Here is a 57,083-nt window from a genome sequence, read left to right on the forward strand (position 1 = left end):
CTTAATCCTTTATTTTATTTATATATCTTTGGCACGAGAATTTTAAATAAAGCTGCGAGAAATCATGTTGTTAATTACTTCACTTTCGTGACGTTAAGTGCCAGACTGGGGTCAGCCTAACAGGAGGTAAAGATGGTACGTATCTATACGTTAACACTTGCGCCCTCTCTCGATAGCGCAACAATCACCCCACAAATCTACCCCGAAGGTAAACTTCGCTGTACCTCACCGGTTTTTGAACCTGGCGGTGGAGGCATCAACGTCGCCCGTGCCATTGCACATCTTGGCGGAACTGCAACGGCCATCTTTCCGGTCGGTGGTGCGACTGGCGAGCACTTAGTTTCTTTACTTGCCGACGAAAATGTTCCCGTCTCGACTATCGAAGCCAAAGACTGGACCCGACAAAATCTCCATGTCCACGTCGAATCCAGCGGTGAGCAGTATCGTTTTGTCATGCCCGGTGCCGCGCTGACTGATGACGAATTCTACCAACTGCAGGATCAGGTACTGGAAATTGAATCGGGTGCGATACTGGTCATTAGCGGCAGTTTGCCGCCCGGTGTACAAATAGAAAAACTGACACGGCTCATCACCACCGTACAAAAACAGGGTATTCGCTGCATTGTCGATAGCTCTGGTGAGGCGCTGACTGCGGCATTAGCCATCGGCGGTATCGAACTGGTAAAACCCAACCTCAAAGAATTGAGTGCGCTGGTGAAACGCGAACTCACACAACCCGATGACGTTCGCAAAGCAGCACAGGAGATTATACAAAGCGGCAAAGCGCTTCGCGTTGTGGTCTCTCTTGGGCCACAAGGGGCATTGGGCGTCAATAAAGAAACATGCGTCCAGGTCGTCCCACCGCCGGTGAAAAGCCAAAGTACCGTTGGCGCAGGCGACAGTATGGTCGGCGCGATGACGTTGAAACTGGCAGAAAATACCCCGTTTGAAGAGATTGTGCGTTTTGGCGTCGCTGCGGGTAGCGCAGCAACGCTGAATCAGGGCACACGTCTGTGCGCGCTGGACGATACGCAAAAAATATATTCGTATCTTGCCCGCTGATTACACATCCCCCTTATCAAGCATTAAGGGGGATTTACCGACAAAACTGTCGACATGTGTATTATGCGTCTATGATAAAAAATCACGTGATTACAAAGAAGTGAATCATGTTAAACCGAAAGTCGTCATTTCTCAGGGAGGTGTGGAAGCACGACGTACAATAAGTGCCTTTCCAGCGATGACGCGTCTACGGTGTGCGTCAGTTCGTGTTTTTTTACCGCATTCTTGCGCTAACCTTATGATCTGGCAGACAACATGGGGAGAGACATCATGTGGCAGGCTATCAGTCGTCTTTTAAGCGAGCAATTAGGTGAAGGCGAAATCGAACTGCGTAATGAACTGCCCGGCGGAGAGATCCACGCCGCATGGCATTTACGCTATGCGGGGCGCGATTTTTTCGTCAAATGTGATGAAAGAGAGTTGTTGTCTGGCTTTACGGCGGAGGCAGACCAGTTAGAACTGCTTTCCCGGAGTCAAACCGTTTCTGTTCCCAAAGTCTGGGCAGTGGGTGCAGACAGAGATTACAGTTTCCTGGTTATGGACTTCCTCCCTCCCCGCCCGCTTGATGCCCACAACGCGTTTATTCTCGGACAACAACTTGCACATTTGCACGAATGGAGCGATCAGCCACAGTTCGGCCTCGACTTCGATAATGCACTCTCCACTACACCGCAACCCAATGCCTGGCAGCGTCGCTGGTCAACCTTCTTCGCCGAACAACGCATCGGCTGGCAACTGGAACTTGCGGCGGAAAAAGGCATCGCGTTTGGCAATATTGACGCCATTGTCGATCACGTTCAGCAGCGACTCTCCTCCCATCAGCCACAGCCTTCTCTCCTGCACGGCGATTTGTGGTCGGCAAACTGTGCGCTCGGACCGAATGGCCCCTACATTTTTGACCCCGCCTGTTACTGGGGCGACAGAGAGTGCGACCTGGCAATGTTGCCGTTACATACCGATCAGCCACCGCAGATTTATGACGGTTATCAGTCTGTCTCGCCGCTACCGTTAGATTTTCTCGACAGGCAGCCTATCTATCAGTTGTATACGCTGCTTAATCGGGCAATTCTGTTTGGCGGGCAGCATCTGGTGGTGGCGCAAAAAGCGATGGAAAGGTTACTGGCGGCTTAACGTATAGATAGTCCGAAGGCAGCTTTGCTTATCAGGCCTGACGCTTCACGCAGCCCAGGCCTGATAATATCGAACTTACAAAAAGCCCAGTAATGAAAAGAAGAAATAGCCGATCACGATAACGATCACCGGCAAAATATAGAGCGGGAAGATTTGTAAAAAGATCGTATGATGTGGCACGACAATACGCGACTCAATTTGCTCACGCGATAACCCCTCACTGCCTTTTGCCTGTTCCAGAATCAACTGATCTTCAACTCCCTCGCGTAAAAAACGCGCCTGACGACTCATTCTGGCGCCAGAGTCCTGCAATGCCAGACCGATGAATATCAGAATGAAAATCAACCAAAAAACAAGATTCAGTCCGGTCTGAAAATCCGGTGTCGGCGAGTTATACCAGAACAGGTTAAGAAACGGCGTATTCACACGCATCATGTCGATCATCACATGGGCAAAATCGAGCATGACTGCATTAATCCCTTCCTGCTTTTCGCTGTGCGCGTACATAAACTTCAGTACTGAAACCAGTGTTGAAATCAGCGCCGGGATGAAAATCACCCATCCCAGCAACCTTTTCAAGACAGCAATGCGTCCAGCTTGTTGATACGTCATGAGTTCCCCTTGATAAAGACGTGTCATTTTGGCCTAAGTTTACCCGTTGATAACCGTTTTCGCCTGATCTTTAAAGGCGGTATACTGCCAAATTAGCCATAATGAACGCTTAGAGCTCGTTCTGGTGGGCTCTTAATCCCTGTTATCACCCTAAAGGAGAGGTTGTGATGTCAACCCCGCGTCAAATTCTTGCTGCAATTTTCGATATGGATGGATTACTGGTCGATTCAGAACCGCTCTGGGATCAGGCCGAACTGGATGTGATTGCAAGTTTAGGCGTAGATATCACCCGCCGCCATGAACTTCCCGATACGCTTGGTTTACGTATCGATATGGTTGTTGATCTTTGGTTCGCACAGCAACCGTGGAACGGTCCCTCTCGTCAGGAGGTGACGGAACGCATCATTACACGGGCCATTGCGCTGGTAGAAGAAACAAGACCACTGTTGCCGGGCGTACGTGAAGCTGTAGCGCTATGCAAATCCCAGGGGATGCTGGTAGGACTGGCCTCCGCGTCACCGCTGCATATGCTGGAAAAAGTGCTGACCATGTTTGATCTGCGCGATAGCTTTGACGCACTGGCCTCGGCAGAAAAATTACCTTACAGCAAACCGCACCCGCAGGTTTACCTCGATTGTGCCCAGAAGCTGGGGGTATCCCCGTTATCTTGTGTTGCGCTGGAAGATTCCGTGAACGGGATGATTGCGTCGAAAGCCGCTCGAATGCGCTCAATTGTTGTCCCCGCCCATGAAAATCAGGATGATCCCCGTTTTGTGCTTGCCGACGTCAAACTGGCCTCATTGACGGAGCTCACTGCCGGGCATCTTCACGGTTAATCTCCCTCCGGGCAATGACCATATTGCCCTTTTCTTTGCTTAACCAATAAAATTAAAACGACGTTTCAATTTTATTGTATTTTTGTTCAACCTCTTCTATCCTTCTCCTATCGCAATGCATTAACAGTAAAAACAGCTGAGGTGAACATGGTTCTGGACGCGTTTCGTCTTAAGGATAAAGTCGCAATCGTCACCGGTTGTGATACCGGGCTTGGGCAAGGTATGGCCCTGGCGCTGGCTGAAGCCGGATGTGACGTGGTTGGCGTAAACCGCAAAATCCCGCATGACACCGAGGAAAAAATCACCGCAGTTGGTCGGCGCTTTATGGCCATTCAGGCCGACCTCAGCCAACAGGAGGCGCTGTCCAGCATCGTGACGCAAACTGTTGCGGTATTTGGTCGGGTCGATATTCTGGTCAACAATGCAGGTACGATTCGTCGCCAGGACGCGCTGGATTTTAGTGAAAAAGACTGGGATGACGTAATGAACCTGAATCTCAAATCCGTTTTCTTTCTGTCGCAGGCGGTGGCGCGTCAGTTCCTGGCACAGGGTAATGGCGGTAAAATTATCAATATTGCCTCAATGCTCTCTTTTCAGGGGGGAATCCGCGTTCCGTCCTACACCGCATCAAAAAGTGGCGTGCTTGGGATCACCCGCCTACTGGCTAATGAGTGGGCAGCCCAGGGAATTAATGTCAATGCCATCGCACCAGGTTATATGGCGACAAACAATACGCAGCAGTTGCGTGAAGACAGTACGCGTAATCAGCAAATCGTCGATCGTATTCCCGCGGGGCGCTGGGGAACACCGGATGACTTACAAGGCCCAGTCGTTTTTCTCGCCAGCCAGGCTTCTGATTATATTAATGGTTACACGCTTGCCGTGGACGGCGGTTGGTTGGCGCGTTAATCGTGCATTTGTGACAAAGGGTTACAACGTCACCTCTTCCGCCTACTGTATAAAACCCCTATACTGTATGAATTGACAGTTTATTGGGTTTTATCATGACGGCGGAAGGCCACCTTCTTTTTTCTATTGCCTGTGCGGTATTTGCCAAAAATGCCGAGCTGACACCCGTTCTCGCTCAGGGTGACTGGTGGCATATTGTGCCTTCGGCCATTCTAACGTGTCTGCTGCCCGATATCGATCACCCGAAATCCCTGCTTGGGCAGCGGCTGAAGTGGATATCAAAGCCTATTGCCCGGGCATTTGGCCATCGCGGGTTTACACACAGCCTGCTGGCCGTCTTTGCCCTGCTGGCCACGTTTTACCTGAAAGTTCCGGATAGCTGGATAATCCCGGCCGATGCGCTACAAGGTATGGTGTTGGGCTATCTCAGTCACATACTGGCCGATATGCTGACCCCGGCAGGCGTTCCTCTGCTTTGGCCCTGTCGCTGGCGCTTTCGTCTGCCAATCCTCGTCCCGCAGAAGGGAAATCAGCTGGAGCGCTTTTTGTGCATGGCGCTGTTTGCCTGGGCCATCTGGATGCCTCAGACGATGCCGGAAAACAGCGCAGTGCGCTGGTCATCGCAGATGATTAACACGCTACAGATGCAGTTTAATCGGTTTATAAAGCACCAGGCTGATTAATAAAACAGCCAAAATGTCATTTTAGGTATAAACAATTCCATTTGAATATAAGAGGCAAGTCACAGTTCTGCTAATCTTGCGCCAACAGAATCACCATTACATGGTGATACGCATAATAAGATCAGGAGAACGGGGATGAACTTTCCATTAATCGCGAACATTATCGTGTTCGTAGTACTGCTGTTCGTGCTGGCGCAAGCCCGCCACAAACAGTGGAGTCTGGCCAAAAAAGTACTGGTCGGTCTGGTCATGGGCGTGGTGTTTGGTCTCGCCCTGCACACCATTTACGGGTCCGACAGCCAGGTACTGAAAGATTCCGTACAGTGGTTTAACATTGTCGGCAACGGTTACGTACAACTGCTGCAAATGATTGTTATGCCGCTGGTTTTTGCCTCTATTCTCAGTGCCGTTGCGCGTCTGCATAACGCCTCTCAGTTGGGCAAAATTAGTTTCCTCACTATCGGAACGCTACTGTTTACCACGCTGATCGCCGCGCTGGTGGGTGTTCTGGTGACAAACCTGTTTGGTCTGACTGCTGAAGGGCTGGTGCAAGGCGGCGCTGAAACCGCACGCCTGACCGCCATTGAAACCAATTATGTGGGTAAAGTTGCCGACCTCAGCGTACCGCAGTTGGTGCTGTCGTTTATCCCGAAAAACCCATTTGCCGATCTTACGGGTGCAAACCCGACGTCGATTATCAGCGTCGTTATTTTCGCGGCCTTCCTGGGCGTTGCGGCACTTAAACTGCTGAAAGATGATGCGCCAAAAGGCGAGCGTGTATTAACGGCTATCGATACCCTGCAGAGCTGGGTGATGAAGCTGGTTCGTCTGGTGATGCAACTGACTCCGTACGGTGTTCTGGCACTGATGACCAAAGTGGTTGCCGGCTCCAATCTGCAGGACATCATCAAGCTGGGCAGCTTCGTCGTTGCCTCGTATCTCGGCCTGGGCATTATGTTCGTCGTACACGGCATACTGCTGGGTATTAACGGCGTTAGCCCACTGAAATACTTCCGCAAAGTCTGGCCGGTATTGACTTTCGCCTTCACCAGCCGCTCCAGCGCCGCTTCTATTCCACTGAACGTCGAAGCACAAACCCGTCGCCTGGGCGTCCCTGAGTCCATTGCCAGCTTTGCCGCCTCTTTTGGTGCAACGATTGGTCAAAACGGTTGTGCGGGTCTGTACCCGGCGATGCTGGCCGTGATGGTGGCACCGACTGTCGGTATTAACCCGCTGGACCCAATGTGGATTGCCACGCTGGTGGGTATCGTGACCGTCAGTTCCGCAGGGGTTGCGGGTGTGGGCGGTGGCGCGACCTTCGCGGCACTGATCGTACTGCCTGCCATGGGTCTGCCGGTCACATTGGTTGCTCTGCTGATTTCTGTTGAACCACTGATCGATATGGGCCGTACTGCATTGAACGTTAGCGGTTCCATGACCGCGGGTACGCTTACCAGCCAATGGCTGAAACAGACCGATAAAACGATTCTGGACAGCGACGATCACGCCGAACTGGCGCATCGCTAAAATCCTGTCTGTATAAAACAAAAAACCGCCGGTGAGTTATGCTCCGGCGGTTTTTTTATATCTAATTAATCGCTCAGTTCGTTTTCCTGGCGAATTTGGTTAGCCCAGCGCTGTGCCGACTCCGGAACCGTAAATGCAGGCGAACGCTGAAACGCCTCCCCCATTAAGACAAAAGCGACATATTTTCCGCGCAGTATCCATACGTCACGAAACGCATCCATTTTCACCGCATGCTCTGGTGGAGCTGGCTCCACACGAGGAACATAGCTGATAACCGGACGATTTTGTTGGCGAAGAGGTTTCATAATCAGTTGCTTCACTAAAGACAAATTCTAAAAATCTGAAAAACGCTATCTTAGCTGATTTTACCCCCGGACGGTGCAAAAACAGTGAATTCGTGAAGTGGGTGGCGATAACGGGGGGGGCGGACTGGTTGCGGCAAATATCACTGACGCAGACAAAAAAATGCGGCGCACCGACGCGCCGCCAACTCAGGAATTAAACGTTCAGAAAACTGCCAAGACGATAACCGCGCTCCGCAATAGCGTATTTCAATGACGAAGACGTCAGTACGTCAAGCTCAGTTAAGCGGGGGTAACAGTAGGCACTTTGTCGAATGATGTCATCGATAAACGCCGGATGACACATCACTTCCAGCGAGGACTCTCCCCGGTCTGCGGACGCGTCCAGCGTCTGCAAGAACAGGGCCTCAGAAATCGCGTCGCCATAAAACTCACTGCTAAATCCCTGGGAGGTACGCAACGTTTCCGGTAAATCGGACGCCAGGAACACCGTCTGCCGATCGATCCGCAACGCAACACCCCTCTCCGCGGCAAAACTGGCGACAATCGGGAAAATCTGCGGGAACATATGCACGTGGTGATGACTATCCAGATGCGTCGGCTCCCGCCCGAACAGGTCAATAAAACGCTGATACTGTGCAGCCAGCTCCTGAGAAATCTCGTCCAGCGGCAATGTATCTTCCTCTGCCATCTGCCAGATCCATTTCCCTAACACACCGTCACGCGTCAGACCCGGCATCACCGTTAACGGTTTGCCAAGCGTCAGGACAAAGTGCATCCCAACGGCAAGTTCCGGTAAATCGCGACTAAGCTGTACCGCATGCTCTATCGCCTCGCCATTCACCAGAGCAGTGGTTGAGGTGACAATGCCATTGCGACAGGCTTCAACAATGCCGTAGTTTTGCCCTTTGCTCAGGCCAAAATCATCCGCATTCACAATCAGTACGCGTTCCATAGCCAACCTCAGTTAGTGTTGTTCGCTTTTAAGCTTCTCGATGCATCCAGCGAAATTTGGCAGCCATTTTTCATGCGCCAGGATCAGCTCGCGGGCAAGAATTTCAGCATCAGTGTCTGAATGCACCAGTGGACTCAGGTTTAACGCCAACAGTACATCATTCAACTCGCCGCTTAGTGCTGCGTTGCTCGCCGCCACTTCAAAACCTTTAATGGTATAGATAAGGCCCAGGACCTTTTCATCGAAATGGGTGATACGTGGGTGCGGAGTTGCACCATTGCGTCCCAGCGTGCAGGTCATCTCAACAGCCCAGTCCGCAGGAATATTATCAACATGGCCATGATGAGGAATGTTGACGTAATGCTCGGTCTGTTTATCGTTATAGATAGCATTGATGACTTCACACGCGGCATCAGAATAATAAGCCCCGCCACGCTGTTCCAGCTCTTTCGGCTTAACATTCAACTCAGGATTTTTATACAGATCAAACAGTTGCTTCTCAACTTTTTGTACTACCTGTGCACGTGCGCCACCTTTGTAATATTCACCCATTTCAATCGCCAGCATCTCTTTTGGCTTGAAGTAATACAGCAAATACGAGCACGGCAGCAGTCTCAGTGAACGAATCAGCCCTTCACTGAACGGCAGATCGAAGATGTTCTTCACGCCAGAGGCTTTCAACTGACCCGACGCCACGCCGTCCAACAGTTCATCAAAACGTGACACACCGTTGACCAGAACATCCTTAATAAAGACCATATGGTTCAGACCAAACAGATCGATGGATAAATCATCACTCTGTTTCAGCGCCAGGACGTCGCTGATAAACATCTTCATACCGATCGGAATATTGCACACGCCGATAAACTTCTTGAAGTTAGTATGGCGATAGACCGCTTCAGTTACCATGCCAGCCGGGTTGGTAAAGTTAATCACCCACGCATTCGGACACAGTTCTTCCACATCCTTCACAATGTCAAAGATCACCGGAATGGTACGTAGTCCTTTAAACAGGCCTCCAGCACCGTTAGTTTCCTGCCCCAGATAACCATGGCTCAGAGGGATACGTTCATCCTGTTCACGAGCCTTAAGTTGTCCTACGCGCAACTGCGTGGTGACAAAATCAGCATCTTTCAGCGCTTCTCGGCGATCCAGCGTTTTATACACTTTCATCGGGACGCCAGCTTTATCAATCATGCGCTGGCAGAGGTCAAAAATAATGTCCAGCTTCTCTTTACCACCGTCGACATCCACCAGCCACAATTCAGAGACCGGTAATTCATGATAACGCTTAATAAAGCCTTCAAGTAATTCAGGGGTGTAGCTGCTCCCGCCACCGATAGTGACGACTTTTAATTTCTGGCTCATAATTTCTCCCTTCAGTGTAAAAACACTGACACGTATTATGCTCAACCCATTCGTCAGGTATAGCGTGGCAGTCCCAGCGCTATTTTGGGCAAGCTATAAAAGTTGGTTATTGGTAAATAAAATTTACTGATTAAATTCCGTTAATTTTTTACGGTAGCTATTGGGTGTAAACGACGTCAGCTTTTTAAACGTTTTAATAAACAGGCTCGGACTACTGTAACCAGCCTCATAGGCAATATCAGTTACAGAATAGTTAGTCATTTCCAGCTGCTTTTTAGCAAAATTAATGCGAATTTCATTAATAATCTGCATTGGCGTTTTACTGTAATAACGCTGGGTTGCACGGGTCAGATACTCCTGGGATTTTGCGGACAGGTGTATCATATTTTCCAGCGCATTTTCGCTGAACTGCCTTTTGTCATGCATGCTTTCCACGGTAGTTTTAAGCCATTGTGGAATATCATCCAGCACCTGCTCTTCCCGATGATGGCGTAACCGATTAATAATGTAGAAGGTGACCACTTCTACAAATTCATCCAGTCCGCTTTCACGAAAGTTCAGTGATGCTATAACCGTTTCGATGTAGGTGAGAAACGAGCTGTTCGCCCGATACACCTGCGATGCAACGAAACAAAATGGCAGCAACGGGTGGTAGTGCTGTTCAAAAAAACGTTTACTGATACCAACGTTAAGAATTCGCGTCGCGCCGAAATCATAGAAACTTTGATGGTGCGATCCCAACGGGATAAAGACAAAGTCTCCGCGCTCAAGCAGTACACGCTTACCGTTGATCTCCTGATAGTAACGTCCAGTTAAGACAAGGGTAAATTCGTAGTAATCATGCTGATGCAGCCCACTGATGCTCTCAGTTTTGTTATAGATGAACACATGAAAATTTTTGCCATTAAAAAGCTGCTGCTCATAGACGGTTTTGATTTCCGGTGCGTTAATCTGTAGCTGCATTCTGCACTCCTCGCTATTTCAGCTTCTCGTGAAGCTCAATCAGTTCTGTCACCAGTTCACGTGCCAGCATCGACGTCATCAGGTGGTCCTGTGCATGGACCAGCACCAGGCTCACTTTCATTTTACCTTCACCCTGATCGCCTTCAATCAGTTTGGTCTGGACAAGATGTGCTTCGTTCAGCGCCATGCGAGACTGTTCCATCATGCTCTTCGCTGACTCAAAATCACCCTGTTTGGCCAATTTGAGCGCGCCGTACGCCAGACTACGTGCCTGACCCGAGTTGATGATGAGCCCCATCACCACTTCTTCAAGCTCTTCAGCCTCTGACTGCGTATCGACGATATTTTCGATATCTAACATACTCTTTTCCTCTGGTTCAGTCCGGCATGGCCGCATAGCCATGCCGGATTAAATTTAGAATTTCAATGCGTTAGCGATATCTTCTTCGCTTTCTTCTTTATCAATCACGTTCTGAGCTTTGTTGGCGACGACCACGAATGGCAGGTACACCAGCGTTGCGATACCAAGGTTAAACAACGCGACCAGCAGAGCAGCGACGCTACCGTTGGTGTTAAAGAATGCGCCCAACCCGGTTGGCATCGTCCATGGTGCAATGTTGGTAATCGGTGGAATAATGCCTGTGTAATAAGCGGCCAGTGTAATCGCTGCCAGAATCGGCTGAACCAGGATGAATGGAATAAACATAACCGGGTTCATGATAATCGGCAGACCGAACAGAATGGGTTCGTTAATCTGGAACAGACCTGATGGCAGTGCCAGTTTTGCTACCTGACGATAATCAGCGCGACGAGAAGCCAGGAAGATAGCAATAATCAGACCCAACGTTGCCCCACTCCCTCCCAGGAAAATATAGGAGTCCAGCATCGGCTTCGCCCAGACGTGGAACGTCTTACCCGCTTCCAGTGCCGCGTCTACGGAACCAAACTGTTGGTAGATAGAGATGTTTTCCAGTGCCCAGGGGGTCATGATACCGCTGTCCAGTGCAGTCAGTGCCAAAGAACCGTGAATACCAAAGAACCACAACAGCGGAACAAAAATCACGTACGCCCAACCCACCACACTACCCAGTGACGCCAGCGGAGTTGAAATGGAATCCATGATGATCTGGTGGAAGTTCGTTCCCCAGGTGTTCAACGCCCAGGCGATGATCCCCATAATAGAGAGGATAATGAAGCCGGGAATCAGTGCAGAAAACGAGCGAGAAACAGAAGCCGGAACGCTATCAGGTAATTTAATAACCCAATTACGATGCACGACGAAGGTGAACATTTCCGCGACCACCAGGCCGATAATAATACCGGAAATAATGTTTGCACCGCCCAACCAGTTAGCACCCACGGCATAGGCTTCGCCCACGCTGTAAGGTGTGACTGTCATAAATGCGGCGACAGATAATAAACCAGCAGCCAGTGCATCGACTTTGCGTTCTTCCGCCAACGCCATACCGATAAAGAATGGCGCCATCAATGACATAATACCCAGCGTACCGTTATAGACGTTCCCACCGATGCCTTTTAAACTATTTAGCGTTTCAATAGTTGAAGCATCAAGTCGAATGCCCATGGAATAAAAAAACGACCCCTCCCCAAAGCTCAGGAAAACGTTATTGATTAATACAAACATTGCCCCTGCGAGGGTTAACGGCATTAAACGAATAAAACCGTTTTTGATTGCATTAACGTGTGGCTGCTTTCCAATTTTTACAGCAAAAGGAAGGAGTACCTTTTCAAGTGAAGCAATAGCGTTACTCATAGAAAAATACCCTTAAATACCGCAATTAACAATTGCGGTGAATGTTAATGAAATAACTCTTTGACGGGAAAATTTAAAATAAAATAATTAATTTGCTGCGGCTTTTTTAATTGCTGCAACTGCAGCCTTAAGCACGCCTAAACCATCGACTTTGCCATACAACAGCGAGTCAATCACTTCTACAGGTTTGTTAGGTAACAAACGCTGAATTTCGGGCAACATATAAGCAATCTGTGGACCTAATAACACAACATCAGCTACTGGGCCTTTTTCTCCGGCCAGCGTTTCGGGAAACGCTTCAATGATAACCGGCACTTCGTATTTTTCAGCCTGAGCACGCATCTTCGAGACCAACAAAGAAGTCGACATGCCCGCAGAACAAAACAGATAAATGTGTTTCTTTTCCATTAAAACGATCCTCATGTGCGATTATCTGTGTACCAGACACTCCGCAAGCCATAACCTGCATCCATGCTCTGGGTAACTTGCGTCAGCTAAATTACTTTTTTAGGTGGCTGAAACGAGTATACGGGATTGCATCAGCGGATGGTATTTCATTGACCAACTAAATTGTCTCTCCTTGACCTGTGGTTATGACACCCCTCACACTTCAGGCAAATAATTCGCGACAATAAATAAGATCGCGTGACACAAAAAAACCGGCACAGTGGCCGGTTCTGCAGAGTGCTCAGGCAATAAACAGATGCAACTACTTCGCAGACTGCGGGTCGGTGTCGTACTCCGCACAGGTCTGGTAGCCGGAATTAATCACGTGCCCAGTATCATCTAATGCAACAAAATAGGTCTCTGCTTTACCATCTCGTTGACCCAGGATGTAGGTCTGACATGTACCACGCGCATGGATCATGCTGACTTCAGATGACGGTTTGCCGGCAATCTGCGCCACTTGCGCCCGACTCATCCCTTTCTTCACATCTTTCACCACGGGCTGCACAAATTGGTCTTTGGTACGATCGTAAGCCGTACACCCTGCCAGCATAGTCAATACCGCCGCTGCGCTCAGAATTCCTGTTAGATTCTTGTTCATATTCCGTCCTCTTGTTTTTCAGCGTGTTATATAAGCCTGGAGCACAACAACGCATTTTTCAAGCTGTCAGTTGAGACTCGGGTCATTTCAGAAAATTCTATCAAAACAAAATGATGTTATATCCGGCTGCATCCCTTGTCGTTTGGGCGTCAACGCGTTAGCTTTAACACATCGTTATTTTTGATCATTTCATTTTTTGGAGGGGGTTAAATGACTCTGCAGCAAGAGATAATCCGGGCACTTGGCGCCAAACCACACATTAATGCAGAAGAGGAAATTCGCCGCAGCGTGGATTTTCTGAAATCGTACCTCAAAACCTACCCTTTCCTTAAATCACTGGTGTTAGGGATTAGCGGTGGGCAGGACTCCACCCTGGCCGGAAAGTTATGCCAAATGGCGATTTCCGAGTTACGCGAAGAAACGGGTAACGATGCGTTACAGTTTATTGCTGTACGACTGCCTTATGGTGTACAGGCCGATGAACAAGACTGTCAGGACGCGATCGCGTTCATACAACCTGACCGCGTGCTCACCGTCAACATCAAAGGCGCGGTATTGGCCAGCGAGCAGGCATTACGTGAAGCAGGTATTGAACTGAGCGATTTCGTGCGCGGCAATGAAAAAGCCCGCGAGCGTATGAAGGCACAATACAGTATCGCCGGAATGACCAGCGGTGTTGTCGTGGGTACCGATCACGCCGCAGAAGCCATTACCGGATTCTTTACTAAGTATGGCGATGGCGGCACGGATATTAACCCAATATTCCGCCTCAACAAGCGTCAGGGTAAGCAGCTTCTTGCTGCATTAGGTTGCCCTGAGCACTTATATAAGAAAGCACCAACCGCCGACCTCGAAGACGATCGTCCTTCTCTGCCAGATGAAGCCGCATTAGGCGTTACCTACGACAACATTGACGATTATCTGGAAGGAAAAACGTTGGATGCCGACGTTGCGAAGAAAATTGAAGGCTGGTACGTGAAGACAGAACACAAACGCCGCCCACCGATTACGGTGTTTGACGACTTCTGGAAAAAAGCATAATTCGCTGATTTACCCGTGCCGGATAACCACAAAAGGGTTTATCCGGCCCAAACGACGTCATTGCACCGAATCAGGCGAAAAACCTGGCTTCCAGTTAATCTCACTAAACAACAACTTCCCCTCGCGCTCCAACAGTCGCAACGTATGCTTACCGTCATGCCAGCACGCCCCCTGGTCAGCCGTCAGCAACTTATCCCCCAGTTGCCAGGCTCCGCTAATCACAAATACCACGCCGCCACGCGAACCAAAGGTCGTAAACGTCCGGTCAGCCACACGAACTTTAGCCTGGCAAACATCCCGACGAGTCATGATATTAAAATCCATCGACATCTGCCCTTCCGTCAGCTTCGCTTTTACCACGCGGTCGCCGGCGAAAGTAAAAGGCTGATGCTGTTTTAGCGTATGCGGTAGCGTGTTAGCGCCTTCCAGCGTGACTTCTCCCCCTTCGAGCAGCGTAATAACGCGCTCAACGCCGGGGAAGAGTGAAAATTCGCCGTTCGCAGCAATGGAGGCAATACTCGCCCGCCAGTGAAAGTCGCGTGTTGCTGGCGGAAAACAACATATTTCACGCGTTTCTCCCGCACCATTACGCCAGAGATTAACCGGCATTTTGCGGATATCAAAGTACTCCATCATCCCTCCAGAAAGGCACTGTGCGCCGACATGCCGTCATCAGGCAGCCAAATCATCATTGTTATCATTCACCCTGCACGTTGTTATCGGCAGCAGAGTTGATTTGCCTTAGCGATGACCATGGCGTTTTGCAAGAAAGTTTAACGCGCTGATCCAGGTAGCATTTTCGCGGGCTTCAGGAGCATAACGTGTCCGAAGCGCTGTGCAAGAGGTAGGAAAGAAAAAACCGCCGATCCTGCCCACATCGTTAAACGTGTTGTGGACAAGGCCGGCGGTCTTGAGTTTTTTTTCACGCTGTCCGGGGCAATCTGCTCCGACACAGCGTGAATGATTGAGTATAGACGCCTACCGATTATTCGGCAGCCTGTGGCATTTTACCTTTCTGCGCTGCACGTTCTGTCAGACGCTTCTCAAAATTGGCATTAAACTGTTTTTTCTGTTCCGGGGTCAGAATGTTATAAATTTTGTTCTGCGTTTCCATATGCGCCAGCATGTTAGCTTTGCGCTGTTCTTCCATCTTCGCAATCTGCGCTTCAGCCTTCGCTTTATCGAAGCTATCGCTGGCGATGATATCGTGCATTGCACGGCGTTCTTCCAGCGGAGGACGTTTCATCTGATCGCGCTGACCTTTCATGATGTCGCGGATCTGTTGTTTCTGTGCATCGGTCAGGTTCAGGTCTTTAAACATCATGTCATGATGCGGGGCAAACTTACCGTTGTGGTGCATCATCAGTTTGGCATCTGCCGGAGCGGCTGTGGTCGTGTCAGCGGCATGAGCCAGATTTGCAGCGCCCAGCGCCAGGGTAGAGGCAACAAACAGAGCAGTCAGTTTACGCATAATTTCTATCCTTCCTTTCAGTTATTCTTACGACATTCATACGACTCTTATGCAATGTGATGTCGTGTTGACGAGATTAACTTTACCGGCTTAAGCGTCAATTAATCAGAGTAACGGTAAAACAATGAAAGTGTAAAAAACAAACTTTCATCAATTATGAAGAAAAAAAGAATAAATTGCGGAGAGTTGAAATAAAAAATTACAACAGGATGATTTTGAAAGGATTATGAAGAACTATACCTGAACTCTGGTTATTAAGAAAGCAACTTACCAGGAATAATCCGTAATAAATATAAACAGCACGCAAAAATAAGCCCTCAGAGATTAACCCAAGGGCGGATATATCTTTTACAACCTTTCCAGCATCAGTCCCGCGCGTAAACCACAGGCCACATTGGGATTAGGAAAGAGAATATATTCAACGTCATGGGTGACGATAAAACGTTCATCACCATCCTGAGCCAGTACGGTTCCCTCTTTAAATGCGGTAAAGTTAAGTGTCTGGTTGTCCATGTAGAGAATGAAATCGCCGCTGCGCCGTGTAATTTGCGCTACCACGCGATAACGTAACGGCGGCGTCTCAGCTGCCGCTGCGGGTCTGCCTGTCAACAACATTGCCAGCGCCTGCGCAGTGTGAGCAAACTGTGACAGGTTGTTTTGCCCAAACGGCAGCGCCTTGCCCAGCTCCAGCGTGCAGGCCAGCGCGCCAAAATGCTCCCCACTAAAATGGGTAAACGTTCCGCCTGGTGCCTGGTGGAAAACCAGAGCCTCCAGCCCCGCATCCCCCAGCCAGTGAAGGAACGCCTCATCCCATGCCACATCACGCTGCGGTAGCACGCCAAAACGCAAATGATGTGACCCGCGAATAGCCGTGTGGAGATCGAGATGCCAGCGAACAGGTGCCTTTGCCCGCGCGTAAAAATCTTCCAGACACAGTTCAAGTTCGCGGGCACGCCGTGTTTCACCACTCTCATCGAAGAGTTGCCAGCGGCCACCAAACATACGGTTCAGATCGCTATGACAATAGCGTTTGCCCGCAGCTAACGCCTGCGGATTGCCCAGGATCACCAATAGCCGCCATGTCAGCGGCAGCTTGCCGCTAAACAACCCGGACAGCAATGTATCCAGTATTTCTACTGGTGCGGTTTCGTTACCATGAATGCCCGCAGACAAAACCAGCGAACGCTCAACCGGGACAACCGGCGTCAGTTCCAGCATGCCATGCCCAATCCATTGCCAGTCAAAACCGTGAGCTTTCCCCCGGGAGGTATCTGGCGAGTCTCCCGCAAGCGTCAGCGCAAGGAAATTATCCATGACGTGTACGCTCCTGCTGGAAGGGATACACCGAACCGAGTTTGAGTAATTGTGTCAACGTATCCAATGCTTCACGCCCTTCGCGCAGCAACTGCGGGTCAGCAAGATCGGCTGCGGTAAGGCGATCGCGATAGTAACGATCAACCCAGTTATTCAGCGTGTTAAACAGCACATCATTCATGAGAACCGCCGGGTTCACCGCCTGTTGCTCCTGTGGGGTTAACACGACCCGAAGGCGCAGACACGCCGGTCCACCACCGTTGGACATGCTTTCGCGCAGATCGAATACCCGTAGATCGTCAATCGGGTTGTCATCTTCAAGCAGACGGTTTAAATAATGCCATACCCCTGCATGCTCCCGGCATTCCTGCGGCAAGACCAACATCATTGAACCGTCATCACGACTGAGTAGCTGGCTGTTAAACAGATACGTTACCACAGCATCCTGCACTGACACTTCCGCCAGGGGAACTTCCAGCGCCGTAAATCCCGCCACCTGGCTACGCAACTGCTGTAACAACGCCTGCTGGTTGGCAAACGCCAATTCATGACAAAACAGCACCTGACGATTTGATACCGCAATAACATCGTTATGAAACACACCAAGATCGATAACATCCGGGTTTTGCTGAGCAAAGATAATCTGCTTAGGGTTCACGTGATTCAGGCGCGCAACAGCTTCGCTGGCCTCACGTGATTGCCTCGCCGGATAACGCTTCGGCTGCGCGCCGTTGCCCTCTTCACGACCATAGACAAACACCTGCACGCCGGGATCACCATAATCACCGCCGAGGCGGTTATGGTTAGCCGCACCTTCATCACCCAGTAACGCAACTTGTGGCAATGCACTATGGATCGTAAAGCGGCTCTCATCACGGAAGATCGCGTTTAACAACGCTTCAGTGGTCGAAGCCTCCAGCGAACGGTGAAACTTGTTATTCAGGTTGGCGACGGTCAGATGCACTTTCCCGTCCAGCGAATCTGCCGAAGGACAGACCGTGGCCGCATTCGCCACCCACATCGGCGAAGCGGAACTGGCACTGGAGAGCCAGTGAGGTGCCTGGCGTGCCACCTTTTCCAGCACCTGTTCGTCACTGCCGCTAAATCCCAACTGGCGCAGCACGGGAATATAGGGACGCTCGTGAGGTGGGATCACCGCCTGCGGGAATCCGGCATCGGCCAACGCCTTCATCTTCAACAGGCCCTGTTTCGCCGCCAGACGGGGATTCGACACCTGAAAACGGTGTCGGGTTGAGGCCTCATTGCCAAATGACAACCCCGCATAATGGTGAGTCAGTCCCACCAGACCGTCGAAATTTACTTCGCGCGCTTTCATGGCTTATCCTCGCATGAAAAATCGAGTCCTGGGCTAAGCGCAGTCGGCAGCGTCAGGGTCGGAGATTCCAGGCTCGCCATCGGCCAGGCGCAATAATCTGCGGCATACCACGCACTGGCGCGATGGTTGCCTGAAGCACCAATCCCACCGAACGGCGCGGTGCTTGCTGCGCCGGTTAGCGGTTTATTCCAGTTGACGATGCCCGCACGAGCTTCCAGTAGCAATTGGTCAAACTGATTGCGATCCGGTGAAACCAGCCCGCACGACAAACCAAAGCGGGTATTGTTGGCCATGCGAATCGCATCATCAAAGCTGTCATAACGCCAGACACCGAGCAGCGGGCCGAAGACCTCTTCATCCGCGACATTCGCCACGCCGGTCAGTTCAATAATGCCGGGGGTCAACAGTGAAGTTCCCGCTTGTACCTGGCGCGGTGCCAACAGGGTTCGCCCTCCCTGCGCGGCAAGACGTTGCCAGGCGTCACAAACATGTTGCGCCGCCTGTTCAGAAATAAGCCCACCAATAAACGGTTGCGGTTGTGCATCCCAGTTGTCCGGTATTAAACGCTGACAGACATCCACCAGCCGCGCCAGAAATGCATCGCCCTGCGCCCCTTTTTTAACCAGCAGACGACGGGCACAGGTACACCGTTGCCCGGCCGTAACAAACGCTGACTGAATAGTCAGATGTACCGCTGCATCAATATCTTCGGGGTTCTCGATAATCAGCGGGTTGTTCCCGCCCATCTCCAGCGCGAGGATCTTTTCCGGCTGGCCAGATAGCTGACGATGCAGCTGATAACCCGTATTGGCGCTACCGGTAAACAACAGACCATCAAGGTCCTCCAGCGCACTCAGTGCCTGTCCTGTTTCACGCCCGCCCTGTACCAGGTTCAATACGCCCGGCGGTAATCCCGCCTGTTCCCACAGTTTGATCACCGCCTCACCGGTCCACGGCGTCAGCTCGCTGGGCTTGAAAATCAGCGTATTACCAGCCAACAGCGCCGGAACGATATGACCATTAGGTAAATGACCGGGGAAGTTATACGGACCAAACACGGCCAGCACACCGTGCGGGCGATGGCGTAACGTCGCTGCGCCATCTGGCAGCGCGTTATGCTGTTCTCCGGTACGGGTGTGATACGCCTTCACTGAGATGGCAATTTTATTGATCATCGCCGTCAGTTCGGTTGCAGCTTCCCAACGCGGCTTGCCGGTTTCCCGTGCAATGATCGCCGTCAGTTCTGCTTTATTACTCTCCAGCAGCGTCGCGAATTTCTCGACAATGTCCTGGCGGGCAGCAAAAGCCTGTTTTGCCCAGCCCGGAAAGGCAGCCCGCGCCGCCTGGCATGCCAGTGCTACCTGAGTCGCATCGGCATCATTGCCTTGCCACAGCACGTCCCCGCTCACCGGGTTCGTTTTCACCCGACGTGCACCCAACCCGGTCACCCAGTCGCCGTTTATCCATAATGTCATGCTGCTTTCTCCTCTGCACAAAGACGCACAAAACGTACATGGTCACCCGCGTGGCATTTCAGGGCGTCCAGTTGCGCTGCCGTCAGTACCAGTCGCTGGGTATTCGGATCGGCACGCACTAACATGACGCGGAAGTTTTGGTAATTTTCATTAGCCACCAGGCAGGCAGGAAATTCGCCCAGTGCAGGCTGACCTTCAGCCACTTCCACCAGTCGACTTTTGCGGATAGCACGTACCCGGTCGATATCGCATTCCAGCGTCGGCCCGCCGTCGAAAATATCGATGTAGTTGCGGTAGCGAAACCCTTCTTTCTCCAGCACCGCACGGGCTGGTGCCGTTTGCGGATGCACTTCGCCAATCACGCTTTGCGCTTCTTCCGACAGGAAGTGGGTATATATAGGATGTTTAGGCATCAGCTCTGCAATAAACGCTTTTTGTCCGGTGCCACAGAGAAAATCTGCGCGGCTGAATTCCATCGAGAAAAAGCGCTTGCCAAGGCTTTGCCAGAATGGTGAATAACCGTGTTCATCAATGACACCCCGCATCTCTGCAACGACTTTTTCGTTAAAACGGTCACGAAACGCTGCCATAAACATAAAGCGCGACTTCGACAGCAAATAGCCGTTACCTTCTTTACGCCAGTCCGGATCGAGAAACAGGGTGCAAAGCTCACTGCTTCCGGTGTGATCGTTACTGAGAAACAGCGTCGGCAATGCGTTATAGACATTCAACTCTTTCGAAGCATGAACCAGCGTGCCAACACGGTAGTTGTACCAGGGATCGTTAAGCCCTACCGCCACTTCAATCGCACAAATCCCCGCCACGGTTCCGGTGGCACTGTCTTCCAATACAAAAACGTAGCCCTGCTCGCTTTTAGGCAACTCGCCACGCCAGGTTTTCAACGAACGATCAATACGCGCCGCCAGCGTGGCTTCATTTGCGGGCAATGACGTCAACCCACCGCCGGTCTTACTGGCAAGCTGCATTAACGCGGTGATATCCGCGTGTTCAATAGGACGGATCACCATCATGATGAACCTCCTGCTTTAATGCGTTCGCATGCCAGCGCAAAACGATCGAGTCCGGTTGCCACCTCTTCCTGGCTGACATTTAGCGCAGGCGCAAAACGCACCACGTTACCGCCGGCAATCAACACCATGACGCCTGCATTGGCCGCTTCCAGGGAGATCTGTTTCGCTTTTCCGGCAAATTCCGCATTCAACACACAACCAATCAGCAGCCCCAGGCCACGGATTTCACTAAACAATCCAAAACGTTCGTTAATAGCGTTAATACGCTCCACAAACCAGTCATGACGCTGTTTCACACCATTGAGGACTTCCGGCGTGTTAACAATTTCCAGCAACTTACCCGCTACGGCAGTGGCTAATGGGTTTCCGCCGTAAGTTGTGCCGTGAGTGCCCACGCTCATCACGCTGCTGCAACGTTCTGTGGTCAATAACGCGCCAATAGGGAATCCACCGCCAAGCGCTTTGGCCGTCGTCAGCAGGTCTGGTGTCACACCGTAGTGCATATAGGCATACAGTTCGCCGGTACGCCCAACGCCGGTCTGTACCTCATCAAAAATCAACAGCGCATTATGACGATCGCATAATTCACGCAGCCCCTGTAAAAACGCGGTGGTTGCCGGTACGACGCCACCTTCCCCCTGCACTGGCTCCACAATAACCGCACAGGTGGTGTCATCAATCAATTGGCTGGCGGAGTCGAGATCGTTATACACCGCATGACGGATATCCGGCGGCAGTGGTGCGAAATCCTGTGAATAGGCTGGCTGCCCCCCGGCACTGACGGTAAACAGCGTGCGACCGTGGAAGGCGTTTTTAAATGCCACAATGCCGCTTTTTTGGCTGCCAAACCGATCGTGGGCAAATTTACGCGCCAGTTTTAGTGCGGCTTCGTTAGCCTCTGCGCCGGAGTTGCAGAAGAAAACACGCTCGGCAAACGTCGCGTCGATAAGCTTCTTCGCCAGACGTAATACCGGTTCGTTAGTGTAACCGTTGCCGGTATGCCAGAATTTGCTGGCCTGGTCGTTTAATGCCTCACGCAATGCCGGATGCGCATGTCCCAATGCGTTAACCGCAATGCCTCCCGCGAAATCGATATACTCTTTACCCTGTTGATCCCACAGACGTGAACCTTCACCACGCACCGGAATAAAAGGCGCTGGGACATAGACAGGCATCATCCATTCATCAAAATTTTCACGCGTAACTGACAGAGACATAGCGACCTCAACGGTAAATAAAAGGTTATTTATATGTTAATAAATATAGTGTTTGCGGTGTAAATGTAGATTGCAGGGTTCGTGCCAGCCAGCGAAAAAAGTGCATAAACGGAGTCGTTAAACGGAATATCAACAAGTTACAACACAACGATATTCACTATCCGTGCATATAAAGTGAATATGTTTGCGTATCAGAGGACTAAATAGAGGAAAAACCGCAATTTTATTCAGTCGCCAAATATAATTCTGGAATTGTGATCGTATACGAAATTTATCGGAAATTATTGCCCCATAGCGACGCGCTTCGCGCCAAAACGGTGCAGTTTTTGCTCCATCGTTAACACCATTAGCAATCATTGTTGGAATCAGGTGACAAGAAGCAGTCAGTTCGTGGAAATTCTGCTACCATCCTTGCACTATTCATCTTACAAAGTGGCAGCGACTATGAAATTTGTCTCTTTTAATATCAACGGCCTGCGTGCCCGTCCTCATCAACTGGCAGCCATTGTCGAAAAACACCAACCGGATGTTATTGGCTTACAGGAGACAAAAGTTCACGACGATATGTTCCCTCTCGAAGAGGTAGCAAAATTGGGCTACAACGTTTTCTATCACGGTCAGAAAGGCCATTACGGTGTGGCACTGTTAACCAAAGAAACACCGATCGCAGTGCGCCGTGGTTTCCCGAATGATGACGAAGAGGCTCAGCGCCGTATCATTATGGCGGAGATCCCGTCTCCGCTTGGCAACATCACCGTCATCAACGGCTACTTCCCACAGGGCGAAAGCCGCGACCATGAAACTAAATTCCCGGCAAAAGCGGCGTTCTATCAGAACTTACAAAACTATCTTGAGACGGAGCTGAAACGCGATAATCCGGTGCTGATCATGGGTGATATGAATATCAGCCCAACCGACCTGGATATCGGCATCGGCGAAGAGAATCGCAAACGCTGGTTGCGTACCGGGAAATGTTCCTTCCTGCCGGAAGAACGCGAGTGGATGGAACGTCTGTTAGGTTGGGGACTGGTGGACACCTATCGTCACGCGCATCCTGATAAAAACGACCAGTTTTCGTGGTTTGATTACCGCTCGAAAGGCTTCGACGATAACCGTGGTCTGCGTATTGACCTGCTGCTGGCAAGCAATCCGCTGGCGGAACGTTGCGAAGAAACGGGTATCGACTATGAGATCCGCAGCATGGAAAAACCGTCCGACCACGCGCCAGTGTGGGCAAAATTCCGCGTCTAATCATCAGCATTTTTTCGCTCTCCGGGCCTCGCCTGGAGAGTCAGTATATTCTGTGCAAAATCAATAAAGCGACGGTAATACATTGTTGTGAGCCGGATTTTAATATATCTTCGCGCGCACTTTTCGCTGGTGAAAGCGCTTCATCACCCACGAATTTACAGGAGACCCCCCATGAAAAAGAAGTTCGCATAAGGCAGAATACCGACTGCTGATTGTGGCAGTGCTATTCTGCGCCCTGGCTGGGGTTTTCCACTATTTTGGTCTGTCTGACCTGATAACCAATCTCCATCATTTACAAGATGTCATCCGCCAAAGCGGGCTGTTCGGCTACGCGCTTTATATTCTGCTCTTTATCGTCGCGGCGCTGTGCCTGATACCTGGCAGCATTCTGGTGATTGTCGGCGGTATCCTTTTCGGCCCACTGGTTGGCACGCTCATCTCTTTACTGGCAGCAACCGTTGCCTCGGCATTGTCATTTTTACTGGCACGCTGGCTTGGGCGGGAACTATTACTGAAACACGTCGGGCATACGGCGACGTTTCAGGCGATCGAAAAAGGGATTGCCCATAGCGGTATCGACTTTCTGATCCTGACCCGTCTCGTCCCCCTGTTTCCTTATAATATTCAAAACTATGCTTACGGACTGACGGCCATTCCGTTCTGGTCATTTACTCTGATTTCAGCTGTCACCACGTTACCAGGTATCTTTATCTATACGCTGATGTCACACGAACTCGCCAGTGAAGGCATCACCTGGGCGTTTATCGTTAAACTCAGTGTTGCAGGCTTTGCCTTGTTTGCCCTCGTGCAGGCGGCAAAAGCCTGGGCCCGATATAAACATGTCGACCCCTCTGCAAATCGAGAGCTTGCCGGTAAATGAGAACGCTGAATAAAACGCAGATCAGAAAGTGTTGCCGGGCTGGGTTCATTGCCCTGTTGGTCGTCGCGTTAATGGCGTGGGCATGGCTGCCCGACGTGAGAGACTTTCTCACACAGAGCCTGACTGCGTTTACCACGCTTGATCAGCATGCTCTTGAAAATTTCATTCGTTCCTGGGGTCCCCAGGCCGCGGTCGTATCGTTCTTCCTGATGATTTTACAGGCGATCATCGCCCCACTTCCCGCCTTCCTGATCACCTTTGCGAATGCCTCATTGTTTGGCGCATTCTGGGGAGGTGTTCTCTCCTGGACCAGTGCGATGGCGGGGGCAGCACTCTGCTTTTTTATCGCCCGGGTGTTCGGCCGCAGCGCAGTAGAAAGATTAACCGGTAAAACGGTGTTGAAAAATATGGACGCCTTTTTTGAGCGCTACGGTAAACACGCCATTCTGGTCTGCCGCCTGTTACCTTTCGTTCCATTCGATCCGGTCAGTTACGCCGCCGGCCTGACGTCCATCCGCTTTCGTCATTTTTTCATCGCCACCGGTCTTGGCCAGTTACCTGCCACTATCGTTTACTCATGGGCTGGTAGCCTGCTGACCGGCGGCACATATTGGTTCGTGACCGGGCTGTTTATTCTGTTTGCCCTGAGTGTCGTGATTTCAGTGGCAAGAGGCCTTTATCTTGAGCGGCACAGGAAGCGTTCCTGAAGCCTCCATAAACGACTGGAGATACTATGCGTTACTGTTTATTGTGCCTGAGTTTGCTGCTCTCTCCGCTGGCGACCTTTGCGCAGAGTGATAACTGGCAGCAAATCAAAAACGACGCCCGGGGTCAGACGGTGTGGTTTAACGCCTGGGGAGGCGATAACGCCGTTAATCAGTATCTCGACTGGGTTAGCGGTGAGATGAAAACACACTATGCCATTAACCTGAAAATTGTCCGTCTGGCGGATGCCGCCGATGCTGTAAAACGCATCCAGACCGAAGCGGCATCAGGGCGTAAAACAGGTGGTTCGGTTGATCTCCTGTGGGTCAATGGCGAGAATTTTCGCACGCTGAAAGACGCTGGTCTGCTGCAAACGCAGTGGGCGCAAATGCTGCCCAACTGGCGTTACGTGGATACCCAACAACCGGTGACTGAAGACTTCGCCATTCCAACTGAGGGTGCTGAATCTCCGTGGGGTAGCGCGCAGTTAACCTTTATCGCCAATCGGGATATCACAGAACAGCCCCCTCGCTCTGCGCAGACACTGCTGGAATTTGCGCGAGCGCATCCCGGCACGGTGACCTATCCGCGCCCACCCGACTTTACCGGTACCGCTTTTCTCGAACAGTTGCTGATTACGCTCACTGCAAAACCACAAGCACTGAAAAGTGCTCCCGATGCAGCCACGTTCGCCGAGGTTACCGCCCCCTTGTGGCAGTATCTTGATGCTTTACATCCCGTACTGTGGCGCGAAGGGAAAGACTTTCCCCCTACGCCTGCGCGGATGGATGCCCTGCTGAATAGCGGCACGCTGCGGATGTCGTTAACCTTTAACCCCGCGCATGCACAGCAAAAAATCGCTCGCGGCGAGTTACCGAAAAATAGCTATAGTTTTGGCTTCTCTCAGGGCATGCTGGGCAATGTGCATTTTGTCACCATTCCCGCTAATGCACGTGCCAGTGCTGGGGCGAAAGTGGTGGCTAACTTCCTGCTCTCGCCTGAAGCGCAGCTCCGCAAAGCTGACCCCACCTTTTGGGGCGATCCTTCAGTGCTTGACCCCCAAAAACTACCAGCCGAACAGCGGGAGGCGCTACTGGCTCGAATCCCGAAAGGACTCCCCGCTGTCCTGCCTGAGCCACACGCAGCCTGGGTAAATGCACTGGAACAAGAATGGCTACGCCGTTACGGTACGCATTAATTCTGCTGCTCTGGGCCTTCATGACGGCAATCTATTTGCCGCTGGTCCCTGCGGCTTTTACGCTAATTGCGCCAGCGCTTTCCATTGCACACTGGCAGGCGCTGTTTGCCGATCCCCAACTCCTGCAAGCGCTACTGGCGACACTGGTTTCTGTCACGCTGGCAGCCACTGGCGCGCTCAGTATCGCCCTGCTGACCGTTCTTGCATTCTGGCCCGGCGCCAGATGGGTGCGGCTTTGTACTCACCTCCCCTGGCTGCTGGCGGTTCCGCACGTTGCCTTTGCCACCAGCACGCTGTTACTTTTTGCCGAAGGCGGCATGCTCTACCGTCTATTGCCGTTTCTCAGCCCACTATTGGACCGCTACGGTGTGGGTCTGGGCATCACATTGGCGGTGAAAGAAAGCGCTTTCTTGCTCTGGATCCTTTCCGCTTTATTGAGTGACAAGCAGTTGTCGCAACAGGTCATCGTGCTGGACTCTCTGGGTTACAGCCGATTGCAGTGTCTGAACTGGCTGGTACTGCCCTCTATCGCGCCAGCGCTAGGGAAAGTTATGCTGGCGATTGTCGCGTGGTCGCTCTCCGTCGTGGATGTCGCCATCGTCCTTGGCCCCGGCAACCCGCCAACACTCGCGGTGTTGAGCTGGCAATGGTTAAGTCAGGGCGACGCCGACCAGCAGACAAAAGGCGCGCTCGCCAGTTTGCTGCTGGTGCTGTTACTGGTCATTTTTGCGCTGGCGGGCTATCTGCTCTGGCGCGGCTGGCGGCGCACAATTCCGGCAATCAGCGGTGTACGCCTGCATTTTTCATCCTGTACAGCCGGACGCTCGCTGATACAGCTTCTGCCCATCAGCGGCGTTGTGTGCGCAGTCGTTTTGCTCCTGATGGCAGAATACTCATCGCTGAATCGAGATGCGCTGATCAATAGCCTGCTAATGGGGCTTCTGGCCAGTACGCTTGCGCTGGTCACACTGTTGATATGGCTGGAATGGGGGCCACAAACCGGACACCGTTGGGTCTGGTTGCCCATTATCTTACCCGCGTTACCGCTGGTCACCGGGCAATATACGCTGGCACTATATGCCCAACAGGATGGCCAGTTTATCACGGTGGTCTGGGGGCATTTATTGTGGGTAACACCGTGGATGCTGTTTGTGCTTAAACCTGCATGGCAGCGTATTGACTCACGCCTTATTGTGATTGCGCAAACGCTGGGCTGGACACAAAACCGCATCTTCTGGCAGGTAAAATGCCCATTGATTCTGCGCCCGGCACTGATTGCTTTCGCCGTAGGATTTTCGGTGAGTATTGCCCAGTACATGCCAACATTATGGTTGGGCGCAGGTCGTTATCCCACACTCACGACCGAAGCCGTAGCATTAAGCAGCGGTGGCAGCACCGCTATTCTGGCGGCACAGGCGCTATGGCAATTGCTGTTACCGTTGGTTGTTTTCGCACTCGCAGCCTCGCTTTCCGCCTGGGTTGGCCGCTTTCGACAAGGACTCCGCTAATGCTCATAGTGAAAGATGTTTCCCTGTACCTGGGTTCAACACCCCTGCTGACAGGCGTCAACCTTCAGGTCAATAAAGGTGACATCGTCACTATTATGGGGCCTTCGGGTAGCGGCAAGTCTTCACTATTTTCGTGGATGATTGGTGCGCTCCCCGATCAATTTCGTGCCTCCGGTCAACTATGGCTCAATGAACGGCGCATTGACACATTACCTACCGCACAGCGCCAGATTGGTATTCTGTTCCAGGATGCCCTGCTGTTTGATCATTTCAGTGTTGGGCAAAATTTATCACTGGCACTACCCGCTGACCTGAAAGGTACGGCGAGACGCGATGAAGTGGAACATGCCCTTGAGCGTGCGGACCTGGCAGGCTTTTATCATCGCGACCCGGCATCGCTGTCCGGAGGGCAACGCTCACGCATCGCCCTGCTTCGCGCCTTGCTGGCACAACCGCAGGCTTTGCTGCTGGATGAACCCTTCAGTCGCCTGGATGCGTCACTGCGGGATACGTTTCGCCTGTGGGTTTTCACCGAAGTGCGGAAGTTGGGGATCCCTGTGGTGCAAGTCACCCACGATGCACAAGACGTCCCCCCGGCAGGCCGTGTAGTACAAATGGATTCCTGGGCGTGAATGTGGCGTTATGCTGCGTTAACGCAAGGATTTTACTTAACCGGCGGCACACAATGTCGTCCTCTTTTTTTCAACGTCGGGCTATTCGATGAAACGTGTTTCTCAAATGACCGCGCTGGCACTGGCTTTAGGGCTCGCTTGCGCTTCTTCCTGGGCTGCTGAAACAGCACAGACGCTTACCCTCAACCAGTTACAGCAAAAACAAGGCGCGGCAATCGATACCCGTCAGAGCGCTTTTTATAATGGCTGGCCTCAGTCGCTCAATGGCCCTTCCGGGCACGAACCCTCCGCACTGAATCTGTCTGCCGCCTGGCTCGACAAGATGAACGATGAACAACTTACCGCCTGGGTTCAGGCACATCAGTTAAAAGCCGATGCGCCAGTGGCACTGTATGGCAACGACAGCGATGTGAAAGCCGTCAAAAACCGCCTGCAAAAAGTGGGTTTTAACCATATTTCGACCCTTAGCGATGCGCTACAGGACCCTGCACGCTTGCAGCGCCTGCCGCACTTCGAACAGTTGGTCTACCCACAATGGCTGCACGATCTTCAGCAAGGTAAAGACGTTACCGCAAAACCGGCTGGTGACTGGAAAGTCATTGAAGCGGCCTGGGGTGCGCCAAAATTTTATCTGCTGAGCCATATTCCGGGTGCGGGATACATTGACACTAACGAAGTGGAAAGCGAACCGCTGTGGAATAAAGTCTCCGACGAACAGCTAAAAGCGATGCTGGCTAAACACGGTATCCGCCACGACACCACGGTCATTTTGTATGGCCGCGATGTGTACGCCGCTGCACGCGTGGCGCAAATCATGCTGTATGCGGGTGTAAAAGATGTGCGCCTGCTCGACGGTGGCTGGCAAACCTGGTCCGACGCAGGTTTACCCGTCGAACGCGGCACCCCGCCGACGGTCAAACCAGAACCGGATTTTGGCGTCACGATCCCCGCCCAACCACAATTGATGCTGGATATGACACAGGCTCGCGGCTTGCTGCATCGCCAGGATGCGTCACTGGTCAGCATCCGTTCATGGCCAGAGTTTATCGGTACCACCAGTGGATACAGCTACATCAAGCCAAAAGGTGAAATCGCTGGCGCTCGTTGGGGCCATGCGGGAAGTGACTCCACTCACATGGAAGATTTCCATAATCCGGATGGTACGATGCGCAGTGCAGACGACATCGCCGCAATGTGGAAGCAATGGAACATTCTGCCGGATCAGCAGGTCTCTTTCTATTGCGGTACCGGTTGGCGCGCCTCAGAAACCTTTATGTACGCCCGCGCAATGGGCTGGCAAAACGTGTCGGTCTATGATGGCGGTTGGTATGAGTGGAGCAGCGATCCGAAGAACCCGGTAGCCAGCGGTGAACGTGGTCCGGACAGCAGCAAGTAAGATTGGCATGATTGCCGGATAAGCGTATCCGGCAACGCAATACGTTACGCCTGACGCTGAACCGCTTTCAGCGTCAAATATCCACTCCAGATCCGGGTGAGTGTTGTCATCCAGCACAGCGCGCCAAATATCCATGCCATCAGGGCAAAATATCCCGGGAACAGGCAGCCCAGCACAAACAACAAAATGGTCTCGGTTCCTTCGGTCAGCCCGCCCAGATAATAAAACGACTTATGCGCATAACCCGGATTATCAATCTGGTGTTTCGCCGCCAACGCGGCAAAGGCGAGAAAACTACTCCCCGTTCCGATAAAGGCGAACAACAGCCAGCTGCCGGCCAGCGCATTCAGCTCCGGTGCGGCCAGAATAAAACCAAACGGTACTAAGGCGTAAAAAAGAAAGTCGAGCGAGATATCGAGAAACCCGCCGGCATCAGTAAGCCCCCTGCGCCGCGCAAGCGCACCGTCCAGTCCATCAAACAGACGATTTAGCACGATAACCACCAACGCCGCCTGATACCAGCCTAAAGCCAGAAACGGCAACGCCAGCACACCAATGGCAAAACCAACCAGTGTCAGGCCATCCGGCGTAATTGCAGGCTTATCGATAACCCGCACACACCGATGCAAAAGCGGTTTTAAGCGCGGATGAAGATGGCAGTCAAGCATGTGGGCGTCCTTTGAAGGTGTCGCACAGTCCCTGCGAAGGAATATCAAGGGCGGCATTAAAGCGCGCCGAGAGATTTTGGAACGCAATCAGCGCGGTCATTTCAGTAATTACATCCTCGGTAAAATGCAGCTTCATTTGCGCCTTTAATGCCTCATCAACCCGAGGCGGCGTGGCGGTAACGGCATCCGCATAAGCCAGTGCGACACGTTCTTCTTCACTGAACAGCGTCGATTCTTGCCAGGCAGCAACCTGCAATACTTTATCCAGTGCGCCACAGCGTTCAGCCAGACGTAAACTGTTGGCATCCACACAAAAGGCGCAATGGCACACCTGAGAAACACGTGTCATCAACAATGCTCGCATCACCGGCGTTAAGCGCGCCCGCTTACGCTCCAGGAAGCCAACAAACAGCGCCACCAGCCAGAACAGAAATGGCATTCGCCCCCACCAGCGCGTGGGATGTAGCACATCGCCATAGTGTTTTTTCTGTGTTGCAACAAGCGGTTTCAAACTGGAAGGGATGCGCGTCAACGGTTTTACCCATGACTGAGGTTCATTCAACGGTTGCTCCTGAATACTTTTGGTCAAACCCATGGTTAACTATATTATGTCATTTTCTGCAGTTAGATCTTGATGAATATGATGAAAACCCTCGACGTGGTCGCCGCGATTATTGAACGTGATGGCAAAATTTTACTGGCTCAACGCCCGCAGCATGCAGATCAATCCGGTATGTGGGAATTTGCTGGTGGTAAGGTTGAACCTGGAGAGAGCCAACCACAAGCGCTGGTCCGTGAATTACGTGAGGAACTGGGTATCGAGGCTATCGTTGGGAATTACATCGCCAGCCATCAGCGTGAAGTATCAGGCCGATTGATACATCTGCATGCCTGGCACGTGCCGGCTTATCAGGGCGAGCTTTACGCCCATGAGCATCAGGATTTGGTCTGGTGCTCACCCAAAGAGGCGCTGCGTTATCCACTCGCGCCTGCCGATATCCCGCTATTAGAAGCGTTTATTCTTTTACACGCCGCCAGACCAGCGGGTTCGTGCTGATGGTTTTCTCATCGCGCTGGCACTGTAGCAGCACGCCATCGGCTTTCACCACCGCCCCTTCTGAATAGTTTTGATCCTGATAAATGCAGCACTGATTACAGGGCTGCGCGCGCTGGCCGCTGGAACTGAACACTTCCGGCGGCACATTCACTTGCACATCCGGACGATAAAGCTGATTTGCCAGTACCCCGTTGGATAACACCACCAACGCACCTGCCATGATTAAACGGCGCATATTCTTTCCTTTTTAACTGACATCTATGCTCAGTATAACGGTATAAACCGGCAGAAACTTTAGTTCCTCCATCATCGTTTTTGGTTATGAGCAACGCCGCGATATTAATTTACTTAGCGGGATTAATTTTTTCTTGCGTCTCGTCACACTGCTGATGGTATAGTCAAAAACTGCAAAACACTTAACACAAATATCAAAAATATAACCATATCAATACATAAGAGGTTCTTATATCTATGGATCAGACATGTTCTCTGGAGTCGTTTCTCAACCATGTACAAAAGCGCGACCCGAATCAGACCGAGTTCGCGCAAGCCGTTCGTGAGGTAATGACGACACTGTGGCCGTTCCTTGAGCAAAACCCGCGCTATCGTCAAATGTCCTTGCTGGAGCGTCTGGTTGAACCTGAGCGCGTGATCCAGTTCCGCGTGGTCTGGCTCGACGATCGCAATCAGGTACAGGTTAACCGTGCGTGGCGCGTACAGTTCAGCTCCGCAATTGGCCCGTACAAAGGCGGCATGCGTTTCCATCCTTCGGTGAACCTGTCGATCCTGAAGTTCCTCGGCTTTGAGCAGACCTTTAAAAACGCACTCACCACGCTGCCAATGGGTGGTGGTAAAGGCGGTAGCGACTTTGATCCGAAAGGTAAAAGCGAAGGCGAAATCATGCGTTTTTGTCAGGCGCTGATGACGGAACTGTTCCGCCATTTAGGGCCCGATACCGACGTCCCTGCGGGTGATATCGGCGTGGGCGGTCGTGAGGTCGGCTTTATGGCCGGGATGATGAAAAAGCTGTCCAATAACAGCGCCTGCGTCTTCACCGGAAAAGGCCTTTCTTTCGGTGGCAGCCTGATTCGCCCGGAAGCAACTGGCTACGGTCTGGTGTACTTCACCGAAGCGATGCTCAAACGCCATGGTCTGGGTTTTGAAGGGATGCGTGTGGCTGTTTCCGGCTCCGGTAACGTTGCACAATTCGCCATTGAGAAGGCGATGGAGTTTGGTGCGCGCGTGGTTACCGCCTCCGACTCCAGCGGTACCGTGGTTGATGAAAGTGGTTTTACAAAAGAAAAACTGGCGCGTCTGTGCGCGATTAAAGACAGCCGTGACGGCCGCGTGGCGGATTACGCCCGTGAGTTTGGTCTGACCTATCTGGAAGGTAAACAACCCTGGTCTGTTCCGGTTGATATCGCCCTGCCATGCGCAACCCAGAACGAACTGGATGTCGATGCCGCACGCGTACTGATCGCCAATGGCGTAAAAGCCGTCGCCGAAGGCGCAAATATGCCAACGACCATCGAGGCCACCGATCTGTTCCTGGAAGCAGGCGTTTTGTTTGCGCCAGGCAAAGCCGCTAACGCAGGTGGTGTCGCCACATCCGGTCTGGAAATGGCGCAGAATGCCGCGCGTCTGGGCTGGAAGGCAGAGAAAGTCGATGCCCGTCTGCACCATATCATGCTGGATATTCACCACGCCTGTGTCGAGTACGGCGGTGAAAGCAAACAAACCAACTATGTGCGCGGCGCCAACATCGCAGGCTTTGTGAAAGTTGCCGACGCGATGCTGGGCCAGGGTGTGATTTAATTCAGAACTGTAGCTCCCGTAGGCCTGATAAGCGTCGCGCCATCAGGCATTGCCGGATGCAGCACGCGTGCCTTATCCGGCCTACGAATACACTACACGCTCGCCTCATCTGCTGGCGGGCTTTTTTTTGCCGGACGTTTACGCGGCACACTCTTTTTCTTATCACTACCGCCAGGTGCAGCAATCCCACGGAACCGGCGAACGGGTGTACTACGAGCCTGGTCGATTAACTGATACAGCGTTCCGACTAACGGCTGCATAAAGTCCTGATAACGACACTGTTTTTCACTAATTTGGGTCAGAATCGACTCCCAGTGCGCGGTCATATCCGGGCGTGTCGCCATTTCAGGCAGCGAGTGGAACAGCGCTTTTCCGGCATCGGTCGAATGGATATAGCGCCCTTTTTTCACCAGGAATCCGCGTTTAAACAGTAATTCGATAATCCCGGCTCGTGTTGCTTCTGTCCCCAGTCCGTCTGTCGCGCGGAGGATCTTTTTCAGATCTTTATCCTGCACAAAACGCGCTATCCCGGTCATTGCCGACAACAACGTCGCATCGGTAAAGTGACGCGGCGGCTGGGTCTGACGTTCAACCACTTCGCCTTTTTCACACAGCAACTCATCGTCTTTTGCCACCACTGGCAGCGGCGTACCGTCGTTATCTTCATCGCGCTCTTTGTTACCGAGCAGCGTACGCCATCCGGCCTCGGCCAGGAAACGCGCCTTGGCAACAAACTTACCTTTGGCGATATCCAGTTCAATGACGCACTTACGAAAAACAGCATCCGCGCAAAACTGCATCAGATACTGACGCGCAATCAGGTTGTAAATCTTCGACTCATTGTCATTGAGATTGATGGTTGAGCTACGCGCTGTCGGAATAATAGCGTGGTGCGCATCCACTTTTTTATCGTCCCAACAACGATTGCGCGTATCGGGATTCACAGCAGGCTGCGGTAGCAGATCCGGCGCATGGATGCTAATCGCGTTCATCACCGCATGGCGTCCGGCAAAGTGCTCCTCCGGCAGATAACGGCTGTCCGAACGCGGGTAGGTAATCAGCTTGTGGGTTTCGTACAGTTTCTGGCAGATATCCAGAACGTTTTGCGCACTTAAACCGAAGCGTTTCGCGGCTTCAATCTGCAGCGCCGACAGCGAAAACGGCAGCGGCGCGGATTCTGATTCCCGTTTATCATTATAACTGGTGACTATCGCCGGCTGACCGTTGATGCGCTTCACCACATGCTCAGCCAGCGTGCGATGCAGTAAACGCCCTTCTTCGTCCTGATAAGGTTCACAGGCCTCGCTGGGTTGCCAGATGGCGGTAAAACGCTCATCGGCGGGTGTCACGATATGCGCTTTCACCTCAAAAAAATCTTTAGCGACAAAGTTCTCGATCTCTTCATCGCGACGTACAACCAGCCCAAGCACCGGTGTCTGTACACGGCCAACAGAAAGAACGCCCTGGTACCCTGCGTTGCGCCCGAGAATAGTGTAAGCACGCGTCATATTGATGCCGTACAGCCAGTCCGCGCGTGCGCGTGCCAGTGCCGACACGCACAGTGGGATGAAATCGCTGTTTGCACGTAGACGCTCTATCGCCCGCTCCACTGCCTGTGGGTTGAGGTCGTTAATCAGGCAGCGTTGCACCTGCTGGCGTTTTTCGGGAGCAAGCTGCAGGTAATCCAGCACCTCGTCCACCAGCAGTTGTCCTTCTCGATCGGGGTCTCCGGCGTGAATAACTTCGCTGGCTTCATGTAAAAAGCGTTTAATGACGTTGAGTTGCTTGGTCACAGAGGGACGCGGCTGCAGTTGCCACTTTTCCGGAACAATCGGCAGATCGGCCAGGCTCCAGCGAGCATAACGACTGTCGTAGGCGTCTGGCTGCGCCTGTTCGAGCAAGTGACCGATACACCAGGTCACCACTTGCCCATTTCCGCATTCAATGAAACCGTCACCTTTACGATGTGGCTTGGGTAACACATCGGCGATGGCGCGCGCCAGACTCGGTTTTTCGGCAATAAACAACCGCATCGGGTTAACGAATCTCAACCATGGCGCGACCGCCGCGGGCTTCCACTAGCTCACCGATAGCCGTGAGATCGATACCAAACTGCGCAGCTGCGGCTTTGACCTCAGCTTCAGATTCCGGTGTTACCGCCAGCAGCAAGCCGCCGGAAGTTTGCGGATCGCACAGCAGATCGCGTACCGATTGCGGCATTTCCCCCATCAGGTGTCCATAGCTCGCGTAGTTACGCTGCGTGCCGCCCGGCACTGCGCCCTGTGCGATGTATTCTTCAACACCGGGAAGCTTAGGAATGTCCTGGTAGACGATTTGCGCCTGAACGCCTGCCCCCTGGCACATCTCGCTCAGATGACCCAGCAGACCAAAACCGGTTACATCGGTCATGGCTTTCACACCGTCGATATCGGCAAATGCCGCACCGGCAATGTTCATACGGCACATCACTTCTGTCGCCAGTCCGACGTGTTCCGGTTTCAGCAGCGATTTCTTCTCTGCGGTGGTCAGTACACCAATACCCAGTGGTTTGGTGAGGAACAGCTTACATCCAGCCTCAGCGGTGCTGTTTTTCTTCACACGTTCGGTTGGCACAATACCCGTCACAGCGAGTCCAAAGATTGGTTCAGGGGCATCAATAGAGTGTCCACCCGCCAGTGCAATCCCCGCCTGACGACAGGCAAAACGCCCACCTTCGGTCACTTCGCGGGCTATTTCCGGTGCCAGCTTATCAAGAGGCCAGCCCAGAATAGCGATTGCCATAATCGGTTTGCCGCCCATTGCAAAAATGTCGCTGATAGCGTTGGTCGCAGCAATGCGGCCAAAATCAAACGGATTATCGACAATCGGCATAAAGAAATCGGTGGTACTGATAACGCTGGTGCCGTTACCCAGATCGTACACCGCCGCGTCATCGCGGGTTTCATTACCCACGAGTAAATTCGGATCAACAAACTTCGCCTGCTCGCTGTGCAGGATGGTTTCCAACACTTTCGGGGAAATTTTACAACCGCAACCGGCTCCGTGGCTGTATTGTGTTAAACGAATAGCGTTCTCGCTCATGGACATCTCCTGTCATTGCAATGCGGATATGGTAGCGCTCATTCCATGATGTGGTAAGAGTGACTGTCTGAATTAGGGTGTCTTTGCTCATAATCCAGACAGTTTTGCCGTTGATGTCAGAAATAACGGACGAATGAGGTCGGATCGGCAAGATTAATCGAGGTGGAGGCTTTTAGCTGCGGCGTTCCCAGATAGAGAAAACCGACGATTTTATCCTGTGGACGACAATCAAACGCTTCGCGGACTACCGTACTTTCCGTTAAGGCTCCGCTGCGCCAGATCCCGCCAAACCCTTGCGCAATCGCCGCCATTTGCATCGCCATTACCGCACAGCCCGCAGACATTTCTTGTTCCCACATCGGGACCTTGTCGCTTTCTTCACATTTCGCCACCACAGCGATAATCAGCGGCGCGCGAAACGGTGCTGTACGGGCTTTTTCCTGTGCTTTTTCATCACTTCCGGCAGCAATCGCGCCTTTTTCAAGCACGGCGCTAAAACGCTCGCGCCCTTCACCTTCAATCACAAAAAATTGCCACGGTTGTAGCGATTTGTGGTCTGGCGCACGCATACCAGCACGCAGGATATTTTGCAGCTGCTCTCCCGCCGGGGCCGGTTCGACAAGACGAGAAGCGCTACGACGGGTCATAAGTAATTCGAGTGCATCCATTTGCTTAACTCCAACAATGATATTTGTTCACAAAATTAACACGCGGGCGGATTTTGTTACAGCACAGGTGGTGATTCCTGCTGACAAGTGCCTGTCGGGTCATTACGATAGCCACATCTTAACGCCTTTCTCGTGGCTCACGGGGGCGTGTTGTTAATCGATAGGGAGAATACATGCGAACCCTGTGGCGATTTATTGCCGGATTTTTTAAATGGACATGGCGATTACTCAATTTCGTCCGTGAATTTGTGCTTAACCTGTTCTTTATCTTTTTAGTACTGGTGGGTGTTGGGATCTGGATGCAGGTCAGTAGCAGCAACACCAGCGAACATGCTGAACGTGGCGCACTGCTGCTGGATATCTCGGGGGTAATTGTTGATAAACCGTCAAGCACCAGTCGGTTAAGTGTCATCGGTCGTCAGCTGTTTGGCGCAAGTTCCGATCGTCTACAGGAAAACTCCCTGTTCGATATCGTGAATACCATTCGACAGGCCAAAGATGACCGCAACATTACCGGCATCGTGATGGACTTGAAAAACTTCGCCGGTGCCGACCAACCGTCGATGCAATATATCGGTAAAGCGCTACGCGAGTTCCGCGACAGCGGTAAGCCTGTCTTTGCTGTAGGCGATAACTTCAGCCAGGGGCAGTATTATCTGGCAAGTTTTGCCAACAAAATTTGGCTATCCCCGCAGGGTTCCGTTGATCTGCACGGCTTTGCCACCAACGGTCTGTACTACAAATCCCTGCTGGATAAGCTGAAGGTCTCAACGCACGTATTCCGCGTGGGTACCTATAAATCCGCCGTCGAGCCGTTTATCCGTGATGATATGTCACCTGCCGCGCGTGAAGCTGACAGCCGCTGGATTGGCGAGCTGTGGCAGAACTATCTCGATACGGTCGCCGCTAACCGGCAAATCCCGGCGCAACAGGTATTCCCTGGCGCGCAAGCGATGCTGGACGGCCTGACGAAAGTCGACGGTGATACGGCGAAATATGCTCTCGATAACAAATTGGTGGATGCTCTCGCCTCCAGTGCTGAAGTCGAAAAGTTGCTGACCAAACAGTTTGGCTGGAGCAAAGCGGATAAAAACTACCGCTCTGTCAGCTACTACGATTACACACTGAAAACACCTGCTGATACCGGAGACAGCATCGGCGTCGTCTTCGCCAACGGTGCCATTATGGACGGAGAGGAAACGCCAGGGAATGTGGGTGGCGATACGACCGCCGCACAGATCCGTGAAGCACGCCTCGATCCGAAAGTGAAGGCCATTGTCCTGCGCGTGAATAGCCCTGGCGGTAGCGTCAGCGCCTCGGAAGTGATCCGTTCTGAGCTGGCAGCGGCAAAAGCAGCGGGCAAACCGGTTGTCGTTTCCATGGGCGGTATGGCGGCGTCCGGGGGGTACTGGATCTCCACGCCTGCAAGCTACATCGTGGCAAACCCCAGCACTCTGACCGGTTCCATCGGCATCTTTGGTGTTATCAATACCGTAGAAAACAGCCTGGATTCAATTGGCGTGCATACTGACGGTGTTGCAACGTCCCCACTGGCGGATATCTCCATCACCAAAGCGTTACCGTCGGAAGTACAGCAAATGATGCAGTTAAGCATCGAGAACGGCTATAAGCGCTTTATCACGCTGGTTGCGGATGCGCGTAAGACGACACCGGAGCAGATTGATAAAATTGCTCAGGGTCATGTCTGGACCGGTCAGGATGCGAAAGCAAACGGACTGGTAGACAGCCTGGGCGATTTCGATGATGCCGTCGCGAAAGCTGCAGAGCTGGCAAAACTGAAACAATGGCACATTGAGTATTATCAGGACGAGCCTACCTTCGTGGATATGGTCATGGACAGCATGTCAGGTTCGGTGCGCGCCATGCTGCCAGAAGCCCTTCAGGCAATGCTCCCGGCACCGCTGGCTTCTGCTGCCAGCGCGGTAAAAGCTGAAGGAGATAAACTGGCTGCGTTTAACGATCCGCAAAACCGTTATGCGTTCTGCCTGACCTGCGCCAACGTCCGTTAAGTCGCTATTGCCGGACAGGACGCTAAGGCGTCTTATCCGGCCTACGAATATCGCGCAACTTTTAGGCCGGATAAGGCATAGCAGCCATCCGGCTATATTAATATCCTGACTCCTTAAGAAAATCGTCATGCAAAAGAAATCGATTTACGTTGCCTATACCGGCGGTACCATAGGTATGCAGCGCTCTGAACAGGGTTACATTCCGGTTTCGGGTCATCTGCAGCGCCAACTGGCATTGATGCCTGAATTCCACCGCCCTGAGATGCCAGACTTCACCATCCATGAATACGTCCCACTGATGGATTCCTCCGATATGACGCCGGAAGACTGGCAACATATTGCCGAAGACATCAAAGCCCACTATGACGATTACGATGGTTTTGTCATTCTGCACGGTACCGACACCATGGCGTTTACCGCGTCGGCGCTCTCTTTTATGCTGGAAAATCTGGGTAAACCGGTCATTGTGACAGGGTCACAAATCCCACTAGCAGAACTACGCTCGGACGGACAAATCAATTTGCTGAATGCTTTGTACGTTGCAGCAAATTACCCGATTAATGAAGTCACCCTGTTTTTCAACAACCGCCTGTTTCGTGGCAACCGTACAACCAAAGCACATGCTGACGGTTTTGACGCTTTCGCCTCACCGAACCTTGCTCCACTACTGGAAGCGGGAATCCACATCCGCCGGCTGGGGACTCCACCCGCACCGCATGGTGTGGGCTCACTGATTGTTCACCCCATCACCCCGCAGCCGATCGGCGTGGTCACGATTTACCCAGGGATCTCTGCTGACGTGGTGCGAAATTTCCTGCGCCAGCCCGTGAAAGCGTTAATTCTTCGATCCTACGGTGTCGGTAATGCACCACAAAACAAAGAGTTTTTGAAAGAGCTTGAAGATGCCAGTTCGCGTGGCATTGTGGTGGTGAATCTCACCCAATGCATGTCCGGCAAGGTCAATATGGGCGGTTACGCGACGGGGAATGCGCTGGCGCACGCGGGAGTTATTGGCGGCGCGGACATGACCGTCGAAGCTACGCTTACCAAGCTGCATTATTTGCTGAGCCAGAACCTGGATACCCAGGCAATTCGCGAAGCGATGACGCAAAATTTACGTGGTGAGCTCACACCGGACGAGTAAAGGAGTCTATGACGATGGCCCGAGCCTTATTGCTGGTCGATTTACAGAATGATTTTTGTGCCGGTGGCGCACTTGCCGTCCCGCAAGGCGACAGCACAATCGATATTGCCAACCGTCTGATCGACTGGTGTGCCGTACGCGGTGACACCGTCGTTGCCAGTCTGGACTGGCACCCGGCGAATCACGGTAGCTTTGCCAGCCAGCATCAGGTTACGCCTTACAGTCAGGGACAACTGGACGGACTGCCACAGACGTTCTGGCCCGATCACTGTGTGCAAAATAGCGAAGGTGCTGCCCTGCATCCGCTGTTGAACCAGCGTGCGATTTCTCAAACCTTCACCAAGGGTGAAAATCCACTGGTCGACAGTTACAGCGCCTTTTTTGATAACGGCCGCCGTCAGGCAACCGCGCTTAATGCCTGGCTGCTGGAAAATCGAATGGTTGAACTGATCATCATGGGTCTGGCAACCGACTATTGCGTAAAATTTACCGTACTGGATGCGCTCGATCTTGGCTATACCGTCAGCGTTATTACTGACGGTTGCCGTGGGGTAAATATTCAGCCAGAAGACAGCGCGCACGCCTTTATGGAAATGGCTACAGCCGGAGCAACGCTGTACACGCTGGCTGACTGGGAAGAAACGCAGCGCTAACGTTTTGCCTGATGGCGTACTGTCAGGCAAAACTCACCCCAGGCTCGATATCTGCTCCAGCGAAACCCTGCGGGTTTCAATACCAAAACAAAACAGGATCAGTGAGCACACCACCAGCATAGCGCCGAGCACAATAAACACGGTGACCGCGCCATACTGAGTGAGTAATACAGCAACCCCGTACGGTGTAAATACAGCGACAATTCTCCCCACGGCATTCACAAAACCGGAACCTCGCAATCGAAGATGGGTTGGCCAAAGTTCCGGGACATACACCGCAGAAGCAAAACAGACATACATATACAAAAAAAAGATCATCACCAGGCCATAGCTTAAAATCGCCCATTCCTGTGTTTGAATCGAATAAAAATATCCCAGGATAGCAATAATAATCAGCAGCGTTGAGCCAAATAACCGTCGTGGGAAGCGGTCAATAATTAATGCGGCAATATAAATGCCTACCGGTGCCCCAATCATAATAATCGAGGTCATGAAAATAGATTTCGTCACATCAAAACCGGTGTTAACGAAAATTGTCGGGATCCAGACGGTAATAGTATACAGCGAGATGTTCATCGCGATCAGTACTGTGATCGCCACCAGCGTCCGGCGTAACATTTGCCCCTTGAATAACAACCAAAACGAATCATTTACCGTGCTTAACCCCGTTTTTTCTCGAGGATTTGGACATGGCGGCAAGATGATCTTTTTTTCTTTCTCGACCTGTTGTTCTACATCCAGGATATGCTTTTCCGCCTTTTCTTGCAGACCTTTGCCTGCCAGCCACCGGGGAGACTCAATAAGGTATTTTCCTGACAGATACCAGGCCAACAGCATTCCCACACCACCAAGAAAAAACATCACTCGCCAGCTGAAACAGGCGATGACGACAACACCGACAGCCGCAGACAGCATGGGTGACCAGTTGCCGACAAAAGACAAACGAGCAGACCATTTACCGCGTACCACCGGGGGAATAAACTCAGTAAAGGAGGCATAACCCACCATAATCAGCGCCCCCATTCCTACCCCCATAAGCCCACGGAAGAAGATTAACCAATACATATTGGGAACAAAAGAGGCGGCAGTTGCAGAAATACCGACTATCAGCAAATTCATCCGAAACGCTTGCCGCCGCCCAAGATAATCGCCGATAAACCCACCGCTCAATGAGCCAATAAAATAACCAAACATTAGCGCTGAAGTAAATGCCGCATTAAGGTAGTTATTCGACCAGCCATTACTAACCAGTTTAGCTAATACCACATTACCGGAATAACTCAGAAAGCCCGTCAGCAACAAACCAAAGCTGATAATACCAAAAATACGAAAGTGAAACTTTGAAAAAGGTAAGCGATCCAGCCTTGCGCCGATATGTTCATATTGTTCCATCTGGGTGCCTCAAATGCAGCAAAATATAATAAACTTGTTATGGCAATAGGCGACAGTGTAAATCTGTCGCATTTACCATCATCATTTTTATTTGGCATTAACCGGATGCAATCTAAAAAATATCGACTACTTAGCCCTGCATTAGTACACAAGCTGGATATTATTTTTCTTGCAAAATTCAACCCACTCAGCACCCGGTGCTTTATCTGTTATAATGTAATTAATATGGCTAAGATCCACTAACTGGACAAATGCTTTACGATCAAACTTTGAGTGATCGACTAACAGAGCGACCTCTGCCGCCTGACGAATCATTGTTTTTTTGATCTCAGCTTCTGCTTCGTTTGAATCAAGCGCACCGCTTGTAATGTCCAGCCCTTTGCAGCTCATCACCATGATATCAACGTGATAGCGGCTGATAATCTCTTTGGTGATACGGCCCTGAAGTGACAGTGTATTCTTATTTAACTCTCCCCCAGTCGAAACCACATTAATCTCAGATTGCGCTAATTCATGAAACGCTTCCGCTGAGTTCGTCAGCAACGTCAGATCGTTTCTTTCCTTCAATAGCTTTAATAATTCCATCGCAGTACTGCTGGAGTCGGCAGCCATCGTGGTCTTATTTTTAATAAACGGTAACGCATTACGGGCAATGATCTGCTTCTCTTCGAAGAAAGATTTTGCACGCTTATAAAAATGAATATTGTCGGACAACGCGGTAGTATTGAGCACTGCACCGCCATATGTTCGGGTCAGAAAACCTTCATCTTCCAGTTTTTCAAGATCGCGGCGAATCGTTTCCTCAGTTACCTGAAAGATTGAACTTAAATTAGATACCGCCACTTTCTTATCATTAGCCACCATTTGCTTAATGGCCTGAATCCTGTCTTTTGCCGCCACGATGACACCTCTGTTTCCTGCAAAGTAATAATAAGACCCTAGTATCTCACAGGCTATGTTTATTTTCAAAAGAACATGTCTGAATCACAGATTTCAATACTCTTTTACACAGAAACAGAGGTCAATCCTATCTGCTGGCTTATTTGCTATCCAACGCCTCTGCCATTTGCCTCATCAATAATGAATCATCATCTGTCAGAGGAATGGTCAACGCCTCGACATTCTCGCGAACCTGTTCAGGCGCGGTTGCGCCGCTCAGTAAGGTAATTAAATCGCTTTGCTTTAAAATCCATGCCAAGGCCAGCGCGGGGATTGTGCAGCGGTATTTCTCGCACAGTGGCTGCCATTGCTCAAGCATGTCAATCACCCGCAGCATATTGTCCCGTTGGAACCAGACTTTGTTGGCCCGCGCACCGCTAGGGACATAATCTCGATCAATAGTCCCGGTCAGGAGTCCCTGCTCGAGTGGGGAATAAACCTGCACAACAATGCCATTCTGCTGGCATAACGGCAGCAGTTCAGTTTCCAGCGCGCGATCAAGAATGCTGTACTTGGCCTGCACGATATCCAGCTCGCCATACTTGAGGTACTCCCTGATATGCCCGGCATCGACGTTCGCCGCCCCAATCGAACGGATTTTCCCCTCTTTTTTCAGTGCGTTCAGCGTGTCTACGGTTTCCGCAATCGGCGTAAAACAGGGCTCAACCGACTGCCAGTGGGTCATATAAATATCAATGCTATCGATGCCCAATCTTTGCAGACTGGCGTCCACCTCTTCGCGAATCGACTCAGGCGAGAGGTTTTTATACAGCTGGCGATCACCTACTTTGTTAAACAGGCTGCCTGTTCGCTCCCATACGATGCCGCATTTGGTTTCAACCACGATCTCGCTGCGCGGCAGCTTTTTCAGCGCCTGCCCGACAATCACTTCGCTGTTGCCAAAGTTGTAGCCAGGCGCGGTATCAATGAGATTAATACCGCAGCGGTGTGCTTCAACAATGGTGTCAATGCAAATCTGCAGGTCGAGATCGCCGTTCCATGCCGGGCCGCCGCCAATGGCCCATGTCCCTAATCCCATGCGGGAAAGCGTAATATCCGTACTGCCTAAAGGAATCATTTTCATCTGCCGTTATTACCCTTCGTATTCATCGAGAAGTTGTTTCACCAGCTTTCTGTTCTTCACGCCGGTCGTCGCGCCCACGCTCAGTACCGATATCGCCGCCGTGGCGTTAGCAAACAGCGCGCAGTCGCGAAGCGGTTTGCCTTCAAGCAGCGCGGAGATAAATCCTGAAGCAAAGTTATCCCCTGCGCCGATGGTGTCGATGGCGGTAATTCCTGACACCGCCGGGACCTCCATTTTCATATCGACACTTTTGATAAAACAGCCTCTCTTGCCGGTCTTAATGACTACCGTTTTCACGCCGCAGCCCAGAAAACTATCGGCTATTTCATCCAGCGTCTCTTTCCCGGTGAGCAGTTTTGCCTCCTCAAAATTGGGAAACAGATAATCCACGTAGCTCAGCGCTTCACGGATATCGTCCAGCGTTTCATTCAGTCGCGGTTTAATCATATCGGCGCAGATAATGAGCTTATGCGCTTTCGCCTGCGTGAAAATGGCCGTTAACGCCTGACCATCAAGCAGCGGACTGTTAAAAATACTCGCCAGCGACAGCAGCTTTGCCTGCGAGAAACGGTCAAAATCAACATCGTTAATATTCAGTTTCCACAGGCTGCCGTTGCGATTGGTGACAAAGGTGCGTTCACCATCGGCTGTGACCAAACCCACGTTAATGGAAGTATCAATATCCGCATCCTGTTTCAGGCTCTGAATATCAATATTCTCCCGACGACAATGGTCGACAATAAAATGTCCCGCAGCATCGTCACCGACCCGGCTTATTAATGCAGTACGATGTCCGAGACGAGAAATAATCGTCGCTTCATTAATCGCATCGCCTCCCGTCGTCATCGCAATACGTTCTAAAGGATAAGAATCTACATCAAAGATATTTTTACTTACTGGCTGCAAGGGAATATCAACAATAGCCGCCCCGATACAAATAACCTCGATATTATCCATATTGTCATTCCGCTTTACCGTCAGAACCAAACAGTTTAATTTTCTCCAGCGCGCGCTCTTTTACCGCTTTGCGAACTTCACGCTCAACGTGCAGGAACGGCTGATTCTGGTTCTCCTGCACCGCCGCCATTGCCGCCTGGCACAGTTCGGTATGAATATTGATTTTCGAAATACCTAATGAAATGGCCTTTTTGATATCCGCATCGCTAATGCCGGACGCGCCGTGCAGCACCAGCGGAACGGATACCGCCTCGCGCACGCGTTTGACCACGTCGAAATTCAGTTTCGGCTCTGAAGTATAGACACCGTGCTGGTTACCAATCGCTACCGCCAGAGAATCGCAGCCGGTACGCTCGACAAATTCCGCCGCCTGGCTCGGGTCGGTATAGTGATAGCCCGCCAGCGCTTCTTCATAAACCGTTTCATTCCCCACGTGGCCCAGCTCCGCCTCGACCGGAATACCCAACGGATGGAAGAAATCCACTGCCTCTTTAGTCAGGCGAATATTCTCTTCGAAATCAAAGGCGGAGGCATCGCGCATCAGCGAATTCATGCCGTGGGTCCAGGCGTTATGGATAATTTCCATGCTGCGCCCGTGGTCCCAATGGGTAATAACCGGCACCGAGGCTTTTTTCGCCATCGAAACCATCATATGCGAAAAATCTTCAAACGAGGTATTACCGACAAAACCGGTGCCGAAGGAGATAATCACCGGCGATTTAGATTCTTCCGCCGCATCGATCACCCCCATTAACATTTCCGCATTCCACACGTTAAAGTGGGCAATCGCATAATGTTTATTCTGGGCATCATTTTCCCAATATTTAATATCTGCCAGCATAGTTGTTTCTCCCTTTTCAATAAATTAATGGTTAACTTTAATAACGCCTTTGATAATTTCGCGTTTATTGTTGACTGACTCATCAAACGCGCGCTGAACATCTTCATAATCATAAATATGTGTCACCATCGACTTGACATCGAAACGCCCGGAGGAAATGGCTTCAATAGTGACCGGATAGCGGTTGGCGTAGCGAAAAACGGTCTGAATGGAGACTTCACGGTTAATTTTGAGGAAATTAATCGCCGAATCACCGGGAACCGTCCCAACGATCATGATTTTCCCGCCGCGCATCACCAGGTACGGAGCTTGCTTAACGGTGATCGCCGAGCCGGCAGTTTCAAAAACAATGTCAGCCCCCATATCGCCGGAGAACTGCTGACAGCGGGCAACGGTGTCCTCTTTCGCTCCGTTGATCACCGTCGTCGCACCAAGCTGCTCGGCCATGGCCAGACGTTTTTCCAAAACATCAACAACGGCGATGTCGGTAGCACCCAAACATTTGCAAGCCTGCAGGGTCATTAAACCAATACAGCCAGCCCCCAGAATGACGATTTTCTTACCCGGCTTAACGTCCGCCAGCATTGCGGCATGCATACCGACCGCCGCAGGCTCCACCAGCGCGCCTTCCATGGTGTCCATGTTATCGGGCAGCTTGTAAGTGAAGCTCTCCGGATGGCACAGATAGTGGGTTAGCGCGCCGCGATAATTAGGCTGCGTGGCCATAAAGTCGACGTCCGGACAGATGTTGTATTTGCCCTCCAGACAGTAGCGGCAGTGACCACACGGCACGCCGGGTTCAATGTTCACCCGGTCGCCCGGTTTAAATTTACTGACGCGGTTTCCTACCGCCACCACCGTACCAGCGCATTCATGCCCCAGACCAATTTCCTGGTTTGGGTCTTTTGGCGGAATAAAGGGACCTGATTCGAAACCGTGAACATCTGAACCGCAAATACCTACATATTCAATTTTGATCAGTACTTCATGCTCTTTGGGTACCGGGATATCGGCGGCAATAATTTTCATCGTGCCCGGCGTTTTTAATATCGCTTTTGAATTTTTCATTTTCTTTCCCATCAATATTATTTGCTGGTAACTGCATCAATACCGAGGCTTTCGACAGAGACGCCTTTGGTTTCAATTCCGATGGTAGCAATGGCGACAGCGACAATAATGGAGACCGCACCCAGCAGGACAAACACCCCCGTTACGCCATAACCGTTAAGCAATACCGCGACCGCATAAGGCGCGGCGATACCGCTGATACGCCCTACCGCATTCGCCAGACCAGAACCGCGAAGTTTCGCTTCGGTCGGCCATATTTCCGGTACATATACCGCTGAGGCGTAGCAAACGTACATATACACAAAGGTAATCAGGAAGAAGCCTATTAACGTAATCAGCAGCATGCTGGTTTGCAGCGAGTAGATATATCCCAGCACGGCGATTAATACTAATAAGCCCACCCCCATGGTCTTTCTGGGAATTTTATCCATCACCAGCATGGCGATAAATATTCCAAACGGCGCACCAAACATACTCATGGTATTTAAGACAATGGAATCTTTCAGGTTAATGCCCTGGGTCATAAATATCGTCGGCAGCCAGTTAATTAAGGTGTACTGCACGACGTTCATGGCAATCAGAACAAAGGAACCTAAAATAACGCGCTTGAGTAATACGCCGGTTAATAAAGCCGAATACGGAACAGAGCGCGGTGCCTTGCCGTCATCTCCTATCACCACTGGCGGCAGTGGCTTACCGGTCTGCTGAACCACGCCCTCTTCTATTGCCCGCATCACTTTTTCGGCTTCCGCGTAGCGTCCACGAGACTCCAGCCAGCGAGGCGACTCGGGGAACCAGCGCCAGGCAATGGCAGTGGCAATCAGCGATAGCACCGCCGGGATCAGCAGTTGCACGCGCCAGTTCCATTCAGCACTGATTAACGGCGTCAGTCCCATCGCAATCAGCGAACAGAGCGGATAAGACCAATTACCGATAAACGAGACCCTACTGGACCAGGTACCGCGATTCCTGCCGGGCATATATTCGGTGAACCCGGCAAACAGAGTCACCAGCAGCGCACCTAATCCCACCCCCATCACAAAACGGCAGGCAATAAGGAAGGTCATATTTGGCGAAAACGCCCCCACGACCATGGCGATAATATGAATCGCTTCATACAGGATAAAGGCATTTTTGCGCCCGGTTTTATCCCCGATAATTCCCCCGGCAAGCGCGCCGAGAAACATTCCCGCCGTCGTAATGGCGGAAAACGTGGCGGTAGTGGAATTATCGGTCCAGCCGAGTTCTTTTAACTGCGCAAGAATTAATCCGCCAACGGCATTACTCCAACAAACCAGTAATCCAAAGGCAACCATCGCAAACATCGACGTGTGCCAACGGCAGTCAGGCAGCCTGTCCAACCTCGCGCCGCAGTACGGTTTTGCTATCTGTTCCATCCGGGAACCTTCCTTTAATAAATGAGGTTATTCATCAAAGTCGTAGGTCATGATCACTTTAATCGCGGTTTTATCGACCATGGCGTCAAACCCTTCGCGCCATTGCGACAAGCCGATACGGTGAGTAATCATCGGTTTAACTTTGATCGCACCGCTGGCCAGCAGGCGGATGGCGTTGCGCCAGGACGTGGAGTCATAGGCCATATGACCAATGATGCTTTTGTTCCACGCGGTGATGTCGTTGATGGAGAAATCGAGAGGTTTAAAGCCCATGCCAACGCGAACGACTTCACCATTTGGGCGCAGCATTTCGATCGATTGTTTAAGGGCGATATTGGCACCGGAGCATTCGATGACCAGCCCCAGATTGTCTTTACCGCAGATTTCCTGGCAGCGCGCGACCACATCTTCGGTGGAACCGTTGACAACCGCAGTCGCCCCCAGCTCTTTGGCGATCGGGAAGCGTACGGCGACGTCCTCTTCCAGCCCGACCATCACGATATTGACGGCCCCCATAATGCGCGCCATCTGGACCGAAAAGAGTCCCAATGGACCGGTGCCGAAAACCACAACGTCCTGGCCGGGAAGGAATTTGGATTGCTGAGCGATAGATTTGTAGGCGTTACAGATAGGATCCAGCACCGCCGCTTCTTCATAATCAACGCCTTGTGGGATTTCCCACAGCGCATGGCGGTGAATTTTGAGGATTTCCCCCGGCACCAGGCAATATTTCGAGAACCCTCCGCCCCATGTGTTGTTGTCGAGACCTAAGTTCACTTTTTCTGTACAACACAGAAAATCGCCTTGTTCGCAGGCTGGGCAAACGCCGCAGACATGTCCACTATTGTCAGACACCACCCGCTGACCGACTTTCCAGTCCTTAACTTTGTCGCCAACGCGGACAATTTTACCGGCGAACTCATGGCCGCGGATGGAGTTAAACTGATCGGATCCGCTATCAACATTGTAGTGTTTCATGTCCGCGCCGCAGATAGCCGCCGCTTTGATTTCAATCACGATGTCATCCGGGCCACAAACCGGTTCCGGTACATCAATCATCTTATAGCCGCCAAAGGCCTTGCCAAATCTTGCCAGTGCTTTCATTGAATTTTCCTTTGTGTTTAGTTTTGCATCAGTGGTCATCATACTTATCCATATAATTTTTGAGGTCAACACCAAATCTTTACAACGCAGATAAAATTCTGTATTTCACAACTCAGATCACAAATAAGTGCAACGATGAACTGAAAAACAAAGGAACATGGCAGCCGCTTCGCTAAAGTGACGTGAACCCCTTCGCATTTTTCCTGTTATGAAACTGTTAACCTACAAGAGCTGTTTTTTTCGCCACGCCATTTCCGTGGCGTGTTTGCTTTTTTAATTGTCAAAGAGGAACTCCGATGAAACTTTTGCCTTTGTTGGCAGCATTACCCCTGCTCTGTGCCAGCGTTGTTTCCGCTAACTCACTGATGTCTGTCGGCTACTTCAACGGCGGCGGCGACGTCACTGCCGGTCCTGGCGGCGATATCGACAAACTGGATGTTCGCCAGATAACCCACCTGAACTACTCATTTGGCCTGATCTATAACAACGAGAAGGACGAAACCAATGACGCGCTAAAAGATGCCAGTAAGCTGCATCAAATTTGGCTTTCAGAAAAAGTGCAGTCTGATCTGCATAAGATCCCGGAATTGCGTAAACAGAACCCGAATCTTAAAGTTCTGCTTTCCGTTGGCGGTTGGGGGGCGCGTGGATTCTCAGGCGCTGCGGCCACAAAAGAATCCCGGGCGATATTTATTCAGTCGGTGCAAGACATCATTGCGAAATATGGCCTGGATGGTATCGACCTCGACTGGGAGTATCCGGTAAACGGTGCATGGGGGTTAGTTGAAAGTAAACCGACCGATCGTGCAAACTTTACTACGCTGCTGAAGGAGTTACGTGCCGCAGTGGGCCATAAAAAACTGGTGACCATCGCAGTCGGTGCAAACGCTGAAAGCCCGAAAAGCTGGGTAGACGTCAAAGCCATTGCGCCATTACTCGATTACATCAATCTGATGACCTACGATATGGCTTACGGCACTCAGTACTTCAACTCAAACCTGTACGATTCGACGACGTGGCCAACGGTCGCCGAAGCGGATAAGTACAGCGCCGATTTTGTCGTCAATAACTACCTCGCAGCAGGGCTAAAGCCTGCTCAGATGAACCTGGGTATTGGGTTCTATGGTCGCGTGCCTAAACGCGCCGTTGAGCCAGGGATTGACTGGAGCAAACCCGACGCACAGAAAAATCCAGCCACTCAGCCCTATTTTGAGCCACAACACATTGCGCTGTTCAAATCACTGGGCGTTGATCTGACCAAAGATACCTATGTGAAGTACAACGACATTGTGGCGAAGCTCATCAACGATCCACAAAAACGCTTTACCCAACACTGGGATGATGAAGCAAAAGTGCCGTGGTTGTCGGTGCAGTCTGCCGACGGAAAAGCACTTTTCGCCCTCTCCTACGAAAACCCGCGTTCTGTTGCCATCAAAGCGGACTACATCAAAAGCAAGGGACTGGGAGGCGCTATGTTCTGGGAGTATGGTGCGGATGATAAAAACCAGTTAGCGAAGCAGTTGGCCGATTCATTGGGTATCAAACACTGATCCCAACGCTTGCCACAATAGGTTATGATTATCGCAATCCGCTGCGCCATTCTCTGGCGCAGCTTTTCATCTTCTACTGGAGGTATGAGCTGGTATGGCTTTCATCCCTAAAAATTACGCCCGTCTGGAAGTCGGTTATCGGGAAAAGGCACTTAAGCTCTTTCCCTGGGTCTGTGGACGTTGTTCCCGCGAGTTCGTGTACTCAAATCTGCGCGAATTGACCGTACACCATATCGATCACGACCACTCTAACAACCCGGAAGATGGTAGCAACTGGGAGATGTTGTGCCTGTACTGCCACGATCATGAGCATTCCAAATATACGGAAGCGGACCAGTATGGTTCAACAGTGGTTGCCGGAGAAGATGCGCAGAAGACCGTCGGCGAAGCGAAATATAATCCGTTTGCTGACCTTAAAGCGATGATGAACAAAAAGTAGCCTACTGCATATGCCCGGCATAAACGCTCACCGGGCATTTATCATCAGGATTTAAACGTCGCAATCGGCTCAGGCGTAATGCCAAACTCCACTTTTAGTTGCTGCTTACTCTTCATCACCATCTCACCGTTGGTATCGATAGTCATGTGTTGCGCATTCGTGTTGTTACGTGCCTGCCATAACATCACCAGTTGCAAACTGTTCTCTTTTTGTTCTGCGGTCAGCGCGACGCCATCCGGCCATTTTCCCAGTTCAACGGCTGTCGATAAGCGCTGATAAACTTCCGGCGTCATGCTGTCGATCATCTCATCAAGATTCATGTTAAATCCACTCTCCGTAGAATAATTAGCTGAATCGTTTCTTCAGCCTTTCGTTTGCTCACCGTTTTCGCCGTCGGTGAAGTTCAATGACGCTGAATTAACGCAGTAACGCTCGCCTGTGGGCTGAGGCCCATCCGGAAAGACATGCCCCAGATGCGCATCACAGTTTCCACAGCGGATTTCAATGCGCTGCATGCCATGAGACGTGTCTTTTATGTAACGGATAGCCTCTTCGCTCACCGGCTCGTAAAAGCTAGGCCAGCCGCAGCCAGAATCGTATTTTGTCTCTGAACGAAACAAGGGGTTATCGCAGATCAGACAATGGTAGATGCCATCACGCTTATTGTGCAGCAAACGCCCGGTAAATGGCGGTTCTGTCCCATGATTTTGTGTCACGTAAAACTGCATTTCGGACAAATTTTTTTTCAGTTCTTCTGGGGAAGGTTGCTTAGCCATTTGCTCACATCTCGCTTTATCTAAACTCACATCGCGAGACAGATTCTAACAAAACATTAACACCGTAGTGCGAACTTTTGTTCTAAACTTGATCCGTGCGAAATGGCAGCCCAAGAATCGTGATCGACATCACGTTTTTATCTTGATTGCCCTTTAAAATTCGGGCCGCCGCCCCCATGTGGTTTCAAGTCCAAAGGAAGAGTGAGGCGAGTCAGTTGCGCAAAGCTTAAGCAGCAGTTTGATTTGTCGCAATGATTGACACGATTCCGCTTGACGCTGCGTAAGGTTTTTGTAATTTTACAGGCAACCTTTTATTCACTAACAAATAGCTGGTGGAATATATGACTATCAAAGTAGGTATCAACGGTTTTGGCCGTATCGGTCGCATTGTTTTCCGTGCTGCTCAAGAACGTTCTGACATCGAGATCGTTGCAATCAACGACCTGTTAGACGCTGACTACATGGCTTACATGCTGAAATATGACTCCACTCACGGCCGTTTCAATGGTACCGTTGAAGTGAAAGACGGTCATCTGATCGTAAACGGTAAAAAAATCCGTGTTACCGCTGAACGTGATCCGGCTAACCTGAAATGGGACGAAGTTGGTGTTGACGTAGTAGCTGAAGCTACTGGCCTGTTCCTGACAGATGAAACCGCTCGTAAGCACATCACTGCTGGCGCGAAAAAAGTTGTTCTGACTGGTCCTTCCAAAGACAACACTCCGATGTTTGTTAAAGGCGCTAACTTTGACAAATACGAAGGCCAGGACATCGTTTCTAACGCTTCCTGCACCACTAACTGCCTGGCTCCGCTGGCTAAAGTTATCAACGACAACTTCGGCATCATCGAAGGTCTGATGACGACTGTTCACGCGACCACCGCTACTCAGAAAACCGTTGATGGCCCGTCTCACAAAGACTGGCGTGGCGGCCGCGGCGCATCCCAGAACATCATCCCGTCCTCTACCGGTGCTGCTAAAGCGGTAGGTAAAGTACTGCCAGAACTGAATGGCAAACTGACTGGTATGGCGTTCCGCGTTCCGACCCCGAACGTATCTGTTGTTGACCTGACCGTTCGTCTGGAAAAAGCTGCTTCTTACGAAGAAATTAAGAAAGCAATCAAAGCTGCTTCCGAAGGCCCGATGAAAGGCGTTCTGGGTTACACCGAAGACGACGTTGTATCTACCGATTTCAACGGCGAAGTTTGCACTTCCGTGTTCGATGCTAAAGCAGGTATCGCTCTGAACGACAACTTCGTGAAACTGGTTTCCTGGTACGACAACGAAACTGGTTACTCCAACAAAGTTCTGGATCTGATTGCTCACATCTCCAAATAAGTTGAGATGAGACAGTAATCTGTAAGAGCGACTCAGGTCGCTCTTTTTTTTGCCCGAAGATACCCGTCATACTTCAAATTGCAGGTGTGTTGGCTACGCTCTCTCACCCGAATCACTTACTACAGTAAGCTCATCGGGGTGAATCAGGGACATCCATGTCCCTGACCGAAGGCAACCTTTGGTTGTTCAAATTCGTTCCTGACGAATTTGTCGTTCACGTGCCGCCGTCCTGCAACTCGAAATATTTAGGGTTAAAAAGGATTGCGTAATGATTAATAAAATTTTTGCACTTCCGGTAGTCGAACAAATTGCCCCTGTTCTCTCCCGCCGCCAGCTTGATGAGCTGGAGGTTATTGTTGTCGATCACCCTCAGGTTAAAGCCTCTTTCGCACTGCAGGGCGCACACCTTCTGTCCTGGAAACCAAACGGCGAAGATGACGTTCTCTGGTTAAGTAATAACACGCCGTTTAAAACTGGTGTGGCGCTGCGGGGTGGCGTACCGATTTGTTGGCCGTGGTTTGGCCCGGCGGCTCAGCAAGGTCTACCTTCTCACGGCTTCGCGCGTAACCTGCCCTGGACGCTGAAGGCGCATAACGAAGATGACAACGGCGTGGTTCTGACGTTTGAGTTGCAAAGCAACGCTGAAACGCGTCAGCTTTGGCCACACGACTTTACCCTGCTTGCCCGCTTTAAAGTCGGCGCAACCTGTGAAATCGAGCTGGAAGCCCACGGCGAGTTTGAAACTACCTCCGCACTGCATACCTACTTCAACGTGGGTGATATTGCCGCAGTGAAAGTCAGTGGTCTTGGCGACCGCCTGATCGATAAAGTGAACGATGCGAAAGAAGATGTGCTGGCCGATGGTATCCAGACCTTCCCGGATCGTACTGACCGCGTTTATCTGAACCCGGAAGCATGCAGCGTCATCCATGATGGTTCGCTCAAGCGTAATATCGATGTCGTGCACCACCACCATCTGAACGTTGTGGGTTGGAACCCGGGTCCGGCGCTGTCTGTCAGCATGGGTGATATGCCGGACGATGGCTACAAAACGTTTGTTTGCGTAGAAACAGCGTACGCAACCGCACCGCAGAAAACCACGGAAGAGAAACCTTCTCGTCTGGCGCAGACTATCCGTGTAGCTAAACGCTAAGATTGTGGCAGCTCTCTGATGGCGCTTGCGACATCAGAGAGCTCTGCGCACCGTGCCGGATGCGGCTAACGTCTTATCCGGCCTACAAACTACATACAGCCGTAGGCCTGATAAGCACAGCGCATCAGGCAGTTCCGCGCACCGTGCCTGGATGCTGCTAACGCCTTATCCGGCCTACAAACTACACGCAGCCGTAGGCCTGATAAGCTGCGTGAGCATCGGCATTTGGTAAATCAGGCCATATCCAGCGCTGTTTTACCTTTTGGTGCCGGATATGCCTTATCTAACTGCTTAAGCTCATCTACAGAAAGCGTTATCTCTAACGCAGCCGCATTCTGTTCGACGTGCGCCACACTCGCCGCTTTTGGAATCGCGATCACGCCCGGTTGACGAATAACCCATGCCAGCAGGATCTGGGCGGCACTGGCATCATGTGCATGTGCAATGTCGTTAATCACCGAATGAGTGAACAAACCACTGCGCAACCGTCCTGCCTGTGCCAACGGACTATAGGCCATAACCGGCATCTGCTGTTGCTGACACCATGGCAGCAGGTCATATTCAATGCCACGCGACGCTAAATGATATAGCACCTGGTTAGTGGCGCATTGCCGTCCACCCGCAACCTGCCATAGCGCCTGCATCTCGTCATAATCAAGATTTGAAACACCCCACCGACGAATTTTCCCCTGAGCGATGAGTTTCTCCATGGCGCTGACGGTTTCTTCATAAGTAAAGTCACCCGTCCAGTGCAGCAAATAGAGATCCAGATAGTCGGTTTTCAGCCGGCGCAGACTGCCTTCGCAGGCAGCAATCGCTTTCTGGCCTCCGGCATTCCACGGATAAACTTTTGAAACCAAAAATGCACCATCGCGCCGTCCCGCTAAAGCTTCGCCAACAATTTCTTCTGCTGCACCATCAGCATACATTTCAGCCGTATCAATCAGACGCAGCCCCAGATCCAGGCCAGCCTGCAACGCCGAGACTTCATCACGACGACGGCAGGGATCCTCCCCCATGTTCCATGTTCCCTGCCCTATCGCAGGAAGCGAAACCTGCTCGGTAAACATCACCTGTTTTACTGTCATAGTTCCCCCCTGAGTACATGCACCACAGTAAAGCAAAACACGGGGGATGTGTCCTGTGATGGTGCACAAATTGCACCATCTTCGTTTGGAGGGTTCGTCGTTAATCAGATGCAATAAAAAACCCGGGAACAGTATTTATTCCCGGGCTTAGACAGATAACTTGTTAGTTGTGCAGAGATTATTTTAAACGGCCTAAATATTTACCTTCTTGCATGGCGTTTATTTTTCCATTCTTATATACAATAACCGAAATCAAGCCTGCACTGTAGGTTTGCGCATCTGCATTATTTTCATCATTTGCTGCCGGGCTACCATTAATATAGGCAATGCCATCGGTGCCACGTTTAAAATCAACTCCCAGTTTCTTTACATGTATGGGTTTTACCGTACTGGCGTTAACCGGAGCATTCGCTTCGCTAACCATGGTTTTATGATCATGTTGTAACTGGCGGCGGTAAGCCTCGCTAATAGCATGAGCAGGTGCAACAGTTGATGCCACCAGCGCAGCGATAATAATTAATTTTCTCATGAGGAAAACCTTAATATTTATTGTGATTATGATGATGACTGGAGTTACCATCATTTGTGCTGTACAGGCTCTGTGCATTTTCCATAGCCTGTTTTTCCGCTGCAGCATTAATTGTAGCCTGACGATTCTGCTCAGCAACGTAGCATGCGTCCCGACTGACGCCCTTGTTCTCACAGTCATTCATGCGAGAGGCCTCGGTAGAACAACCCGCCAGAACCCCGCCCATCACAGCTATCATGATTAACTTTTTCATTATCTATACCAGGTTTATTCTCAAAAAACCTTCATCGCAGATTATATTTCTGCAAGGAAGAATTACTCTCGCTACTTTTTAAGTTTGAGTAATATCTGCAATAGAATATTTAATGTCAATTTTAATTTTTTCAGATAATTACCTAAAGAATGTAAAATAAAAATTAAACGCTTTGATTTTTACTTTTCACATGAAAGATGACTTTCATGGTTAAGTTAGACGCTCAAAATAATTGTCAGATATTTGCAACACCCCTTGCAAGGTTAATTGAGGTCCAGGCGTCATAACAAAACAGTGCATTTTCAGTATATTGCCGCAGTAGATTTTGTTAGTCGCTAGCGATGATTGGTTCTTGGATGCCTGTATTTTTTACTCTATAAGAAAATCGATATCAGACTAATTAAATAATACGTTCCTGTTTGGTAACTACACCAG

At 51.1% G+C, this 57,083-nt stretch carries 58 protein-coding genes; 23 read left to right on the forward strand and 35 right to left on the reverse strand.

All coding sequences use genetic code 11. The features are described from left to right. Positions 1-132: 132 nt before the first annotated feature. Positions 133-1,062 carry a 6-phosphofructokinase II gene (gene pfkB, locus NNO02_RS04170; RefSeq protein WP_271454267.1) on the forward strand — a complete coding sequence of 310 codons (930 nt, stop codon included), beginning with the start codon at positions 133-135 and terminating at the stop codon, positions 1,060-1,062. Between the two features lie 270 nt (positions 1,063-1,332). Continuing rightward, the gene (locus NNO02_RS04175) at positions 1,333-2,193 is read left to right on the forward strand and encodes a fructosamine kinase family protein (RefSeq protein ID WP_101741711.1); all 861 of its coding nucleotides are present in this window, start codon (positions 1,333-1,335) and stop codon (positions 2,191-2,193) included. A 75-nt stretch (positions 2,194-2,268) separates the two neighbouring features. Here the strand turns inward: NNO02_RS04175 and NNO02_RS04180 are convergent, their stop codons facing one another. Next, on the reverse strand, positions 2,269-2,805 hold the full coding sequence (locus tag NNO02_RS04180; protein ID WP_048211877.1) for a YniB family protein: 537 nt from the start codon (positions 2,803-2,805) through the stop codon (positions 2,269-2,271). Between the two features lie 167 nt (positions 2,806-2,972). On the opposite strand from NNO02_RS04180, the gene hxpB reads away from it, so the two are divergent. The 4 genes from hxpB to tcyP all read left to right on the forward strand — a co-directional run bounded on the left by hxpB (position 2,973) and on the right by tcyP (position 6,760). After that, positions 2,973-3,641, forward strand: coding sequence for a hexitol phosphatase HxpB (gene hxpB / locus NNO02_RS04185; protein ID WP_271441127.1), 669 nt, complete (start codon positions 2,973-2,975; stop codon positions 3,639-3,641). A gap of 147 nt (positions 3,642-3,788) precedes the next feature. Next, on the forward strand, positions 3,789-4,550 hold the full coding sequence (kduD, locus tag NNO02_RS04190; RefSeq protein WP_271441128.1) for a 2-dehydro-3-deoxy-D-gluconate 5-dehydrogenase KduD: 762 nt from the start codon (positions 3,789-3,791) through the stop codon (positions 4,548-4,550). Positions 4,551-4,645: 95 nt separating this feature from the next. Continuing rightward, complete coding sequence (locus tag NNO02_RS04195) at positions 4,646-5,233, forward strand: metal-dependent hydrolase (RefSeq protein WP_170974385.1); 588 nt, start codon at positions 4,646-4,648, stop codon at positions 5,231-5,233. A gap of 135 nt (positions 5,234-5,368) precedes the next feature. Further along, complete coding sequence (gene tcyP, locus NNO02_RS04200) at positions 5,369-6,760, forward strand: cystine/sulfocysteine:cation symporter (RefSeq protein WP_137383368.1); 1,392 nt, start codon at positions 5,369-5,371, stop codon at positions 6,758-6,760. A gap of 65 nt (positions 6,761-6,825) precedes the next feature. Here tcyP and cedA read toward each other — a convergent pair whose 3' ends face one another. From cedA to osmE, 8 genes are all read right to left on the reverse strand, one after another. After that, on the reverse strand, positions 6,826-7,089 hold the full coding sequence (gene cedA / locus NNO02_RS04205) for a cell division activator CedA (protein ID WP_071887334.1): 264 nt from the start codon (positions 7,087-7,089) through the stop codon (positions 6,826-6,828). 169 nt (positions 7,090-7,258) lie between these two features. Further along, complete coding sequence (gene chbG, locus NNO02_RS04210; protein ID WP_271454268.1) at positions 7,259-8,017, reverse strand: chitin disaccharide deacetylase; 759 nt, start codon at positions 8,015-8,017, stop codon at positions 7,259-7,261. A 12-nt stretch (positions 8,018-8,029) separates the two neighbouring features. Beyond that, entirely contained in the window at positions 8,030-9,385 is a 1,356-nt protein-coding gene (locus NNO02_RS04215; protein WP_271449097.1) for a 6-phospho-beta-glucosidase, read from the reverse strand. A gap of 123 nt (positions 9,386-9,508) precedes the next feature. Then, complete coding sequence (gene chbR / locus NNO02_RS04220) at positions 9,509-10,348, reverse strand: transcriptional regulator ChbR (protein ID WP_271454269.1); 840 nt, start codon at positions 10,346-10,348, stop codon at positions 9,509-9,511. 13 nt (positions 10,349-10,361) lie between these two features. After that, the gene (chbA, locus tag NNO02_RS04225) at positions 10,362-10,709 is read right to left on the reverse strand and encodes a PTS N,N'-diacetylchitobiose transporter subunit IIA (protein ID WP_202038820.1); all 348 of its coding nucleotides are present in this window, start codon (positions 10,707-10,709) and stop codon (positions 10,362-10,364) included. Positions 10,710-10,763: 54 nt separating this feature from the next. Beyond that, positions 10,764-12,122: a PTS N,N'-diacetylchitobiose transporter subunit IIC gene (gene chbC / locus NNO02_RS04230; RefSeq protein ID WP_040233680.1), complete on the reverse strand. Its 1,359-nt coding sequence runs from the start codon at positions 12,120-12,122 to the stop codon at positions 10,764-10,766. Between the two features lie 87 nt (positions 12,123-12,209). Then, positions 12,210-12,530 (reverse strand): PTS N,N'-diacetylchitobiose transporter subunit IIB, encoded by a 321-nt coding sequence (gene chbB / locus NNO02_RS04235; RefSeq protein WP_003832547.1) that lies wholly within the window; start codon positions 12,528-12,530, stop codon positions 12,210-12,212. Between the two features lie 301 nt (positions 12,531-12,831). Beyond that, positions 12,832-13,170 (reverse strand): osmotically-inducible lipoprotein OsmE, encoded by a 339-nt coding sequence (osmE, locus tag NNO02_RS04240; RefSeq protein WP_202038822.1) that lies wholly within the window; start codon positions 13,168-13,170, stop codon positions 12,832-12,834. 210 nt (positions 13,171-13,380) lie between these two features. Between osmE and nadE the strand changes: the two genes are divergently transcribed. Beyond that, on the forward strand, positions 13,381-14,211 hold the full coding sequence (gene nadE, locus NNO02_RS04245) for an ammonia-dependent NAD(+) synthetase (protein ID WP_202038823.1): 831 nt from the start codon (positions 13,381-13,383) through the stop codon (positions 14,209-14,211). A gap of 57 nt (positions 14,212-14,268) precedes the next feature. Here nadE and ves read toward each other — a convergent pair whose 3' ends face one another. From ves to astC, 7 genes are all read right to left on the reverse strand, one after another. Further along, entirely contained in the window at positions 14,269-14,844 is a 576-nt protein-coding gene (ves, locus tag NNO02_RS04250; protein ID WP_048211887.1) for an environmental stress-induced protein Ves, read from the reverse strand. Positions 14,845-15,196: 352 nt separating this feature from the next. Further along, positions 15,197-15,682: an ATP-independent periplasmic protein-refolding chaperone Spy gene (gene spy / locus NNO02_RS04255; RefSeq protein ID WP_271454270.1), complete on the reverse strand. Its 486-nt coding sequence runs from the start codon at positions 15,680-15,682 to the stop codon at positions 15,197-15,199. A 348-nt stretch (positions 15,683-16,030) separates the two neighbouring features. Next, the gene (gene astE / locus NNO02_RS04260) at positions 16,031-16,996 is read right to left on the reverse strand and encodes a succinylglutamate desuccinylase (protein ID WP_271454271.1); all 966 of its coding nucleotides are present in this window, start codon (positions 16,994-16,996) and stop codon (positions 16,031-16,033) included. Further along, entirely contained in the window at positions 16,989-18,332 is a 1,344-nt protein-coding gene (gene astB, locus NNO02_RS04265) for an N-succinylarginine dihydrolase (RefSeq protein WP_271454272.1), read from the reverse strand. The genes astE and astB overlap by 8 nt, the downstream gene beginning before the upstream one ends. Continuing rightward, a complete protein-coding gene (astD, locus tag NNO02_RS04270; protein ID WP_271454273.1) occupies positions 18,329-19,807 on the reverse strand; it encodes a succinylglutamate-semialdehyde dehydrogenase in 1,479 nt (492 codons plus the stop codon). Before astD ends, astB begins: the two co-directional genes overlap by 4 nt. Next, complete coding sequence (gene astA, locus NNO02_RS04275) at positions 19,804-20,838, reverse strand: arginine N-succinyltransferase (protein WP_271441134.1); 1,035 nt, start codon at positions 20,836-20,838, stop codon at positions 19,804-19,806. Before astA ends, astD begins: the two co-directional genes overlap by 4 nt. Continuing rightward, complete coding sequence (gene astC / locus NNO02_RS04280) at positions 20,835-22,055, reverse strand: succinylornithine/acetylornithine transaminase (RefSeq protein ID WP_271454274.1); 1,221 nt, start codon at positions 22,053-22,055, stop codon at positions 20,835-20,837. The genes astA and astC overlap by 4 nt, the downstream gene beginning before the upstream one ends. A gap of 444 nt (positions 22,056-22,499) precedes the next feature. Here astC and xthA point away from each other — a divergent pair, with 444 nt between their 5' ends. The 7 genes from xthA (at position 22,500) to NNO02_RS04315 (ending at position 29,625) form a co-directional block, all read left to right on the forward strand. After that, complete coding sequence (gene xthA, locus NNO02_RS04285) at positions 22,500-23,306, forward strand: exodeoxyribonuclease III (protein ID WP_116360166.1); 807 nt, start codon at positions 22,500-22,502, stop codon at positions 23,304-23,306. A gap of 205 nt (positions 23,307-23,511) precedes the next feature. Then, positions 23,512-24,186 (forward strand): TVP38/TMEM64 family protein, encoded by a 675-nt coding sequence (locus tag NNO02_RS04290; protein WP_271454297.1) that lies wholly within the window; start codon positions 23,512-23,514, stop codon positions 24,184-24,186. Positions 24,187-24,191: 5 nt separating this feature from the next. Continuing rightward, positions 24,192-24,893, forward strand: a complete 702-nt coding sequence (locus tag NNO02_RS04295) for a TVP38/TMEM64 family protein (RefSeq protein WP_442867886.1) — start codon at positions 24,192-24,194, stop codon at positions 24,891-24,893. A gap of 26 nt (positions 24,894-24,919) precedes the next feature. After that, entirely contained in the window at positions 24,920-26,089 is a 1,170-nt protein-coding gene (locus NNO02_RS04300; protein WP_271454275.1) for an ABC transporter substrate-binding protein, read from the forward strand. Beyond that, on the forward strand, positions 26,062-27,597 hold the full coding sequence (locus NNO02_RS04305) for a thiamine ABC transporter permease (RefSeq protein ID WP_271454276.1): 1,536 nt from the start codon (positions 26,062-26,064) through the stop codon (positions 27,595-27,597). The genes NNO02_RS04300 and NNO02_RS04305 overlap by 28 nt, the downstream gene beginning before the upstream one ends. Next, positions 27,597-28,229: an ATP-binding cassette domain-containing protein gene (locus NNO02_RS04310; RefSeq protein WP_271454277.1), complete on the forward strand. Its 633-nt coding sequence runs from the start codon at positions 27,597-27,599 to the stop codon at positions 28,227-28,229. The genes NNO02_RS04305 and NNO02_RS04310 overlap by 1 nt, the downstream gene beginning before the upstream one ends. An 88-nt stretch (positions 28,230-28,317) precedes the next feature. Next, positions 28,318-29,625, forward strand: a complete 1,308-nt coding sequence (locus tag NNO02_RS04315) for a sulfurtransferase (protein WP_271454278.1) — start codon at positions 28,318-28,320, stop codon at positions 29,623-29,625. Positions 29,626-29,669: 44 nt separating this feature from the next. On the opposite strand, the gene NNO02_RS04320 is transcribed toward NNO02_RS04315, so the two are convergent. Next, positions 29,670-30,293, reverse strand: a complete 624-nt coding sequence (locus NNO02_RS04320) for a CDP-alcohol phosphatidyltransferase family protein (protein ID WP_271449109.1) — start codon at positions 30,291-30,293, stop codon at positions 29,670-29,672. Continuing rightward, positions 30,286-30,855: a carboxymuconolactone decarboxylase family protein gene (locus tag NNO02_RS04325; protein ID WP_271454279.1), complete on the reverse strand. Its 570-nt coding sequence runs from the start codon at positions 30,853-30,855 to the stop codon at positions 30,286-30,288. Before NNO02_RS04325 ends, NNO02_RS04320 begins: the two co-directional genes overlap by 8 nt. A gap of 81 nt (positions 30,856-30,936) precedes the next feature. On the opposite strand from NNO02_RS04325, the gene NNO02_RS04330 reads away from it, so the two are divergent. Continuing rightward, a complete protein-coding gene (locus NNO02_RS04330; RefSeq protein ID WP_202039709.1) occupies positions 30,937-31,350 on the forward strand; it encodes a pyrimidine (deoxy)nucleoside triphosphate diphosphatase in 414 nt (137 codons plus the stop codon). Here the strand turns inward: NNO02_RS04330 and NNO02_RS04335 are convergent. Then, positions 31,310-31,585, reverse strand: coding sequence for a YnjH family protein (locus NNO02_RS04335; protein ID WP_271454280.1), 276 nt, complete (start codon positions 31,583-31,585; stop codon positions 31,310-31,312). The two genes, NNO02_RS04330 and NNO02_RS04335, sit on opposite strands and share 41 nt — an antisense overlap. 236 nt (positions 31,586-31,821) lie before the next feature. Between NNO02_RS04335 and gdhA the strand changes: the two genes are divergently transcribed. Next, on the forward strand, positions 31,822-33,165 hold the full coding sequence (gene gdhA / locus NNO02_RS04340) for an NADP-specific glutamate dehydrogenase (RefSeq protein WP_003832501.1): 1,344 nt from the start codon (positions 31,822-31,824) through the stop codon (positions 33,163-33,165). A 92-nt stretch (positions 33,166-33,257) separates the two neighbouring features. On the opposite strand, the gene topB is transcribed toward gdhA, so the two are convergent. From topB to NNO02_RS04355, 3 genes are all read right to left on the reverse strand, one after another. Next, positions 33,258-35,198: a DNA topoisomerase III gene (gene topB / locus NNO02_RS04345; protein WP_271454281.1), complete on the reverse strand. Its 1,941-nt coding sequence runs from the start codon at positions 35,196-35,198 to the stop codon at positions 33,258-33,260. Positions 35,199-35,202: 4 nt separating this feature from the next. After that, entirely contained in the window at positions 35,203-36,246 is a 1,044-nt protein-coding gene (gene selD, locus NNO02_RS04350; protein ID WP_271449111.1) for a selenide, water dikinase SelD, read from the reverse strand. Positions 36,247-36,362: 116 nt separating this feature from the next. Further along, positions 36,363-36,914, reverse strand: a complete 552-nt coding sequence (locus NNO02_RS04355; protein WP_202038839.1) for an NAD(P)H nitroreductase — start codon at positions 36,912-36,914, stop codon at positions 36,363-36,365. A 173-nt stretch (positions 36,915-37,087) separates the two neighbouring features. Between NNO02_RS04355 and sppA the strand changes: the two genes are divergently transcribed. The 3 genes from sppA (at position 37,088) to pncA (ending at position 40,741) form a co-directional block, all read left to right on the forward strand. After that, a complete protein-coding gene (gene sppA, locus NNO02_RS04360; RefSeq protein WP_271454282.1) occupies positions 37,088-38,944 on the forward strand; it encodes a signal peptide peptidase SppA in 1,857 nt (618 codons plus the stop codon). Between the two features lie 127 nt (positions 38,945-39,071). Further along, the gene (ansA, locus tag NNO02_RS04365; protein ID WP_202038841.1) at positions 39,072-40,088 is read left to right on the forward strand and encodes an asparaginase; all 1,017 of its coding nucleotides are present in this window, start codon (positions 39,072-39,074) and stop codon (positions 40,086-40,088) included. Between the two features lie 14 nt (positions 40,089-40,102). Further along, positions 40,103-40,741, forward strand: a complete 639-nt coding sequence (gene pncA / locus NNO02_RS04370) for a bifunctional nicotinamidase/pyrazinamidase (protein WP_271454298.1) — start codon at positions 40,103-40,105, stop codon at positions 40,739-40,741. 33 nt (positions 40,742-40,774) lie between these two features. Here pncA and NNO02_RS04375 read toward each other — a convergent pair whose 3' ends face one another. From NNO02_RS04375 to NNO02_RS04410, 8 genes are all read right to left on the reverse strand, one after another. Continuing rightward, positions 40,775-42,133, reverse strand: a complete 1,359-nt coding sequence (locus tag NNO02_RS04375) for an MFS transporter (protein ID WP_137383428.1) — start codon at positions 42,131-42,133, stop codon at positions 40,775-40,777. Positions 42,134-42,274: 141 nt separating this feature from the next. Then, positions 42,275-43,033 (reverse strand): DeoR/GlpR family DNA-binding transcription regulator, encoded by a 759-nt coding sequence (locus tag NNO02_RS04380; RefSeq protein ID WP_137383429.1) that lies wholly within the window; start codon positions 43,031-43,033, stop codon positions 42,275-42,277. 139 nt (positions 43,034-43,172) lie between these two features. Next, positions 43,173-44,156: an NADH-dependent methylglyoxal reductase gene (gene ydjG, locus NNO02_RS04385; RefSeq protein WP_271454283.1), complete on the reverse strand. Its 984-nt coding sequence runs from the start codon at positions 44,154-44,156 to the stop codon at positions 43,173-43,175. A gap of 9 nt (positions 44,157-44,165) precedes the next feature. Beyond that, positions 44,166-45,113: a carbohydrate kinase family protein gene (locus NNO02_RS04390; RefSeq protein ID WP_139537905.1), complete on the reverse strand. Its 948-nt coding sequence runs from the start codon at positions 45,111-45,113 to the stop codon at positions 44,166-44,168. Between the two features lie 4 nt (positions 45,114-45,117). Continuing rightward, positions 45,118-45,954, reverse strand: coding sequence for a ketose-bisphosphate aldolase (locus tag NNO02_RS04395; protein WP_079938513.1), 837 nt, complete (start codon positions 45,952-45,954; stop codon positions 45,118-45,120). Positions 45,955-45,978: 24 nt separating this feature from the next. After that, positions 45,979-47,022 (reverse strand): NAD(P)-dependent alcohol dehydrogenase, encoded by a 1,044-nt coding sequence (locus tag NNO02_RS04400; protein ID WP_003832485.1) that lies wholly within the window; start codon positions 47,020-47,022, stop codon positions 45,979-45,981. 17 nt (positions 47,023-47,039) lie between these two features. Further along, complete coding sequence (locus NNO02_RS04405; protein WP_271454284.1) at positions 47,040-48,419, reverse strand: MFS transporter; 1,380 nt, start codon at positions 48,417-48,419, stop codon at positions 47,040-47,042. 27 nt (positions 48,420-48,446) lie between these two features. Further along, positions 48,447-49,523: a zinc-binding dehydrogenase gene (locus NNO02_RS04410; protein ID WP_142461473.1), complete on the reverse strand. Its 1,077-nt coding sequence runs from the start codon at positions 49,521-49,523 to the stop codon at positions 48,447-48,449. Between the two features lie 296 nt (positions 49,524-49,819). Here NNO02_RS04410 and NNO02_RS04415 point away from each other — a divergent pair, with 296 nt between their 5' ends. Further along, positions 49,820-51,073, forward strand: coding sequence for a glycoside hydrolase family 18 protein (locus NNO02_RS04415; RefSeq protein WP_271454285.1), 1,254 nt, complete (start codon positions 49,820-49,822; stop codon positions 51,071-51,073). 94 nt (positions 51,074-51,167) lie between these two features. Beyond that, on the forward strand, positions 51,168-51,512 hold the full coding sequence (yajD, locus tag NNO02_RS04420) for an HNH nuclease YajD (RefSeq protein WP_271454286.1): 345 nt from the start codon (positions 51,168-51,170) through the stop codon (positions 51,510-51,512). 44 nt (positions 51,513-51,556) lie between these two features. On the opposite strand, the gene NNO02_RS04425 is transcribed toward yajD, so the two are convergent. Together NNO02_RS04425 and msrB are read right to left on the reverse strand one after the other, a co-directional pair. Then, on the reverse strand, positions 51,557-51,832 hold the full coding sequence (locus tag NNO02_RS04425) for a YeaC family protein (protein WP_271441150.1): 276 nt from the start codon (positions 51,830-51,832) through the stop codon (positions 51,557-51,559). A 42-nt stretch (positions 51,833-51,874) separates the two neighbouring features. Further along, positions 51,875-52,288, reverse strand: coding sequence for a peptide-methionine (R)-S-oxide reductase MsrB (gene msrB, locus NNO02_RS04430; protein ID WP_040233651.1), 414 nt, complete (start codon positions 52,286-52,288; stop codon positions 51,875-51,877). 341 nt (positions 52,289-52,629) lie between these two features. Here msrB and gapA point away from each other — a divergent pair, with 341 nt between their 5' ends. After that, on the forward strand, positions 52,630-53,625 hold the full coding sequence (gene gapA / locus NNO02_RS04435) for a glyceraldehyde-3-phosphate dehydrogenase (RefSeq protein ID WP_003030697.1): 996 nt from the start codon (positions 52,630-52,632) through the stop codon (positions 53,623-53,625). Positions 53,626-53,893: 268 nt separating this feature from the next. Next, complete coding sequence (locus tag NNO02_RS04440) at positions 53,894-54,778, forward strand: D-hexose-6-phosphate mutarotase (RefSeq protein ID WP_271454287.1); 885 nt, start codon at positions 53,894-53,896, stop codon at positions 54,776-54,778. Positions 54,779-55,011: 233 nt separating this feature from the next. Here NNO02_RS04440 and NNO02_RS04445 read toward each other — a convergent pair whose 3' ends face one another. From NNO02_RS04445 to NNO02_RS04455, 3 genes are all read right to left on the reverse strand, one after another. Next, positions 55,012-55,866 (reverse strand): aldo/keto reductase, encoded by an 855-nt coding sequence (locus NNO02_RS04445; protein WP_271454288.1) that lies wholly within the window; start codon positions 55,864-55,866, stop codon positions 55,012-55,014. Positions 55,867-56,044: 178 nt separating this feature from the next. Continuing rightward, positions 56,045-56,395: a hypothetical protein gene (locus NNO02_RS04450; protein WP_271449122.1), complete on the reverse strand. Its 351-nt coding sequence runs from the start codon at positions 56,393-56,395 to the stop codon at positions 56,045-56,047. 10 nt (positions 56,396-56,405) lie between these two features. Then, positions 56,406-56,648 (reverse strand): hypothetical protein, encoded by a 243-nt coding sequence (locus tag NNO02_RS04455; RefSeq protein ID WP_271441154.1) that lies wholly within the window; start codon positions 56,646-56,648, stop codon positions 56,406-56,408. Positions 56,649-57,083 lie beyond the last annotated feature (435 nt).

It is taken from the genome of Citrobacter sp. Awk 2, from assembly GCF_028069815.1.
GTDB lineage: Bacteria > Pseudomonadota > Gammaproteobacteria > Enterobacterales > Enterobacteriaceae > Citrobacter.

Excerpts from the sequence above, each read along its gene's own strand:
- pfkB (WP_271454267.1), top strand. The coding sequence starts at position 133 with ATGGTACGTATCTATACGTTAACACTTGCGCCCTCTCTCGATAGCGCA.
- NNO02_RS04175 (WP_101741711.1), top strand. The coding sequence starts at position 1,333 with ATGTGGCAGGCTATCAGTCGTCTTTTAAGCGAGCAATTAGGTGAAGGC.
- NNO02_RS04180 (WP_048211877.1), bottom strand. The coding sequence starts at position 2,805 with ATGACGTATCAACAAGCTGGACGCATTGCTGTCTTGAAAAGGTTGCTG.
- hxpB (WP_271441127.1), top strand. The coding sequence starts at position 2,973 with ATGTCAACCCCGCGTCAAATTCTTGCTGCAATTTTCGATATGGATGGA.
- kduD (WP_271441128.1), top strand. The coding sequence starts at position 3,789 with ATGGTTCTGGACGCGTTTCGTCTTAAGGATAAAGTCGCAATCGTCACC.
- NNO02_RS04195 (WP_170974385.1), top strand. The coding sequence starts at position 4,646 with ATGACGGCGGAAGGCCACCTTCTTTTTTCTATTGCCTGTGCGGTATTT.
- tcyP (WP_137383368.1), top strand. The coding sequence starts at position 5,369 with ATGAACTTTCCATTAATCGCGAACATTATCGTGTTCGTAGTACTGCTG.
- chbG (WP_271454268.1), bottom strand. The coding sequence starts at position 8,017 with ATGGAACGCGTACTGATTGTGAATGCGGATGATTTTGGCCTGAGCAAA.
- NNO02_RS04215 (WP_271449097.1), bottom strand. The coding sequence starts at position 9,385 with ATGAGCCAGAAATTAAAAGTCGTCACTATCGGTGGCGGGAGCAGCTAC.
- chbR (WP_271454269.1), bottom strand. The coding sequence starts at position 10,348 with ATGCAGCTACAGATTAACGCACCGGAAATCAAAACCGTCTATGAGCAG.
- chbA (WP_202038820.1), bottom strand. The coding sequence starts at position 10,709 with ATGTTAGATATCGAAAATATCGTCGATACGCAGTCAGAGGCTGAAGAG.
- chbC (WP_040233680.1), bottom strand. The coding sequence starts at position 12,122 with ATGAGTAACGCTATTGCTTCACTTGAAAAGGTACTCCTTCCTTTTGCT.
- chbB (WP_003832547.1), bottom strand. The coding sequence starts at position 12,530 with ATGGAAAAGAAACACATTTATCTGTTTTGTTCTGCGGGCATGTCGACT.
- osmE (WP_202038822.1), bottom strand. The coding sequence starts at position 13,170 with ATGAACAAGAATCTAACAGGAATTCTGAGCGCAGCGGCGGTATTGACT.
- nadE (WP_202038823.1), top strand. The coding sequence starts at position 13,381 with ATGACTCTGCAGCAAGAGATAATCCGGGCACTTGGCGCCAAACCACAC.
- ves (WP_048211887.1), bottom strand. The coding sequence starts at position 14,844 with ATGGAGTACTTTGATATCCGCAAAATGCCGGTTAATCTCTGGCGTAAT.
- spy (WP_271454270.1), bottom strand. The coding sequence starts at position 15,682 with ATGCGTAAACTGACTGCTCTGTTTGTTGCCTCTACCCTGGCGCTGGGC.
- astE (WP_271454271.1), bottom strand. The coding sequence starts at position 16,996 with ATGGATAATTTCCTTGCGCTGACGCTTGCGGGAGACTCGCCAGATACC.
- astB (WP_271454272.1), bottom strand. The coding sequence starts at position 18,332 with ATGAAAGCGCGCGAAGTAAATTTCGACGGTCTGGTGGGACTGACTCAC.
- astD (WP_271454273.1), bottom strand. The coding sequence starts at position 19,807 with ATGACATTATGGATAAACGGCGACTGGGTGACCGGGTTGGGTGCACGT.
- astA (WP_271441134.1), bottom strand. The coding sequence starts at position 20,838 with ATGATGGTGATCCGTCCTATTGAACACGCGGATATCACCGCGTTAATG.
- astC (WP_271454274.1), bottom strand. The coding sequence starts at position 22,055 with ATGTCTCTGTCAGTTACGCGTGAAAATTTTGATGAATGGATGATGCCT.
- xthA (WP_116360166.1), top strand. The coding sequence starts at position 22,500 with ATGAAATTTGTCTCTTTTAATATCAACGGCCTGCGTGCCCGTCCTCAT.
- NNO02_RS04300 (WP_271454275.1), top strand. The coding sequence starts at position 24,920 with ATGCGTTACTGTTTATTGTGCCTGAGTTTGCTGCTCTCTCCGCTGGCG.
- NNO02_RS04305 (WP_271454276.1), top strand. The coding sequence starts at position 26,062 with ATGGCTACGCCGTTACGGTACGCATTAATTCTGCTGCTCTGGGCCTTC.
- NNO02_RS04310 (WP_271454277.1), top strand. The coding sequence starts at position 27,597 with ATGCTCATAGTGAAAGATGTTTCCCTGTACCTGGGTTCAACACCCCTG.
- NNO02_RS04315 (WP_271454278.1), top strand. The coding sequence starts at position 28,318 with ATGAAACGTGTTTCTCAAATGACCGCGCTGGCACTGGCTTTAGGGCTC.
- NNO02_RS04320 (WP_271449109.1), bottom strand. The coding sequence starts at position 30,293 with ATGCTTGACTGCCATCTTCATCCGCGCTTAAAACCGCTTTTGCATCGG.
- NNO02_RS04330 (WP_202039709.1), top strand. The coding sequence starts at position 30,937 with ATGAAAACCCTCGACGTGGTCGCCGCGATTATTGAACGTGATGGCAAA.
- NNO02_RS04335 (WP_271454280.1), bottom strand. The coding sequence starts at position 31,585 with ATGCGCCGTTTAATCATGGCAGGTGCGTTGGTGGTGTTATCCAACGGG.
- gdhA (WP_003832501.1), top strand. The coding sequence starts at position 31,822 with ATGGATCAGACATGTTCTCTGGAGTCGTTTCTCAACCATGTACAAAAG.
- topB (WP_271454281.1), bottom strand. The coding sequence starts at position 35,198 with ATGCGGTTGTTTATTGCCGAAAAACCGAGTCTGGCGCGCGCCATCGCC.
- selD (WP_271449111.1), bottom strand. The coding sequence starts at position 36,246 with ATGAGCGAGAACGCTATTCGTTTAACACAATACAGCCACGGAGCCGGT.
- NNO02_RS04355 (WP_202038839.1), bottom strand. The coding sequence starts at position 36,914 with ATGGATGCACTCGAATTACTTATGACCCGTCGTAGCGCTTCTCGTCTT.
- sppA (WP_271454282.1), top strand. The coding sequence starts at position 37,088 with ATGCGAACCCTGTGGCGATTTATTGCCGGATTTTTTAAATGGACATGG.
- ansA (WP_202038841.1), top strand. The coding sequence starts at position 39,072 with ATGCAAAAGAAATCGATTTACGTTGCCTATACCGGCGGTACCATAGGT.
- pncA (WP_271454298.1), top strand. The coding sequence starts at position 40,103 with ATGGCCCGAGCCTTATTGCTGGTCGATTTACAGAATGATTTTTGTGCC.
- NNO02_RS04375 (WP_137383428.1), bottom strand. The coding sequence starts at position 42,133 with ATGGAACAATATGAACATATCGGCGCAAGGCTGGATCGCTTACCTTTT.
- ydjG (WP_271454283.1), bottom strand. The coding sequence starts at position 44,156 with ATGAAAATGATTCCTTTAGGCAGTACGGATATTACGCTTTCCCGCATG.
- NNO02_RS04390 (WP_139537905.1), bottom strand. The coding sequence starts at position 45,113 with ATGGATAATATCGAGGTTATTTGTATCGGGGCGGCTATTGTTGATATT.
- NNO02_RS04395 (WP_079938513.1), bottom strand. The coding sequence starts at position 45,954 with ATGCTGGCAGATATTAAATATTGGGAAAATGATGCCCAGAATAAACAT.
- NNO02_RS04400 (WP_003832485.1), bottom strand. The coding sequence starts at position 47,022 with ATGAAAAATTCAAAAGCGATATTAAAAACGCCGGGCACGATGAAAATT.
- NNO02_RS04405 (WP_271454284.1), bottom strand. The coding sequence starts at position 48,419 with ATGGAACAGATAGCAAAACCGTACTGCGGCGCGAGGTTGGACAGGCTG.
- NNO02_RS04410 (WP_142461473.1), bottom strand. The coding sequence starts at position 49,523 with ATGAAAGCACTGGCAAGATTTGGCAAGGCCTTTGGCGGCTATAAGATG.
- NNO02_RS04415 (WP_271454285.1), top strand. The coding sequence starts at position 49,820 with ATGAAACTTTTGCCTTTGTTGGCAGCATTACCCCTGCTCTGTGCCAGC.
- yajD (WP_271454286.1), top strand. The coding sequence starts at position 51,168 with ATGGCTTTCATCCCTAAAAATTACGCCCGTCTGGAAGTCGGTTATCGG.
- NNO02_RS04425 (WP_271441150.1), bottom strand. The coding sequence starts at position 51,832 with ATGAATCTTGATGAGATGATCGACAGCATGACGCCGGAAGTTTATCAG.
- msrB (WP_040233651.1), bottom strand. The coding sequence starts at position 52,288 with ATGGCTAAGCAACCTTCCCCAGAAGAACTGAAAAAAAATTTGTCCGAA.
- gapA (WP_003030697.1), top strand. The coding sequence starts at position 52,630 with ATGACTATCAAAGTAGGTATCAACGGTTTTGGCCGTATCGGTCGCATT.
- NNO02_RS04440 (WP_271454287.1), top strand. The coding sequence starts at position 53,894 with ATGATTAATAAAATTTTTGCACTTCCGGTAGTCGAACAAATTGCCCCT.
- NNO02_RS04445 (WP_271454288.1), bottom strand. The coding sequence starts at position 55,866 with ATGACAGTAAAACAGGTGATGTTTACCGAGCAGGTTTCGCTTCCTGCG.
- NNO02_RS04450 (WP_271449122.1), bottom strand. The coding sequence starts at position 56,395 with ATGAGAAAATTAATTATTATCGCTGCGCTGGTGGCATCAACTGTTGCA.
- NNO02_RS04455 (WP_271441154.1), bottom strand. The coding sequence starts at position 56,648 with ATGAAAAAGTTAATCATGATAGCTGTGATGGGCGGGGTTCTGGCGGGT.